We start from the raw sequence: 55,858 nt of genomic DNA on the forward strand, positions 1-55,858 counted from the left end.
AGAAGAAGGTTTCTCTACGCTGGAAGAACTGGCCTATGTGCCAATGAAAGAGCTGCTGGAAATTGACGGTCTGGATGAGCCAACCGTTGAAGCCCTGCGTGAACGCGCTAAAAACGCACTGACCACCCTGGCACTGGCTCAGGAAGAAAGCCTTGGCGATAAGAAGCCGGCTGATGACCTGCTGAATCTGGAAGGTCTTGATCGTGCGATTGCGTTCAAGCTGGCTGCCCGTGGTGTTTGTACGCTGGAAGATCTCGCTGAGCAAGGCGTTGATGACCTGGCCGATATCGAAGGTTTAACCGACGAGAAAGCCGGCGAACTCATCATGGCCGCACGTAATATTTGCTGGTTCGGCGACGAAGCGTAATAAACTGTAGCAGGAAGGAACAGCATGACTGATGTAACTGTAAAATCGCTGGCTGCTGAGATTCAGACCTCCGTGGACCGCCTGGTACAGCAATTTGCTGATGCAGGGATCCCGAAGTCCGCTGATGACTCGGTGACCGCGCAAGAAAAACAAACCTTGTTAACGCACCTGAACCGCGAACACGGTTCTACGCCTGACAAGTTAACGCTGCAGCGCAAAACGCGCAGCACGTTAAACATTCCTGGTACCGGTGGCAAAAGCAAATCGGTACAAATTGAAGTCCGCAAGACGCGCACCTTTGTAAAACGTGATCCGCAAGAGGCAGAACGCCTTGCCGCGGAAGAGCAGGCACAGCGTGAAGCGGAAGAACAAGCTCAGCGTGAGGCGGAAGCAGCCGCCAAACGTGAAGCAGAATTAAAAGCTGAACGTGAGGCCGCAGAAAAAGCGAAACGCGACGCCAGTGATAAAGTGAAGCGTGACGCTGCGGAAAAAGACAAAGTGAGCAATCAACAGACAGACGAAATGACCAAAACCGCCCAGGCTGAAAAAGCCCGCCGTGAAAATGAAGCTGCCGAGCTGAAGCGTAAAGCGGAAGAAGAAGCCCGCCGTAAGCTGGAAGAAGAAGCTCGCCGCGTCGCTGAAGAAGCGCGCCGTATGGCAGAAGAAAACGAGAAGAATGGCGTGAATACCGCTGAACCGACTGAAGACACCAGCGACTATCACGTGACCACTTCTCAGCATGCGCGTCAGGCTGAAGATGATAACGACCGTGAAGTAGAAGGCGGCCGTGGCCGTGGTCGTAATGCAAAAGCCGCGCGTCCGGCTAAGAAAGGTAACAAACACGCTGAATCTAAAGCTGACCGCGAAGAAGCTCGTGCAGCGGTTCGCGGTGGTAAAGGCGGCAAGCGTAAAGGTTCTTCTCTGCAGCAGGGCTTCCAGAAGCCAGCTCAGGCGGTTAACCGTGACGTCGTGATTGGCGAAACCATCACCGTTGGCGATCTGGCGAACAAGATGGCGGTTAAAGGCTCTCAGGTCATCAAAGCGATGATGAAGCTGGGCGCAATGGCGACCATCAACCAGGTTATCGACCAGGAAACCGCACAGCTGGTTGCCGAAGAGATGGGCCACAAAGTTATCCTGCGTCGTGAAAACGAGCTGGAAGAAGCAGTAATGAGCGACCGTGACACTGGCGCTGCGGCTGAACCGCGTGCACCGGTTGTGACCATCATGGGTCACGTTGACCACGGTAAAACCTCTCTGCTCGACTACATTCGTTCTACGAAAGTTGCCTCCGGCGAAGCGGGTGGTATTACCCAGCACATCGGTGCTTACCACGTAGAAACCGAAAACGGCATGATCACCTTCCTGGATACCCCAGGCCACGCAGCGTTCACCTCAATGCGTGCTCGTGGTGCTCAGGCTACGGATATCGTTGTACTGGTTGTTGCAGCAGACGATGGCGTTATGCCACAGACCATTGAAGCTATCCAGCACGCGAAAGCGGCGCAGGTGCCTCTGGTTGTTGCGGTCAACAAAATCGATAAGCCAGAAGCCGATCTGGACCGCGTGAAGAACGAACTGTCTCAGTACGGCGTTATGCCGGAAGAGTGGGGCGGCGAAGCGCAGTTCATCCCTGTATCTGCAAAAGCGGGTACTGGTATCGACGACCTGCTGAACGCTATCCTGCTTCAGGCCGAAGTTCTGGAGCTGAAAGCCGTTCGTAAAGGTATGGCGAGCGGTGCGGTAATCGAATCCTTCCTGGATAAAGGTCGTGGTCCGGTTGCAACGGTTCTGGTTCGCGAAGGTACGCTGAACAAGGGCGACATCGTTCTGTGTGGCTTCGAATACGGTCGCGTTCGTGCGATGCGTAACGAACTGGGCCAGGAAGTGCTGGAAGCAGGTCCGTCCATTCCAGTGGAAATCCTGGGTCTGTCCGGTGTTCCGGCTGCCGGTGATGAAGTGACCGTTGTGCGTGACGAGAAGAAAGCGCGTGAAGTGGCACTGTATCGTCAGGGCAAATTCCGTGAAGTTAAGCTGGCGCGTCAGCAGAAATCTAAACTTGAGAACATGTTTGCGAACATGGCTGAAGGCGAAGTTCACGAAGTGAACGTCGTTCTGAAAGCAGACGTTCAGGGTTCTGTGGAAGCGATCTCCGACTCCTTGCTGAAACTGTCTACCGACGAAGTGAAAGTGAAGATCATCGGTTCTGGCGTAGGTGGTATCACCGAAACCGACGCAACCCTGGCTGCGGCATCCAACGCTATCCTGGTTGGCTTCAACGTGCGTGCTGATGCATCTGCTCGCCGCGTGATCGAAGCGGAAAGCCTGGATCTGCGCTACTACTCCGTCATCTATAACCTGATCGACGAAGTGAAAGCCGCGATGAGCGGTATGCTGTCTCCTGAGCTGAAACAGCAGATCATCGGTCTGGCTGAAGTGCGTGACGTGTTCAAATCACCGAAATTCGGTGCGATCGCGGGCTGTATGGTTACCGAAGGTACCATCAAGCGTCACAACCCAATCCGCGTACTGCGTGACAACGTGGTTATCTACGAAGGCGAGCTGGAATCCCTGCGCCGCTTCAAAGATGACGTTAACGAAGTCCGTAACGGCATGGAATGTGGTATCGGCGTTAAGAACTACAACGACGTTCGCGTTGGCGATATGATCGAAGTGTTCGAAATCATCGAGATCCAACGCAGCATCGACTAATCCTTAGGGATAAGTCCATATGTAGGCCGGGATCGCCTCGTGCCACCCGGCAATAATTTTAAAAGGGGCTTTTAGCCCCTTTTTTGTCTGGAGAATTTATTATGGCGAAAGAATTTGGTCGCCCACAGCGCGTGGCGCAGGAGATGCAGAAAGAGATCGCTCTCATCCTGCAACGCGAAATCAAAGACCCGCGTATCGGTATGATGACCACCGTCTCTGGCGTGGAAATGTCTCGTGACCTGGCCTATGCCAAAGTGTTCGTGACCTTCCTGAACGATCAGGACGAAGCGGCGGTGAAGAACGGCATTAAAGCACTGCAGGAAGCCTCTGGTTTCATCCGCTCTCTGCTCGGCAAAGCGATGCGCCTGCGTATTGTTCCCGAGCTGACCTTCTTCTACGACAACTCGCTGGTCGAAGGTATGCGCATGTCCAACCTGGTGACCAGCGTGGTGAAACATGACGACGAACGTCGTGTTAACCCGACGGACGACAGCAAGGAGGACTGATGAGTCGTCCTCGTCGTCGCGGTCGCGACGTGCATGGCGTGCTGCTGCTGGATAAACCACAGGGTGCATCCAGCAACGACGTGCTGCAAAAAGTGAAGCGTATTTATAACGCTAACCGTGCGGGCCACACCGGCGCACTGGATCCGCTGGCGACCGGCATGCTGCCGATTTGCCTGGGTGAAGCGACAAAGTTTTCCCAGTACCTGCTCGATTCCGATAAACGCTACCGCGTTATCGCTAAGCTGGGCCAGCGTACGGATACCTCCGACGCGGATGGTCAGGTGGTGGAAGAGCGCCCGGTGACCTTCAGCGCCGAACAGCTTGATGCGGCCCTGGAGAGCTTCCGCGGAGACACGATGCAGGTGCCGTCGATGTATTCGGCGCTGAAATATCAGGGCAAGAAGCTCTACGAATATGCGCGCCAGGGAATTGACGTCCCGCGCGAAGCGCGTCCGATAACCGTGTATGAGCTGCTGTTCATTCGCCACGAAGGTGACGAACTGGAGCTGGAAGTCCACTGTTCGAAAGGGACCTATATTCGCACCATCATCGACGACCTGGGTGAAAAGCTGGGCTGCGGCGCGCATGTGATCTACCTGCGTCGTCTGGCGGTCAGTAAATATCCGGTGGAACGCATGGTGACGCTTGAGCAGCTGCGCGCGCTGGCTGAGCAGGCACAAGCGCAGGGAGTGGAACCAGCAGATTTGCTGGATCCACTGCTGATGCCAATGGACAGTCCGGCAGCGGACTTCCCGATCGTTAATCTTCCTTTAACATCGTCCGTTTACTTTAAGAACGGAAACCCGGTTCGTACGACGGATGCGCCGCTGGATGGACTGGTACGCGTGACGGAAGGTGACGAAGGGAAATTCATCGGTATGGGCGAAATGGACGGTGAAGGGCGCGTTGCGCCGCGTCGTCTGGTCGTCGAATATCCGGTCGACGCGTGACGGTGATTACGCCTCACCTTGCGATAAGCAGGGGAGACGAGTAGAATATCGCCGCTTAACGCCCGGTAAATTGTTTAACAATCTGCGGGGCGTACATGGGGTCGCTGAATTAGAGATCGGCACCCTTACATTTTTTATACTTTGGAGTTTGAAAATGTCTCTAAGCGTTGAAGCTAAAGCTAAAATCGTTTCTGAGTTTGGTCGTGGTACTAACGACAGCGGTTCTACCGAAGTTCAGGTTGCACTGCTGACTGCACAGATTAACCACCTGCAGGGTCACTTTGCAGAGCACAAAAAAGATCACCACAGCCGTCGTGGTCTGCTGCGCATGGTTTCTCAGCGTCGTAAACTGCTCGACTACCTGAAGCGTAAAGATGTTGCACGCTACACCGCGCTGATCGAGCGTCTGGGTCTGCGTCGCTAAGTCTTGCGAGTTTCAGAAAAGGGGGCCTGATGGCCCCTTTTTTCAACCAGACGGCAGCAATTCAATGGAAACTATTGTATTGTTGCTATAAATGATCTTCATTGCAGAGGTTCGCGCGGCTAATGAGAGGCTTCACCCATGGGGGTGTCGGTTGTCATTAGTCGCGAGGATGCGAAGAAGGTCGGGTTAAATCGACAGCACGCCGGCGGTGTGCTGTCATACATTTAAGAAAGGATAGAATTTTGCTGAATCCGATCGTTCGTAAATTCCAGTATGGTCAACATACCGTCACGCTGGAAACCGGCATGATGGCACGCCAGGCGACTGCTGCCGTTATGGTAAGCATGGATGACACCGCGGTATTCGTGACCGTTGTGGGCCAGAAAAAAGCTAAACCAGGTCAGGACTTTTTCCCGCTGACCGTTAACTACCAGGAGCGTACCTACGCTGCCGGTAAAATCCCGGGTGGCTTCTTCCGTCGTGAAGGCCGTCCAAGCGAAGGCGAAACCCTGATCGCGCGTCTGATTGACCGCCCGGTTCGTCCGCTGTTCCCGGAAGGCTTCGTTAACGAAGTGCAGGTTATTGCGACCGTTGTTTCCGTTAACCCACAGGTTAACCCGGACATCGTTGCGATGATCGGTGCCTCCGCTGCCCTGTCACTGTCTGGTATTCCATTCAATGGCCCAATCGGTGCCGCGCGCGTCGGTTACATCAACGACCAGTACGTGCTGAACCCAACTCAGGAAGAGCTGAAAGAAAGTAAGCTGGACCTGGTTGTTGCCGGTACTGAAGCGGCTGTGCTGATGGTTGAATCTGAAGCTGAACTGCTGAGCGAAGACCAGATGCTGGGCGCTGTGGTGTTCGGTCACGAGCAGCAGCAGATTGTTATCCAGAACATCAACGACCTGGTGAAAGAAGCCGGTAAGCCACGTTGGGACTGGCAGCCAGAAGCAGCAAACGACGCGCTGAACGCACGCGTTGCGGCACTGGCAGAATCTCGTCTGAGCGACGCTTACCGCATCACCGACAAACAGGAGCGTTACGCTCAGGTTGACGCGATCAAATCTGAAGTAACCGCGACCCTGGTTGCCGAAGACGAAACGCTGGACGCTAACGAAATTGGCGAAATTCTGCACGCTATCGAGAAAAACGTTGTTCGTAGCCGCGTACTGGCAGGCGAGCCGCGTATCGATGGCCGTGAAAAAGACATGATTCGTGGTCTGGACGTACGCACGGGCGTACTGCCGCGTACTCACGGTTCTGCGCTGTTCACCCGTGGTGAAACGCAGGCGCTGGTTACCGCAACCCTGGGTACCGCACGTGACGCGCAGATCATCGATGAACTGATGGGCGAGCGTACTGACAACTTCCTGTTCCACTACAACTTCCCTCCGTACTCTGTGGGCGAAACCGGTATGGTTGGCTCACCGAAGCGTCGTGAAATTGGTCACGGTCGTCTGGCGAAGCGCGGCGTGCTGGCAGTGATGCCGGAAGCTGACAAATTCCCGTACACCGTTCGCGTGGTTTCTGAAATCACCGAATCCAACGGTTCTTCTTCCATGGCTTCCGTGTGTGGTGCTTCTCTGGCGCTGATGGATGCAGGCGTGCCGATCAAAGCCGCCGTTGCGGGTATCGCAATGGGTCTGGTGAAAGAAGGCGACAACTTCGTTGTTCTGTCTGACATTCTGGGTGACGAAGACCACCTGGGCGATATGGACTTCAAAGTAGCGGGTTCCCGCGACGGTATCTCTGCCCTGCAGATGGATATCAAAATTGAAGGTATCACCAAGGAGATCATGCAGGTTGCTCTGAACCAGGCTAAAGGTGCGCGTCTGCACATCCTGGGCGTGATGGAACAGGCTATCAACGCGCCACGCGGTGATATCTCTGAATTCGCTCCGCGTATTCACACCATCAAGATCAATCCAGACAAGATCAAAGATGTTATCGGTAAGGGCGGTTCTGTTATCCGCGCGCTGACCGAAGAGACTGGCACCACCATCGAAATCGAAGATGACGGTACTGTGAAGATCGCAGCAACCGACGGCGAGAAAGCGAAATTCGCGATCCGTCGCATCGAAGAGATCACTGCTGAAATCGAAGTGGGCCGCGTCTACGCGGGTAAAGTGACCCGTATCGTTGACTTTGGTGCGTTCGTTGCCATCGGTGGCGGTAAAGAAGGTCTGGTTCACATCTCTCAAATCGCTGACAAGCGCGTTGAGAAAGTGACCGATTACCTGCAGATGGGTCAGGAAGTGCCGGTTAAGGTTCTGGAAGTTGACCGTCAGGGCCGTATCCGTCTGAGCATTAAAGAAGCAACCGAGCAGTCTCCTGCCGCTGCGCCAGAAGCGCCAGCCGCAGAACAAGGCGAGTAAGGTAGCATTTGCCCTCCGCTTCTGCGGAGGGTTTATTATCAGGCAGGACGCCTTGTTAAGCCGCCGGGGGACAGGACGTTCATCCAATAGTTGTCTTCGGGAGTGGGAAATGAAGCCTTTTTTGCGCTGGTGTTTCGTTGCGACAGCTTTAACGCTGGCAGGATGCAGCAACTCTGCCTGGCGTAAGAGCGAAGTCCTCGCAGTGCCATTGCAACCGACTTTGCAGCAGGAAGTGATTCTGGCACGCATGGAACAAATACTTGCCAGTCGGGCTTTAACCGATGACGAACGCGCACAGCTTTTATATGAGCGCGGAGTGTTGTATGATAGTCTCGGTCTGAGGGCATTAGCGCGAAATGATTTTTCACAAGCGCTGGCTATCCGACCTGATATGCCAGAAGTATTCAATTACTTAGGCATTTATTTAACGCAGGCAGGCAATTTTGATGCTGCCTATGAAGCGTTTGATTCTGTACTTGAGCTTGATCCAACTTACAACTACGCGCACTTGAATCGCGGTATCGCATTGTATTACGGCGGTCGTGATAAGTTAGCGCAAGATGATCTGCTGGCGTTTTATCAAGACGATCCTAATGATCCTTTCCGTAGCCTGTGGCTTTACATCGTTGAGCGGAAGCTCGATGAGAAGCAGGCAAAAGAAGCACTACAACAGCGCTTCGAGAAATCGGATAAGGAACAGTGGGGATGGAACATTGTCGAGTTCTACCTGGGCAACATTAGCGAAGCAACGCTGATGGAACGCCTCAAGGCGGACGCAACGGATAACACCTCGCTCGCTGAGCATCTCAGTGAAACCAACTTCTATTTAGGTAAGTACTACCTAAGTCTGGGGGATATGGACAGCGCTACGGCACTGTTCAAATTAGCGGTTGCTAACAACGTACATAACTTCGTTGAGCACCGTTATGCATTGTTGGAATTATCGCTCTTGGGCCAGGAGCAAGACGACCTGGCAGAATCGGACCAGCAATAGCTGACGACATAAACATCAGCCCGTAATCTTTTGATTGCCATCACCTTCACTGGTGAGGGCGTTGTTGTTCGTCAATACACCTACTTTGAGCCGGTTCACACTTTTCAATGAAAATTGCTAATCATTTTCACGATGAGCTAAGTAGACTGGCCGCCATTGACATTGAGGCACTCGTACTACATGGCTGAATTCGAAACCACTTTTGCAGATCTGGGCCTGAAGGCTCCTATCCTTGAAGCCCTTAACGATCTGGGTTACGAAAAACCATCTCCGATCCAGGCAGAATGTATCCCGCATCTGCTTTCTGGTCGTGACGTGCTGGGCATGGCCCAGACTGGTAGCGGTAAAACTGCAGCGTTCTCGCTGCCGCTGCTGAACAACATCGATCCGGACCTGCGTGCACCGCAGATCCTCGTCCTGGCTCCAACTCGTGAACTGGCTGTTCAGGTTGCTGAAGCAATGACGGAATTCTCTAAACATATGCGCGGCGTAAACGTGGTAGCCCTTTACGGCGGCCAGCGTTATGACGTGCAGTTACGCGCCCTGCGCCAGGGCCCACAGATTGTCGTCGGTACGCCGGGCCGTCTGCTGGATCACCTGAAGCGCGGTACTCTGGACCTCTCTAAACTGAGCGGCCTGGTACTGGATGAAGCAGATGAAATGCTGCGTATGGGCTTCATCGAAGACGTAGAAACCATCATGGCGCAGATCCCGGAAGGTCATCAGACCGCCCTGTTCTCTGCAACCATGCCAGAAGCGATCCGTCGCATTACCCGCCGCTTCATGAAAGAGCCGCAGGAAGTGCGTATTCAGTCCAGCGTGACCACTCGCCCGGACATCAGCCAGAGCTACTGGTCCGTGTACGGCATGCGCAAAAACGAAGCGCTGGTCCGTTTCCTGGAAGCGGAAGATTTTGATGCGGCGATTATCTTCGTGCGTACCAAAAACGCGACCCTGGAAGTGGCTGAAGCGCTGGAGCGCAGCGGTTACAACAGCGCAGCGCTGAACGGCGACATGAACCAGGCTCTGCGTGAGCAGACGCTGGAGCGTCTGAAAGACGGTCGTCTGGATATCCTGATTGCAACCGACGTGGCAGCACGCGGCCTGGACGTTGAGCGTATCAGCCTGGTTGTTAACTACGACATCCCAATGGATTCTGAGTCTTACGTTCACCGTATCGGTCGTACCGGTCGTGCGGGTCGTGCGGGCCGTGCGCTGCTGTTCGTTGAGAACCGCGAGCGTCGTCTGCTGCGTAACATTGAACGCACCATGAAGCTGACCATTCCAGAAGCTGACCTGCCAAACGCAGATCTGCTGGGCAAACGCCGTCTGGAAAAATTCGCCGCGAAAGTACAGCAGCAGCTGGAAAGCAGCGATCTGGATCAGTACCGCGCGCTGCTGTCGCAGATCCAGCCTGTCGCTGAAGGCGAAGAGCTGGACATGGAAACTCTGGCTGCAGCACTGCTGAAAATGGCTCAGGGCGAACGTAGCCTGATCGTGCCACCAGATGCACCGATGCGTCCTAAGCGTGAGTTCCGTGACCGTGACGATCGTTTCGAACGTCGTGGCGACCGTAACGACCGTGGTCCACGCGGCGACCGTCCAGAGCGTGGTGGTGAAGACCGTCCACGTCGTGAGCGTCGTGACGCTGGCGACATGGAACTGTACCGCATTGAAGTGGGCCGTGATGATGGTGTTGAAGTTCGTCACATCGTTGGCGCGATTGCTAACGAAGGCGACATCAGCAGCCGTTACATTGGTAACATCAAGCTGTTTGCATCCCACTCTACCATCGAACTGCCAAAAGGCATGCCGGGCGAAGTACTGCAGCACTTTACTCGCACCCGCATCCTGAACAAGCCGATGAACATGCAGCTGCTGGGCGATGCACAGCCACGTCCTGACCGCGGTGGCGAACGTCGTGGCGGTGGTCGCGGTTTCGGCGGCGAGCGTCGTGAAGGCGGTCGCAGTGAAGGTCGCGGTGGTGAAGGTCGTCGTTTCTCCGGCGAGCGCCGCGAAAGCCGTGGCCCACGTCGTGAAGAAGGCACCAGCCGTCGTCGTTTCGGTGACGCGTAAGCCTTTCGCTTCTGACGTAAAGTAAAATATACAGCCCCGATACATGCTATCGGGGCTTTTTTTATTCCCTTTGTACTCTTGTACTGGTACAGTGCGTCACACTAAAATGCAGAACCGCATGATTAACTGGAGAAAAGGCTGTATGGCGACACTAACCACTACCCAAACGTCACCTTCGCTGCTTGGCGGCGTGGTGATCATCGGCGGAACCATTATAGGTGCCGGGATGTTTTCCCTGCCCGTGGTCATGTCCGGTGCGTGGTTCTTCTGGTCGCTGGCCGCGCTGGTGTTCACCTGGTTCTGCATGCTGCATTCCGGCTTGATGATCCTTGAAGCGAACCTGAACTACCGCATTGGCTCCAGCTTCGACACCATCACCAAAGATCTGCTGGGCAAAGGCTGGAACCTGGTGAACGGCCTTTCCATCGCATTTGTGCTCTACATCCTGACCTACGCGTACATCTCAGCAAGCGGCTCGATTCTGCATCACACCTTTTCGGAGATGTCGCTGAACGTTCCGGCGCGTCTGGCGGGACTCTGCTTTGCGCTGGGCGTGGCGTTTATCGTCTGGATGAGCACCAAAGCGGTGAGCCGAATGACGGCGATTGTGCTGGGCGCTAAGGTCATCACCTTCTTCCTGACCTTCGGCAGCCTGCTGGGGCACGTTACGCCCGCCACGCTGTTTAACGTTGCGGAAGTTAATACCTCCTACACGCCGTATCTGCTAATGACTCTGCCGTTCTGTCTGGCGTCGTTCGGCTACCACGGCAACGTGCCGAGCCTGATGAAGTACTACGGCAAGGATCCGCGCACCATCGTGAAGTGCCTGGTCTACGGCACGCTGCTGGCGCTTGGGCTGTATGTGATTTGGCTGCTGGGGACAATGGGCAACATCCCGCGCCCGGAGTTTATCGGCATTGCGCAAAAGGGCGGTAACATTGACGTGCTGGTGCAGGCGCTGAGCGGCGTGCTGAACAGTCGCAGCCTGGATCTGCTGCTGGTGGTCTTCTCTAACTTTGCGGTGGCGAGTTCATTCCTCGGTGTGACGCTGGGCCTGTTTGACTACCTGGCGGATCTGTTTGGCTTTGACGATTCTGCGATGGGGCGTTTCAAGACGGCGCTGCTGACCTTCCTGCCGCCGATTGTCGGCGGTCTGCTGTGGCCGAACGGTTTCCTGTACGCCATCGGCTATGCAGGGCTGGCGGCCACCATCTGGGCGGCGATTGTGCCAGCGCTGCTGGCACGTAAATCACGTAAACGCTTCGGCAGCCCGAAATTCCGCGTCTGGGGTGGTAAACCGATGATTGCGCTGATCCTGGTATTTGGGGTGGGTAACGCGCTGGTCCACGTGCTGTCGAGCTTTAACCTGTTGCCTGTGTACCAGTAAACACATTGCCCGGTGGCGCTACGCTTACCGGGCCTACAGGGATCGCGTAGGCCGGATAAGGCGAAGCCGCCATCCGGCAAAAAACTACCCCACCAATTCTTCTTTCACCTGCATCGCCAGGTCAAACGAATGCAAACGCGCCTGGTGATCGAAAATCTGGCCGTTGACCATAATTTCATCCGCCTGCGTTTCACGCAGCACTGCTTCCAGCCCGTGACGCACTTTTGCCTTATCACCCACCAGCGACATGCTCAACGCCTGCTGCACGCCATACTGCTCGGAGGCCGACCACAGCTGATGCATATTTTCCACCGGAGGCGGCAGCTGGCCCGTCTCGCCGCGGCGCAGCTTCACAAACGCCTGCTGCATAGAGGTAAACAGGAATTCCGCGTCGCGATTGCTGTCAGCGGCAATGATGTTGATACACACCATCGCGTACGGCTTCTCCAGACGCGCGGACGGTTTGAAGTTCGTACGGTAGAGGTGCAGCGCCTGATGCAGCATATCCGGCGCGAAGTGGGAGGCGAACGCGAACGGCAGCCCCAACTGCGCGGCGAGCTGCGCGCTATACAGGCTCGAGCCTAACAGCCATACCGGGATCTTCTCGCCATAGCCCGGCACCGGGCGCACGTGCGGGTTCGGATCGCGCGCGTCGAACCAGTCCACCAGTTCCGCCACGTCGCGCGGGAAGTTATCGATATCGCCGCTCATATGGCGGCGCAGGGCGCGCATGGTCGGCTGGTCGCTGCCCGGCGCGCGGCCAAGCCCCAGGTCAATACGGCCCGGATAGAGGGTATTCAGTGTGCCAAACTGCTCGGCAATCACCAGCGGGGCGTGGTTCGGCAGCATCACGCCACCGGAGCCAAGGTGTAAAGTGGTGGTATTCGCTGCCAGGTAGCCAATCAGCACCGATGTAGCGGCGCTGGCAATGCCGACCATGTTGTGATGTTCTGCCAGCCAGTAGCGGTGATAGCCACGCTTTTCGGCCAGCTGAGCCAGATCGAGAGAGTGCGTGAAGGCTTCTCTTGCCGAAGAGCCTTGTGGGATCGGCGCCAGATCCAGCACCGAAAACGGAAGGGTTTTGTCAGTCATAACAGCTCACTTTGTCGACGGTCAATCTTTAATACTGCATTAAAAAATGATAACCGTTGTTAACAAAGTGAGCCTTTTTTAGGCCTGAAGTTCCAGCCCGGCCAGACGTTTCCAGTAACCGTTGCAGTCGCTGTTTGCCGTCAGCGGCAGCGGCGACGCGCCGTTTTCGTTAGCGCGGAAGGCGTCCAGCATCGCGAAAACGCTGGTATCCAGCGGCGACAGGCGCACCATGTCCACCAGCCCGTCCATCGACGCCAGTTCGTTGCCGAGGTTATAGACGTAACCGCTCATGGTCTGAATGCCGTTCAGGACGAATACCTGCTGGTTCTCCTGCGACAGCATGCTGCGCCCGTTCGGGTACTTGATGCAGCAGGTTTCACATTCATCTTTCGGGCGATCTTCCGAGCGCGCGGTGAAGCAGCGGGCAGAGTAGGCCAGCGGCAGATGACCGTAGCTCAGCACTTCCACTTCGAACTGATGGCGAATGCCCAGCTCATCGCACTGATTCAGCAGGTTTGCCAGCCAGTCACGGGAGAGCTCCACCGGCATGCACCAGCGGGTCATTCCCTGCTTGAGCAGCAGGCGCAGGGTGACGGCGTTATAGCAGTTCAGCGCATGGCCTGCGACAAACGGCAGCCTGCGTTCGGCGCACATGTTCACTACCCCCAGATCGCTCGCTTCCAGCAGAAACTCACCGTTTTCGACGTAGCGCTTCAGCTCGCCCAGTTCGGACGAAGCCTGCACCAGCGCGAGCGTTGACAGCACCACCTGCTTGCCGCTCCCGGCCAGGCTCTTCGCCATCTCCAGCCAGTCGCCCACTTTGGTGGCGCGGCGTTTGCTGCACACTGCTTCACCGAGGTAAATCACATCGGCGCTGCTGGTGGCGGCCTGTTGATAAAAATCTTCCAGCGTCTCTTTTGGCCAGTAGTAGAGCACCGGCCCTAATGAATATTTCATGGTTTTCTCACTGCCATTTACGGTGATACGCGCCCAGCGTGGTTTGCGTGCCTTCAGACATCGATCCGAGCGTCTCCATCCACGCCGCCTGTGGGGCGTAGTTCTGCGGGTCCGCCATGCAGCGGTCGATGGCCTGACGCCACACTTTCGCCACCTGGCTCACATAGGCCGGACTGCGCTGGCGACCTTCAATTTTCACCGAGGCAATATTGGCGGCCAGTAGCTCCGGCAGCAGCTCCAGCGTATTAAGGCTGGTGGGCTCTTCCAGCGCGTGGTAGCGCTCGCCGTCGACCAGGTAGCGGCCTTTGCACAGCGTCGGATAACCCGCGTTTTCACCGTCCTGATAGCGGTCGATCAGAACTTCATTCAGACGCGACTCCAGCCCCTGTGGGGTCTGCTGCCAGCGGACGAAGCGGGCAGGGGAGCAGGCCCCGACGGTATTCGGCGATTCACCGGTTAAGTAAGAAGAAAGATAGCAACGGCCTTCGGCCATGATGCACAGACTACCAAAGGCAAAAACCTCCAGCGGCACTGGCGTGACGCGCGCGAGTTGCTTAACCTGATGAATAGAGAGCACGCGCGGCAGTACCACGCGGGCGACGTCAAAGTGTTGATGGTAAAAACGCACCGCCTCTTCGTTGGTGGCAGATGCCTGAACAGAGACGTGGCGCTCAATATGCGGATAGCGTTCTGCTGCATACTCAAGCATGGCGAGGTCGGCCAGGATTAACGCATCGGCGCCCAGCTGTGCTGCCATATCCACCGCGCGCTGCCAGCGGGCGTAACCGTCAGGATGGGCAAACGTGTTGATGGCAATATGCAGCTTGCGGCGGTGCTGATGAACGAAGTTAACGGCTTCCTGAAGCTTTTTCTCCGTAAAGTTAAGGCCAGCAAAATGGCGGGCGTTGGTGTCATCTTTCAGCCCGATATAGACCGCATCGGCCCCATTCTCGATGGCCGCCTTAAGCGCCGGAAGGTTTCCGGCAGGGCAGAGCAGCTCCATAAATTATCCTGATGTAGTCGATAGCAAAATTGTTAACGAGCTGGGATTTTAATTAACCCATACGCGACAATTTTTGATTTAAGGCAGCTAATGGCGTATTGATGGCACCAATAATGGGGTACGTCCGACGATGGTTTGTTGATTTACGCCGCTATGTTCTGGAACGGATGTGGCAAAATAGCGGGACTATAGCTATCAGGGAGTAAAGCTCGTGCTGGATAAACTGCGTTCACGTCTCGTACAATTCGGTCCATCAATGCTGAGCGTGCCGGTCAGGCTGGCGCCGTTCGCGCTTAAACGCCAGGTGCTGGAGCAGGTCCTGAGCTGGCAGTTCCGTCAGGCGCTGCAGGATGGCGAGCTGGAGTTTCTGGAAGGGCGCTGGTTAAGCATTGAGGTGCGTGACATCGGGCTGCGCTGGTTTACCTCCGTAGAGAACGACCAGCTGATCGTTCGTGAGTCTGCCGAGGCGGACGTGAGCTTTAGCGCCAACGCCAGCGATCTGCTGATGATCGCCGCGCGCAAGCAGGATCCGGATACGCTCTTCTTCCAGCGCCGTCTGGTGATTGAAGGCGACACGGAGCTGGGCCTGTACGTGAAGAATTTAATGGATGCCATTGAGCTGGAGCAGATGCCGAAAGCGCTGCGCGTGATGTTAATGCAAATGGCAGATTTCGTTGAGGCCGGGCTGAAAACCCCGCCGGACAGTAAACACACTTCAGTAGGTGAGCCATGCTGATTCGAGTCGAAATTGGGATTGATGCACCGGGTATCGATGCGTTATTACGCCGCTCTTTTGAGAGCGATGCGGAAGCCCAACTGGTCCACGATCTCCGTGAAGACGGCCTGATCACGCTGGGGCTGGTTGCCACCGATGACGAAGGTCAGGTTGTCGGCTATGTTGCCTTCAGCCCGGTGATCGTTCAGGGTGAAGATCTTCAGTGGGTGGGCATGGCACCGCTGGCGGTAGATGAAAACTACCGCGGGCAGGGCCTGGCGCGCCAGCTGGTCTATGAAGGGCTGGACTCGCTGAATGAGTTTGGTTATGCCGCCGTGGTCACGCTGGGCGATCCGGCGTTCTATGGCCGTTTAGGCTTCGAGCAGGCCGCGCATTACGATCTTCGCTGCCGCTGGCCGGGTACCGAATCCGCCTTCCAGGTGCATCGCCTGGCGGATGATGCCCTGAACGGCGTAAATGGTCTGGTGGACTACCACGACCATTTTAATCGCTTTTAATCAGGCTTTCGCGTAGCGCCTCAAAGGAGCCGTCTCCGGTCACGAGGCGCTCCTTCTGGCGCTTCGTTAGCTGCTTAATACGGTACTCCAGCCTGAGTGCCAGCGATCTGTCCCCCACGGCGGCAGAAAAAGCCAGTTGCAGTTCGCCTTTCCCCCGCAGCGCTTTTGCCCCTTTCCCCGTTTGATGTTGTAAAAAACGCCGCGCCACATCGGTGGTGATCCCGGTGTAGAGTGCGTTATCAGCGGTTCGGACAAGATAGAGAAACCAGCACACGGTAAACAGATTCAGTATGTTAAGGTGAACGCACCATAGCATGAGAGAGAACGAAAATGGAAACACTGGCCGCCATTAACCGCTGGCTGGCAAAGCAGCACGTCGTGACCTGGTGCGTATATAGCGAGGGCGAAATGTGGTGCGCCAACGCCTTTTACTACTACGATCCTGAACGCGTCGCTTTTTACGTCATGAGTGAGGACAAAACGCGGCATGCCCAGATGACCGGCCAGCAGGCAAAAGTGGCGGGCACGGTCAACGGCCAGCCCAAAACCGTCGCGCTGATCCGCGGCGTGCAGTTCAAAGGTGAGATTCGTCGCCTGGAAGGTGAAGAAAGCGACGCACAGCGTAAACGCTACACGCGCCGCTTCCCGGTTGCTGCTGCGCTAAAAGCCCCGGTGTGGGAAATCCGCGTTGATGAGCTGAAATTTACCGACAACACCCTGGGCTTTGGCAAAAAGCTTCACTGGCTACGCGCCGAGCAGGCGTAGCGCTTCGCGGTTAAACGCCGGGAGATCGTCCGGGGTCCGGCTGGTGATCAGCTGGTCGTTATCGTTGACCACCTCCTGATCGTAAAACTCGGCCCCTGCGTTTTTCAGATCGATAACGATCGGTTTCACCGCCGTAAGCTTACGCCCGCGGACCACTTCAGCGCTGATCAGCAGCTGCGGGCCGTGGCAGATGGCAAAGACCGGCTTGCCGGTGCCGACGAAGTCACGGGTAAAGGTGACGAAACGCTCGTCCCCGCGCAGGGAATCCGGTGAATGGCCGCCCGGTAACAGCAGGGCGTCGAAATCTGATGGGCTGACGTTATCGATGGACTCGTCGATGGTCACGCTGGCTTCGCCCTTGTGGCCCTTCACGGTTTTACCCGCTTCTTTCTCAATGGTGATGACCTCGTGGCCTGCCTTGCGGAATGCCTCAGCTGGCGACGTAAATTCTGAATCTTCAAACTCGTCGGTAATCAAGACTGCGATTTTTTTACCCATGCTTCCTCCGTTGTTTTCGCTTCAGACTGTTTTTTTCCCGTTTGTGGTAAATACTTACCGGTAACAGACTTTTAAGTGTGGTAGAGCAGGTCCAGATCGCAAACGGACAATTCTGTAAAGGGGATAAGATGAGTCAGGTACTGATTACCGGCACAACCGGGCTGGTGGGGGGACATCTGCTGCGGTTGCTGATCCAGGACCGGCATATCAACTATATTGCCGCCCCGACGCGCCGCCCGCTGTTGGATATCACCGGCGTCTATAACCCGCACGATCCCCAGCTCACCGACGCGCTGGCGCAGGTACAGGATCCTATAGATATCGCCTTTTGCTGCCTGGGCACGACGCGGCGTGAGGCGGGCAGTAAAGAAGCGTTCATCCATGCGGACTACACGCTGGTGGTGGATACCGCCCTGACGGCGAAAAAGCTGGGGGCAAAACATTTCCTGGTGGTGAGCTCGCACGGCGCCAGCACCGGCTCACCGTTTTTTTACAATCAGGTGAAGGGCAAAATGGAAGAGGCGCTGATTGCGCAGAAGTGGGAGCGCCTGACAATCGTGCGGCCTTCCATGCTGATGGGCCACCGCGACGAACGGCGTTTTAACGAATCCTTCTTCGCCCCGCTGTTTCGCATCCTGCCGGGTAACTGGAAGTCCATCGAGGCACGGGACGTCGCGCAGGCGATGCTGAAAGAGGCGCTGGCACCGTCGCAGGAGGGCGTCAATATCATCCCTTCGGCAAAACTTCGTGAAATCGCGCAGGGCGAGGCGTAAACTTCTCCGGCTTATTAAATAACACTCTCCGGGGAATGGTATGACTGGTCAGTCTTCATCTCAGGCGGCAACACCTGTCCAATGGTGGAAGCCCGCACTCTTCTTTCTCGTGGTCATCATTGGCCTCTGGTATGTGAAATGGCAGCCGTACTACGGCAAAGCCTTCACCGCCGCCGAAACGCACAGCATCGGTAAATCTATACTCGCTCAGGCTGATGCCAGCCCGCTGAAGGCGGCATGGGATTACGCCATGGTCTACTTCCTGGCGGTGTGGAAAGCTGCCGTCTTAGGGGTAATCCTGGGATCGCTGATTCAGGTACTTATTCCGCGAAACTGGCTGGTGAAAACACTCGGGCAGCCGCGCTTTCAGGGCACGCTGCTGGGGACGATTTTCTCTCTGCCGGGCATGATGTGCTCCTGCTGTGCCGCACCGGTAGCGGCGGGTATGCGCCGCCAGCGCGTATCCATGGGCGGTGCGCTGGCATTCTGGATGGGGAACCCGCTGCTCAACCCGGCGACGCTGGTGTTTATGGGCTTTGTGCTCGGCTGGCATTTTGCCGCTATCCGTCTGGTTGCCGGGCTGCTGACGGTGCTGGTGGTGGCGACGCTGGTACAAAAACTGGTGAAGGATACTGCCGTCGAACCCGCAGCCGTTGAACTGGACGTCAGCGAACCGCAGGGCGGTTTCTTCACTCGCTGGGGTAAGGCGTTGTGGCAGCTTTTCTGGAGCACCATTCCGGTCTATATCCTGGCGGTATTGGTTCTGGGCGCGGCGCGCGTCTGGCTATTCCCGCATGCGGACGGCGCGATCGACAACACGCTGATGTGGGTGATTGCGATGGCCGTTGCAGGCTGCCTGTTTGTGATCCCCACGGCGGCAGAAATTCCGATTGTCCAGACCATGATGCTGGCCGGTATGGGTACCGCACCGGCGCTGGCGCTGCTTATCACCTTGCCGGCAATCAGCCTGCCGTCGCTCATCATGCTGCGTAAGTCTTTCCCGGCGAAAGCGCTGTGGCTGACGGCGGGGCTGGTGGCGTTGAGCGGAGTGATGGTGGGGAGTATTGCGTTGATGTAAAAAAAGCCCGGTGGCGCTCGCGCCTACCGGGCCTTTAGTCAGACGTGGATTACTTAATGTAGGTAAACGCGGTGGTGACGTGCTTCACGCCGCTCACCCGGCTGGCGATATCCGCCGCCGCTTTCCCTTCACGATCGGTCACCAGACCCAGCAGGAACACTTCACCGTTTTCGGTCGTTACCTTCACGTTTGAGGATTTCACCTGGTCTGAACCCAGCAGCTGGGAGCGGACTTTGGTGGTGATCCAGGTGTCAGACGACGCGGTGCCCAGACTGATTGGCTGACCCTGGCGGATTTCATTGAAGACTTCCGTGGTGCCCTCAACGCCCATTGCGATCTGCTTCGCGCGGCTGGAGAGTTCGGTATTCGGTGCCTGACCCGTCAGCAGGACTTTGCCCTGATAAGCCGTCACGTTGATACGCGCTTCTTTCTTGATTTGTTCGTCTTTCGACAGCGCACTGTTGACCCGCAGCTCCAGCGTACCGTCATCCACCTGCGTTCCCACTGAGCGCGGATCGGTCGCCGCTTTGGTGCCTACTGCGGCAGTACCCACAACGGCCGCAGCGATACATCCCTGAAGCAGTAATGCAGACATAAGGACTGCGAGGGTCGATAAAGCCTTCATAAAAACTCCTTAATCATCCTGGTGAGGGAAAAGCGTGTTATCGATCAAATCGCATAAGCAGTTCACCGTGAGCATATGCATCTCCTGGATACGTGCGCTACGGTGAGACGGAATGCGGATTTCCACATCCTGCGGCCCGAGCAGACCCGCCAGCTCACCGCCGTCATAGCCGGTTAAGGCGACGATGGTCATGTCGCGGGTAACGGCGGCTTCAACGGCTTTGACGATGTCCCGGCTGTTGCCGCGCGTGGAGATCGCCAGCAGCACATCGCCGGCATGCCCCAGGGCGCGCACCTGCTTTGCGTAAATTTCGTCATGCAGACGATCGTTAGCAATCGCTGTTAAGACCACATTATCGGTATTAAGTGCAATGGCAGGTAAACTCGGGCGTTCGGTTTCAAAACGGTTAATCATGCTGGCAGCAAAATGCTGTGCGTTGGCGGCTGAGGTTCCGTTGCCACAACAGAGGATTTTGTTGCCGTTAAGCAGGGATTGCACCAGCGTCATTGCAGCGCGAGAGATCGCGTCCGGAAGGGCTTCCGCCGCGGCAATCTGAGTCTGGATGCTTTCTGTGAAGCACACTTTAATTCTTTCGAGCACGTTATCCCTTTTAAATCTTAATTATGCGTCTTCGCCAAAAGCGTTTTTAAGCCATTCGATCTCATTTCCGGTGAAGGCTATCACATCGAAACGGCAATCCACAGTATCAAAGCTCCCATTATGGCGGGCAAGCCACAAGTGGGCAGTCTGTAATAATTTATGTTGTTTGGCGAGCGTCACGCTGGCGGCAGCACCGCCAAAACGGGAAGACTGTCGAAAGCGGACTTCTACAAACACAATCACCTGACCGTCTTTCATGATCAGATCAATTTCGCCGCCGCGCCCGCGAACGTTGGCGGCGATAAAGCGCAGCCCTTTGCCTTCGAGCCAGCGACGCGCTTTTAACTCCCACGCATCGCCGGTCTCTTTACGGCTTAACTGGCCGGGACGATTTGCCCCTGCTGGTATTTGAGCCATGATAACTTCCTGTTAATCACACAGTCCTGAGTGGCGGTCAGATCGCCGGTGTTGCCGTTAAGCTCAAAGCCCGGTACCTGACGCATCTGGGTAAAGTGGTTTGCCAGCGCCCACGCATCAACACCCATCGCATACAGACGCGCCAGAGAGTAGTCGTTACGTACGGAGCTTAGCGCCTGCTGCATCAGCGCCGGGTTGCTGCCCGCCAGCATCGGGATTTCGCTGTACTGCAGGCCGTCCATTTCCAGACGGAAATCCGGGCCTGCGGTGCCCTGTGCGCTGCGGGAGCTGGCGTAGAGCGTTGCGCCGCTCTGGCTGCCGTTACGCATCGCGATCATCGGCTTGATAAAGGCGATCTCCTGCGGCGTGGCAACGATATAGGCCGCATCTACTTTACCACCACCGCTTATCTGCGCGTCGGTTGGCGGGGCAGGGATGGTCAGGCCTCCAATGGTCACGCTCTGCTGCTGCGGCAGGCTGGCGGAAACCGGACTGCCGTTAAGCGCGATACCCGCTCCACCGTTAACGCCCGCACGCAGTTCAGAGACGGAACCGAATTTCTGCTGCAGCACGATGCCGCCGCCCAGCTTCTGCCACTCGTCGGCAAAAGCATTAGCCACGCGATCGCCCAGCGTACTGCGCGGGATCAGCAGCAGCGGGGCCTGTTTACCCTGCTCGTGGATATGACGTGCCGCATCGCGGGCTTCATCTTCCGGAGAGAGTGCGAAGTAGCAAATATTGGCCCGGTTCTGAACTTGTTCCGGCTGGTTGAGCGCCAGTACGTTCAGCGTGGTATTGCTCTTCATCAGCTCTTCCACGTTGTTTTTCAGCAGCGGGCCGACAACGATGCTTGCCCCGTCCTGCTGAACCTGCGCCAGCACCTGGTCAAGCGGCTTCGAACTGGTGTCGTAGATTTTCAGCTCAGCGCCAGGGTTCGCGCTGGCGGTCGCCACGGCCTGCGGCTGATCGGCAGGTTGTGATGCTGGTTGTGCCGGCTGCTGTTGAGGCTGTTCTGCCGTTGCCTCTGGTGCAGGCGTCGCTTGTGCCTCAGCCGGAGCCTGTGCTGCTGGTGCGGCAGTCGCTGGTGGGGTTGTCGGTGCGGTAACCGGATTTTGCATTGTACCCTGCGCCGGGGTTTGTGCGGTGGTCAGGTCACTGGTCTCGGCGGCTGAGGGGCTGACAACGTCGTTCACGTTGGCCGCCTGCGCTGCCTGCACCGGAACCGCACTGCCCGTTACCGGCGTGGTGCCGTTTTTCGCCGCTTCAAAGCCCTGTTGAATCGTACGGCCAAACACTGCCGCCTGGCCATTCAGCGGCAGAAGCAGCGCAATTTTGCTTGTCGACGCAGGCTTAAAGTTCTGCACATTCACCAGCTGGGTTGGCAGCATTTTTGCGCCCGGGTTCTGCGGGTAACGGGTCTGCCAGTCGGTAATACCGGCTTTCAGCATTTTTGGATCGCTGCGGTTGTTAAACCACATCTGCTGCAGATCAAGCCAGCCCTGAAGCACGTTTTCGTCCGCGTTAATGACCAGCGCCTTTGCCTGATCCTGGGTCATCGAGGCAAGCGCCTGCCAGGTGGCATCAATATTTTTCTGCTTGTCGGCACCGGCGAGCAGCGGCTCCTGGGCAATCAAGGCACGCAGGAGCGTCAGGGAAGGGCGCCCCTGCTCAGCGGTAATGCCCGCCTGCCAGAAGCGCGCCTGCTGGTTTTTATCCAGCGCGCTCAGGTCGATGCTCCCCAGGATCTTTTTCGCGCCATCAAAATCTTTCTGCGCGACCTTCAGCTCGGCAGAGAGCAGGCTCTGCTCAAGTTGCTGAGTATCGTTAAGCTCTTTCGGCAGTTGGCCGAACAGCTCGGCAGCCTGCTGGGTTTTGCCCTCTTTCAGCAGTGCACGAATGGCGAGTAATTGCCAGTTGATCCTGGTATCATTTGTACTCTGCGACATTTGTTGCAGATAAAAGCCAGAATCAGCCTGAGCGGAGCCCTGAAGATGGGCGGTGCTCTGGTCAGGTGCCTGGGTGCCACAGCCTGCAAAAATCAGGGCTGCGAGCAGCAGCGGCACGCTGCGCGTGGCTTTTTTTCGAAGAAACGTTAACGGTACCATACTGTATCCAGTGATTTTTTTTTACGCAATGCTCAATATTAAATCGGCAATACGGACGAAACAATGAAACAACACGAAACGGCAGATAATTCTCAAGGCCAGCTTTATATTGTACCTACTCCTATCGGGAATTTGTCTGATATTACCCAACGTGCGCTGAACGTATTGCAAGCTGTTGATTTAATTGCCGCTGAAGACACCCGCCACACCGGTTTACTGCTGCAACATTTCGCGATTAACGCCCGTTTGTTTGCCCTGCACGATCACAATGAGCAACAAAAAGCCGAAACGCTGGTGGCGAAGCTGAAAGAGGGGCAGAACATTGCGCTGGTCTCCGACGCCGGTACGCCGCTGATCAACGACCCGGGCTATCACCTGGTGCGGACCTGTCGTGAAGCCGGTATTCGCGTTGTACCGCTGCCGGGGCCGTGCGCTGCCATTGCTGCGCTGAGCGCGGCGGGTCTGCCGTCCGATCGCTTCTGCTATGAAGGCTTCCTGCCTGCCAAATCAAAGGGCCGCCGCGACGTATTGAAGGATCTGGAAGCAGAGCCGCGCACCCTGATTTTTTATGAATCCACTCACCGCCTGCTGGAAAGCCTGGAAGATATGGTCACCGTCTGGGGCGAATCCCGCTACGTGGTGCTGGCGCGCGAGCTGACCAAAACCTGGGAAACCATTCACGGCGCGCCAGTCGGTGAACTGCTGGCGTGGGTGAAGGAAGACGAAAACCGCCGCAAAGGCGAAATGGTGCTGATTGTCGAAGGGCATAGGGCGGAAGAGGATGCCCTGCCTGCTGATGCGCTGCGCACGCTGGCGCTGCTCCAGGCGGAACTGCCGCTGAAGAAAGCGGCGGCATTAGCGGCAGAGATCCACGGCGTGAAGAAAAATGCGCTGTACAAGTATGCGCTGGAGCAGCAGGGGGAGTAAGCCAGATGAGCCGCTATCAGCCTCCTTTCACCATCACACCCTTTATCCTCAATCAGGTGGTTGAGATTGGTGAGCTATTAGGACATTGGGCGGCACATTCAGGTCGAACTTCTCCGCTACTCCGTAAAGAGAACCGTATTCGAACCATTCAGGCCTCGCTAGCCATTGAACATAACTCGCTGACGACAGGGCAGGTGACGGCAATCATGGATGGCAAACGCGTACTTGCTCCTGAAAAAGATATTCAGGAAGTACGCAACGCTATCCTGGCATATGAGAAATTGCCCGAATGGAAGCCCTGGAAGCTCAACGACTTACTCAGTGCACACCGATTATTGATGAAGGGTCTGGTCGATCATCCCGGAACGCTCAGAAATGGGGACGTAGGGGTGTACCGTGGAAACCAGTTAGTCCACATGGCTCCGCCAGCCTCACAGATGAACCGTCTTATCGACGATCTTCTTGCCTGGCTTAAGCAAACCGATCTTCACCCGCTGATTGTCAGCTCGGTATTTCATTACGAGTTTGAGTTTATTCATCCCTTTTCGGATGGAAATGGCCGCATGGGGCGGCTGTGGCAAACGTTGATCTTAAGCCAGTGGCGCGCCGAACTTGCATGGCTGCCCGTTGAGACGCTCATTCACTTCCAGCAAGCGCGCTATTACCAGATTTTAGGGCAATGCGATCGGGCCAGTGATTGCACGGCATTCGTGGAATTTATGCTGCAAAATATGACCGAAGCTTTGCGGGAAGGCATAGGTATGTCGTCCGTCATGTCGGAAAAAATGTCGGAAGAACTGTCGGAAAAGGAAAAGTCCATCCTTGAGCTTCTTACCGTTCAGCCGCAAATGACTGCGGTAATGTTGGCCTCTGCACTGGGCGTGGCTTCCCGCACTGCGGAACGTTATCTCCATTCTTTGCAAACAAAAGGTAAATTAAAACGCCTGGGGGCAAGGAAAGGGGGAAGCTGGCAGGTCATACGCTGACCTGCGTCGTTTGCTAAACCGTAATGATCTCGGTGCCCGTTTTACCCAACAGTTCTTTTTCGTGTTTTCCGATCCCATCATCCGTAATCACACAGTCGATTTTTTCCATCGGCAACACCTGGTTGAACCCGCGCCGGTTGAACTTGCTGGCGTCCAGCACGGCAATCACCTTATGCGCGGCGGCAGCCATAACGCTGCTAATCGAATAGCCTTCATTGAACGTTGTAATGCCGTTGGTGGCATCAATACCGTCCGCGCCGACAAACATCAGATCCGCGCTTATCCCGGTCAAAGAGCGCTCGGCGATGGTGCCATGCATAGAGTGCGTTTTATGGCGCACGGTACCGCCGCAGACCACGAGCGTAATATCTTTATTTTCCGAGAGGGCAAACGCGGCAGGCAGGCTGTTGGTAATGACGGTGATATTGGCTTTTTTGGTGAGTGCTTCGGCGATGAGCATGGTGGTGCTACCGCTATCGAGAATGATCGTCATCCCTTCTTCAATCATGGCCGCAGCGGCCTGTGCGATGCGCTTTTTCGGGTCTCTTGCCAGCTTATAACGGTCTTCCAGCACCACTTCCTGATTTTCGCTTTCCGCCAGGCTGCTGCCGGGTCTTGCTGCGCCACCGTGAAAACGCGTGACCAATCCTTTCTCTTCCAGCAGGCGCAGATCTGTTCGAATCGTTACTTCTGAAATGCCAAACATATTCGACAGATCCAGCACCATGACACTGCCCTGAGCGTTGACGAGGTCAACGATTTTATTACGTCGCTCAAATGAGTTCATATTGAAATGCCTGATAATTAACTGCCTCTATTCTAATCGAAGGTATGCGAAAGGTGTACGGTAATATTCGAAAGTAAATGTGAGCCAGCTCAGGTTGCTGGCTCGAAGCACTACGCGAAGCGCAGCATGATTTTGCCCTGCATTGGCGCACCGTTGAGTCCTTGCACGGCCTGAGCGAAGCTATCGCAATTGCCGGTATGAGCAATAAGGGGCTTTAGCTGTAGTTTTTTCTCTGTGAGAAGGCGCGCCGCGGTTTCCCATTCTTCACCCGGCCACGGGGCCGAATAATTCATCCAGCTTCCCAGAAGCGTCAACTCCTTACGCAGTATCTTGCCAAATGTCGCCGCAGGTAAGTTCAGGTCGTGATGCAGCGTACCCACCAGAGCGACCTGGGCGCGCGGCCCTGAGATATCAATGGCGAGCGTAACGGTTTGCGGTGTGCCAGCAGTCTCAAGAACCAACTGATCAAATGGGTTGTCGCTCAAGGCGTTGAAGATGTCCTCTGCGGCCAGAGAGCGGCTATTAAACACCTGAGTTGCCCCCAGCGCTGTTGCCAGCGCGAGCTTATCGTCGTTGATGTCAACCGCGGTAACACTGTTGGCGCCTAATGCCAGCGCACACTGCATCGCCAGCAGGCCGATCGTTCCTGCGCCGACAATGATGACGTTCTTACCCTCGCAGCCGGAAGCGAGATGAAATGCGTGTAGCCCTACGGTTATGGGCTCAATAAATGCGCCATCTTCAATTGCCATCTCTGCAGGAAGGCGGAACAGGTTTGCGCGCTTCACCACGATATATTCCGCGTTACCGCCTTCGCTACGAGATCCGACAAACTGATACTGCTTGCAGAGCGAGTAGTAGCCTTTTTCGCACGCCGGACAGGAGAAGCAGGGCAGTAATGGCACGCAGGCAACCGGATCGCCTGCCTTGAGGTCGTGCACTTCGGCACCACAGGCTTCGACATGACCGCTAAATTCATGTCCCAGGGTGATGGGATAATAATGTGCCCCTCCGGCAAAAATTCGCGGGATATCGGAGCCACATAATCCTGAGCAGGCAATACGCACCTGCACATCATCCGCAGCCTGTATGTGAGGGATTGGACGTTCTTCAACGCGCACGTTGCCCTCAGCGTGAATTACAACTGATTTCATATTCACTCCAGAAAAAGAGGGGGAGCATGGCTCCCCGGGTATCAAGACACCGTCTGGCTTTGCGGGTTAGCGGCGTTCTTTTCTGCCGCGTTAAACACACGGGCACGTCGCCAGGTGAGCAGGACGCCGGTGACGTAAATTGCACCAATCACGATGAACCCCACCAGGTTTTGCCAGGTGAAAAATTGGATGAGCAGCCAGGTGATGGGTGAACCGCCCTGGTCCATGGAGGCCACCAGCCCGCCAGCTTTTAATGCGCCAGCATTTTGCGCAAGCTGGGTGTGGAGGCCGATGGTCTGGGTCGCAATCCACAGCGTAATGCCCATAATGATGACGCCAGAGATAAGCGTGCGGAACAGGTTGCCCTGATGCACCGCGACCGCCATCGCCACAAAAAAGCCGATGGTGGCAAGGTCACCGAACGGCAACACCTGGTTGCCCGGCACCAGAACAGCAATCAGGATGGTAAGCGGGATGAAAATCAGGCTGGCGGAGACGACGGACGTATGGCCCAGCAGCAGCGCCGGATCGAGACCGATTAAGAACTCCTGCCCACCAAACTTCGCCTGCAGACGTTTACGGGCATGTTTAGCAATCGGCGTCAGGCCGTCCATAATCGGTTTGATTACGCGCGGCATCAGCAGCATCACGGCGGCGGTTTTCACGGCCAGTTGGAGAACGGATTTGGCGTCATAGCCTGCCAGCATGCCAATCGCCAGTCCCATCACAAACCCAACCGTGACCGGTTCGCCAAACGGGCCAAAGCGTTTTTGCACATCGTCAGCGCTAAAATGAATACGCTTAAGACCTGGGATTTTATCGATAATCGTATCGACCAGAACGGCGATCGGACCGAGGTAAGCTGACGAGCCGTGAGGGATGGCAATCCCTTCCAGACCGAAGAAGTCCCGCGTGTCTTTGGCAAACCAGTCCCCCAGCTTGTAAACAAACGCGGCGTGCACCACAACGCCCAGGATCCCCAGCCAGTAAGAGCCGGTTGCCAGGTGCAGCATCGCACCGGTGAAGGTCATGTGCCAGATGTTCCAGATATCGACGTTCACCACCCGCGTCATCCGCGTCACCAGCATGACAACGTTGACGCCAATCGCAACAGGGATTGCGATAAGTGCAATCTGTGATGCCCAGGTCATTGGGGATGAACCTGGCCAGCCGACATCCACCACGTGCAGGTTAATCTGGAACTGCTCAGCCATCGCTTTGGCCGCCGGGCCGATGGAGTCAAGCATCAGGCCGATAACCAGCCCGATCCCGACGAAGCCAATGCCGATATGTAGGCCGGATTTAAAGCAATCGCCCAGCTTCATCCCCAACAGCTTAGAGAAGATGATGATGACGATTGGCAGCATTACGGTTGGCCCCAGATCGAGGATGTACCGCATGATTTCGGTAAACATGTTCTTACCCCTCGAGGATGGTCAGAATTTTTTGCTGCAGGGCTTCGATGCCGACGCCGGATACAAACGGCATGCCATGCACCACAGGGATGTCGCCAAAGGCTCTGTCAACTTTCGCCGTGGTACAAATCAGGTCTGCACCGTCCATATAGGTTTCGATTTCAGTCACCCTGCACTGGACCAGATCCAGCTCAATGTGGTGGGCTTCACACAGTTCTTTGATCTCTTCTGCTGCCATGGTTGAGGTGGCGACAGCACCGCCACAGGCAACAATAACTTTGCGTTTCATAGGGCACTCCTTTTTTATTATCAGTATGTTATGAAGCCTGGGCACAGACGACAGGCTCAAGGATCGTCTCCCGGAAACGATCGGCCAGGCGCTCTGCGGGCGCAGCCAGCAGCATGTCCAGCGTATCCGGGTTTTGTAGCTCACTGAAAAGGCGGCGCAGCAATTTCATTTGCGCCGCAGGGTTTTCAACGATTAACGCGATGATGAGTGAGACGGCGACCTCGCCATCATCATCGGCCTGCTGAAAATGCACCGGTTTGTCCGGACGAATCAGGTAAATCGCGGGGTGTTTCGCATGTACGGCTTCGCAGTGCGGAATAGCGACCGCATGGCGTTCAAGGGCAATGCCGGTGGGGTAGTTCATCTCCCTTTCCAGAAGGGCGGCAGGGTAGGTGGCGTGTACAACACCGTTAGCCAGCATCTCCTCGCCAATATGCGCCAGCGCCTGCTGGCAGGTTTCAAACACAATTCCGGTACGGACAAAAACGTGACTCATACACTCTCCGGCATCAGACGGGTTCAGGGGTGCAGCCAAATCGATAGGCGCGTAATACATCCTGTATTTTGTCGATGATGAGATTTTGCGGTGTTGCGGCGATCTCATTCATCGACAATCGTTCGAACTGGACGGGCATAAACTGGCTGATCAGCCCCAGAGGCAAGGAGGTTGCGCTCAGATTAGCGATTAACTTCTCAACGCTCTGGCGAATGCGCGGGTGCGGCCAGTAGTAGCGAATGCGATCGGACAGGCTAAAGTGAATATCCACCATTGCCTGGCTCCAGGTAGGGCGGTAGTACTTTTTCCAGTAATCCGGCTCGTTCAGCATGACTTCGTCGATCACGTCAAGCACATGGCTGCGTTGCTCAGGGGCGATGAGGGCCTTCTCCATTTGTGCGAGGGCAAAAATGGCTTCTCGCAGGGCAAAGGTAAGCGCCGGGCCGACTTTCAGGATCGCGAAGTGATCGCGAACCAAAGCGCGATAGGCCTGACGAGTCTGATAGTCCGTTGAATGCGCCTCATAGACCATGGGTGTCTGGCGGATCCAGCCGGAAAGCGCCTCTGCCGCTTGCGGCTGATAGTGAATAATTTGCGTATGGTCGAATTCCACGCCGGGTTGCACAACTAACGCAATCACACGCGTCATCGCCTCGTTCAGACCGAGCGCGGCAAAGGCCTCACGATGCGTTTCCAGCGTCTGCGCGGCATCTTCCACACGGGTAACATGAACGCTGTTAATACTGCTGGCTTCACCGCCGGGAACGGGAACCTCAGTACCAATCACGTAGGTTAGCGCCGCTTTTTGTTCTTCAGTGGCCGTCTCTTCTGCGGCTTTGCACAGTCGGGCGGCACGCTGTGCCACCACCCCTGGCGGGAGTGGAACAGGATCGTCGGCGCAGGACATTGAGGCGTCCAGGTGGATCTTGCTAAACCCTGCCACGACATAGGCTTTGATCAATGCGATGGATTTCTCCATCGCAGCGTTTGCCGGTTCGTTTTGCCAGCAGTTTGGCCCCAGATGATCGCCACCCAGGATCAAACGTTCATGCGGAAAGCCCACCTCGTTGGCGATCTTCAGAACAAAATCACGGAAATCAGCGGGTTTCATACCGGTGTAACCGCCGAACTGGTTCACCTGATTTGAAGTAGCTTCAATTAGTACCTTGTTGTCGGTATGCAGATCGAACCGTAATGCGGCTTCGATAACCAGCGGGTGCGCTGAACAGACAGAACAAATACCGAGATGCTCTCCCGCCTTATGGCGGGCAATAATATCTTTCACATTTCCTCCGGGTCAGGACTTTAGAGTTTTCCTTCACAACCACAATCGTTAATGACTTTGCGCACCACCTCTTTCATGGCACGTTTGGCGGGCACCATGTAATGTCGCGGGTCACTGGTTTCGGGATGTGAAGCGAGATAGGTTTTCAGCGCATTCGAGAAGGCGATTTTGAGTTCTGTGGCAACGTTGACCTTGCAAATACCGAGGCGAATAGCCTGACGGATATCGGCCGTAGATAAACCTGAAGCGCCGTGCAGCACCAGCGGGATATCGACCTGATTGCGGATCTCTGCCAGACGTTCAAAATCAAGTTTCGGCGTGGCAGTGTAGAGGCCGTGCGCGGTACCGATGGCGACGGCCAATGAGTCGATATCCGTTAATTCAACAAATTCGCGTGCCTGTTGCGGGTTGGTGTAAAGCGCGTCTTTGCTGTCGACGACCAGGTCATCCTCCTGACCGCCAAGACGGCCAAGTTCAGCCTCCACGCTAACGTCGTAACGGTGGCAGTAGTCTGTCACTTTCTTCACCAGCGCGACGTTTTCAGCGAATGGATGATGCGATCCGTCGATCATCGCCGAGCGGATCCCGCTCTGGATTTTCTGCGCAATATCGTCGAAATCTTCGTGATGATCGAGGTGGATCGCCAGTGGCTGGTTGTACGTTTTGGCCAGATCGCTGGCGATGGCGACCACGTTCCCGGTTCCGGCATAGCTAAACGTACCGGGTGTACCCGCGACGATCAGGGGGGAGCGCATTTCAGAGGCCGTTTCAACGACCACCTGCAGCGTTTCGAGATTATGAATATTGAATGCCGGTACGGCGTACCCTTCGCGCTGTGCTTTTAACAGCATCGCTTTCGACGAGATGATGAACATCTTTCCTCCGAAACCTTTCGTTTTGTTTGTGCGAAAGACAATATAGGGTTTCGGAATGTTGTTTTGTGATTGCCATCTTAAAAATGAAAGAATCGAAATGAAAGGCAAGGATGTGAAAGAAATGAAAGCAAAAAAAAGCATGGCCGAAGCCATGCTAAGCGAGGTTTACAGCAAACTCACGTCACCGGCGCCGGGTTAAACACCGCCAGCTGGTTATGCAATCCCCACTGGTCCGAGAAAGTTTTCTTCCTCCCGCTCGCTACGTCCAGAATAAAATGGAACAGCTTCCAGCCCACGTCCTCAATACTCTCTTCCCCGGTGGCGATGGTGCCCGCGTTGATATCCATTAAGTCATACCAGCGGTTTGCCAGCTCGGTGCGCGTCGCCATCTTGATCACCGGGACCGCCATCAGCCCGTACGGCGTGCCGCGCCCGGTGGTAAAGACCTGCACTGTAATACCGGAGGCCACCTGCTGGGTGCCGCACACAAAATCGCTGGCAGGTGTTGCCGCATAAATAAGGCCGCGCCTGGTTGGCCGTTGGCCCGGAGAGAGCACTTCCACAATCGCGCTCTGGCCGGATTTGGCAATCGAACCGAGGGCTTTTTCCACCACGTTCGCCAGGCCGCCTTTCTTGTTGCCCGGTGAAGGGTTGGCGCTGCGGTCCGTTTTGCCCATATCAAGATAATTATCGTACCAGGCCATCTCCTCCAGCAGGCGTTTGCCCACCTCTTCGTTGACTGCGCGCGGCGTCAGCAGATGGATGGCGTCACGCACTTCGGTTACCTCGGAGAACATCACCGTGGCGCCGCAGCGAACCAGCAGATCGGACGCATAGCCCACTGCCGGGTTGGCCGTCACGCCGGAAAACGCATCGCTGCCGCCGCATTGTGTTCCCACCACCAGTTCCGACGCCGGACACGTTTCGCGCTGGCGGCGGTTGAGTTTGTCCAGATGATGCTCTGCTACCTGCAAAATATCGTCGACCATTGAACGAAAACCAACGTGGCGCTCGTCCTGCAGGCGCACGATGCTGGCCCCGTCAGCCGGGATGGCTTTGACATCTTCGGTGCCCTGCAGCAGGCGCTCTGGCTGCAATTTTTCACAGCCGAGGCCAATAACCATCACCTCGCCGCCAAAGTTCGGATTCAGGGCGATATTGTGGATAGTACGGATCGGCACGACCGCCGCGGGCGCATTGATCGCTACGCCGCAGCCGTACAGGTGGTTAAGACCCACTACGCCGTCGACGTTCGGGTACTTTGGCAGCAGATCGCGTTCAATGATTTTCACCACGTAATCCACCACGCCCGCCACGCAGTGCACGCTGGTGGTAATGCCGAGCAGGTTTTTGGTGCCGACGCTACCGTCCGCATTGCGGTAGCCTTCAAAGGTATAGCCCTCCAGCGGCGGCAAAGCTTCAGGAACGCGGGTCGCCAGCGGAAGCGTATTCAGCGGCGGTGCTTCTGGCAGCGCCACCAGCGACTCCTCAATCCAGCTACCCTGCGGGATAGCGCTTACCGCATAGCCGATGACTTCGCCGTAGCGTACGATTTCACCGTGGGCAGGAATATCGACCAACGCGACCTTGTGCCCCTGCGGAATATGCTCAATCAGCTCCAGCCCGTCCGGGAAGCGGGTGCCTGCTTTTAAGCCATTGTCGTTGACAATAATCGCCACGTTATCCGTATCGTGAACCTTAATATAAAACGCCGTCGGGGGTACCTCTCTAATTACAATATCGGTCATTATTCACTCTTCTCCGGCAAAGTTTCAGCTATGAAAAATAACTCGTTGGATAATCGTTTTCTTAACGTAGAAATAAAGCATGTCAGGAGAAGAAAAGTGAAAATGTGATCGCGATCGTTTCAGGCGGACTAATCCTTGATTCTGTGCATTAGCGCCCACTGCTTTGTGCATATGCTCAAAATAGCATTGAGATGTAACGCAATACTTGAGCATCAAAACAATGTGCTGACGTGTAGAGCCGATTATACTGAATGACGATTTTATAACGCCACCATTCAGTCAGAGAAATAAATATAAAGAATCTGTTCTGGAATAAATATTACTGGCTAAAACTGCGGAATTAAAAAAGGGTTAAGTGATGAATAACGATATCTTCCCGAATAAGTTTAAAGCTGCCCTCGCGGCGCACCAGATTCAGATTGGCTGTTGGTCCGCGCTGGCAAACCCTATCAGCACCGAAGTGTTAGGCCTGGCCGGATTCGACTGGCTGGTGCTGGACGGCGAACACGCGCCGAACGATATCAGCACCTTTATTCCGCAGCTAATGGCGCTGAAAGGTAGCCCCAGCACTCCGGTGGTGCGCGTGCCAACGAACGAGCCGGTGATTATCAAGCGTCTGCTGGATATCGGTTTCTACAATTTCCTGATCCCGTTTGTGGAAACGGAAGAACAGGCGGCGCTGGCCGTGGCCTCAACGCGCTATCCGCCGGAAGGGATCCGCGGCGTCTCGGTATCGCACCGCGCCAACATGTTTGGCACCGTGCCGGACTATTTCGCCCAGTCCAATAGCAACATCACTATTCTGGTTCAGATTGAAAGCCAGCAGGGCGTTGATAACGTCGATGCGATTGCAGCCACAGACGGCGTGGACGGTATCTTCGTCGGTCCAAGCGATCTGGCTGCGGCGTTTGGGCATCTGGGCAACGCCAGCCACCCGGACGTACAGCGCGCAATACAGCACATCTTTGCCCGCGCCAAAGCGCACGGCAAACCGTGCGGCATTCTGGCGCCGGTTGAAGCCGATGCCCGCCGCTACCTGGAGTGGGGAGCCACATTTGTTGCCGTCGGCAGCGACCTCGGCGTGTTCCGCTCGGCTACGCAGAAATTAGCGGACGCTTTTAAAAAATAACCATCATTGAGGAAACAGATTATGACGCTGAAAGTGGGTTTTATTGGTCTTGGGATCATGGGTAAACCAATGAGTAAGAACCTGATTAAAGCGGGTTACTCACTGGTGGTATCCGATCACAATCCACAGTCTGTGGCTGAGGTGATGGCGGCGGGCGCGGAAACAGCTACTACCCCTAAAGCCATTGCTGAGCAGTGCGATGTCATCATCACCATGCTGCCAAATTCCCCTCACGTCAAAGAGGTCGCGCTTGGGGAGAACGGCATCATCGAGGGTGCGAAGCCGGGCCTGGTGCTGATTGATATGAGCTCTATTGCCCCGCTCGCGAGCCGTGAAATCAGCGAGGCGTTAAAAGCGAAGGGCGTAGAGATGCTGGATGCGCCCGTCAGCGGCGGCGAGCCGAAAGCCATCGACGGTACCCTGTCGGTGATGGTGGGCGGCGATAAGGCCGTGTTCGACAAATACTATGACCTGATGAAAGCGATGGCAGGCTCCGTAGTGCATACCGGAGACATTGGCGCGGGCAACGTTACCAAGCTCGCGAACCAGGTGATTGTGGCGCTGAACATTGCCGCCATGTCTGAAGCGCTGACGCTGGCAACGAAGGCGGGCGTCAATCCGGACCTGGTCTATCAGGCAATCCGTGGCGGTCTGGCGGGCAGTACGGTGCTGGATGCCAAAGCGCCGATGGTGATGGATCGTAATTTCAAACCCGGTTTCCGCATTGATCTGCACATCAAAGATCTGGCGAACGCGCTGGATACGTCTCACGGCGTGGGTGCACAGCTACCGCTGACCGCTGCGGTTATGGAGATGATGCAGGCGCTGCGTGCGGATGGCCTGGGTACGGCCGATCACAGCGCGATTGCGTGCTACTACGAAAAACTGGCGAAGGTGGAAGTGGCGCGTTAATAGCATCTTGCCCGCACCTGAGGGTGACAGCGGCGCGCAAACCCTCTATACTGCGCGCCGAAGCTGACCAGACAGTCGCCGCTTCGTCGTCGTCCCTTTCGGGGGAGACGGGCGGAGGGGAGGAAAGTCCGGGCTCCATAGGGCAGGGTGCCAGGTAACGCCTGGGGGGGAAACCCACGACCAGTGCAACAGAGAGCAAACCGCCGATGGCCCGCGCAAGCGGGATCAGGTAAGGGTGAAAGGGTGCGGTAAGAGCGCACCGCGCGGCTGGTAACAGTCCGTGGCACGGTAAACTCCACCCGGAGCAAGGCCAAATAGGGGTTCACATGGTACGGCCCGTACTGAACCCGGGTAGGCTGCTTGAGCCAGTGAGCGATTGCTGGCCTAGATGAATGACTGTCCACGACAGAACCCGGCTTATCGGTCAGCTTCAACTTCTTCCAGAACCCCGCTTCGGCGGGGTTTTTGCTTTTAGGGTTTCGTAGCCCAGGTATGCGCATCGCCACCCGGCAACTCGCACAAACGACATCAATTCTCATATTTGCGACATTAAGCACATTTCACTGCATGACCCTTTCGGGCATCGCTATGCCTACCGCAAACGATCGTTATCACAAAATTTCACCCTAAAAAATGGTGAATTTACAGCATTGTTAATTTGTTGCGAATGTTAACTGAACGATCGCAAATATTTTCTTATTTGATATAAACATATTGAAATTAAAAACATTCAGGCTATGAATGTGTGACGTATTCCACTGTTTATGAAAAGCTGTCCAAAAATCCTCTGCAAAATTTGATAATTTGAAAGAATGTTTAAAAGGAATAACGGTTATTTATTGGCCTTTAATTGTCTGAAAGTTCGTCTTTATTGATTTATTTAACGCTGGGAAATTTATCAAGGTTATCGCCATAAAATAAATTTATTACTGCTGATTTTATTGATCGATATCAGCGTAATGGTGTGCTTTTAATTTTATATGGCATTGATTATAAAGTATTTTTTAGGTTCTTGTTGTGCCCGTAAAATGCGCGGGGAAGCAAATTGTGAGTAACAGCACATACCCCCTGAAACATTATTGGGTAGAATCCGCTGCGTCATAGGGAAATAAGCGCAGAATATTATGAATACTATTATTCTACCGAAAACTCAGCACCTCGTGGTATTTCAGGAAGTCATTAAAAGTGGCTCCATAGGTTCTGCCGCAAGACAACTAGGCCTGACGCAACCCGCCGTCAGCAAAATCATCAGCGACATCGAATCCTACTTCGGGGTGGAAGTGATGGTGCGTAAAAACACCGGCGTAAAACTCACTGCCGCTGGTCAGGTGCTGCTGTCATACGCTGAGTCGATCACCCGCGAAATGAAAAACATGGTGAGCGAAATCAACAGCCTCAGTTTTAGTACCGTCATGGACGTCTCCTTTGGCTATCCGTCGCTGATTGGCTTCACCTTCCTGTCTGAGATGATCAAAAAATTCAGGGAAGTGTTCCCGAAAGCACGCGTCTCCATGTATGAAGCGCAGCTCTCTTCATTCCTGCCCGCCATTCGCGACGGTCGGCTGGATTTTGCCATCGGCACGCTGAGCGACGGAATGTTGCTTCAGGACCTTCACGTTGAGCCACTGTTTGAATCCGAGTTTGTGCTGGTGGCGAGTAAATCACGAACGTGCACCGGCCCGACCAGACTGGCATCACTTACGCATGAGCAGTGGGTGATGCCGCAAACCGATATGGGCTACTACAACGAACTCCTGACCACCCTGCAAGACAACCACATCAGCATTGAAAACATCGTCCAGACCGATTCCGTCGTCACCATTTATAACCTTGTCCTGAATGCCGATTATCTGACGGTGATCCCCCGCGACATGATTGCGCCGTTCGGCTCGGACCAGTTTATCGTCCTGCCGGTGGAAGATGAATTACCCGTGGCGCGCTATGCCGCCGTGTGGTCGAAAAATTACAGTATTAAAAAATCGGCGTCAGTATTAGTTGAACTGGCAAAACAATATTCGTCGATGGATATCGATAAACGACGATAAAAATAATTAAGTTTTAAAACACCCGGAGCGACGCTTTTTAACGCTCTGATACCCTGACTTTGCCTGAAAACAATGAATTATTATAACGAGGATATTATGCACATTACCTACGATCTCCCGGTGACCATTGAAGATATTCAGGACGCCAGAAAACGCCTGGCGGGAAAAATTTATAAAACCGGCATGCCGCGCTCAAATTATCTCAGCGAACGCTGTAAGGGTGAGATATTTCTTAAGTTTGAAAATATGCAGCGTACCGGTTCGTTTAAAATACGCGGGGCGTTTAATAAGTTAAGTTCGTTGACGGATGCAGAAAAACGCAAAGGGGTAGTGGCCTGCTCCGCAGGAAACCACGCTCAGGGGGTGTCGCTCTCCTGCGCCATGCTCGGTATCGACGGCAAAGTGGTGATGCCGATGGGCGCGCCAAAATCCAAGGTCGCCGCTACCCGCGACTACTCCGCCGAAGTGGTGCTACACGGCGAGAACTTCAACGACACCATCGCTAAGGTGAGCGAAATCGTCGAGATGGAGGGGCGCATTTTTATCCCGCCTTATGACGATGCGAAAGTCATTGCCGGCCAGGGCACCATCGGCCTCGAAATTCTTGAAGATCTTTACGACGTGGATAACGTGATTGTTCCTATCGGCGGCGGCGGGTTAATTGCCGGTATTGCGACAGCAATTAAATCCATCAACCCGACAATCAATATTATCGGCGTACAGTCTGAAAACGTTCACGGCATGGCGGCTTCCTGGCAGGCCGGAGAAATAACCAACCATCGCGTTACCGGCACATTAGCCGACGGCTGCGACGTGTCTCGTCCGGGTAAATTAACCTTCGAAATTGTTCGTGAACTGGTCGATGACATTGTGCTGGTGAGTGAAGACGATATTCGCAACAGCATGATTGCCCTTATTCAGCGAAATAAAGTGGTGACGGAAGGTGCGGGCGCGCTGGCCTGCGCGGCGTTATTAAGCGGCAAGCTTGACCACTATATTCAGGGCCGTAAAACCGTCTGCATTATTTCCGGCGGCAATATCGATCTCTCCCGTGTTTCCCAAATTACCGGCTTCGTTGACGCATAAAGGTGACCTATGAGCAACACAGAAAGCATTGTCGTTGGCCAGACAAAAACGTCCTCCTGGCGTAAGTCTGACACCACATGGACGCTCGGCCTGTTTGGTACCGCCATTGGCGCAGGCGTGCTGTTCTTCCCCATTCGCGCAGGCTTTGGCGGACTGATCCCCATCCTGCTGATGCTGGTACTCGCCTTCCCGATTGCGTTTTACTGCCACCGCGCGCTGGCGCGCCTCTGTTTATCCGGCAGCAACGTCTCCGGCAACATCACCGAAACGGTGGAAGAGCACTTCGGGAAAACCGGTGGGGTGGTGATCACTTTCCTCTACTTCTTCGCCATTTGCCCGCTGCTGTGGATTTACGGCGTCACCATTACTAACACCTTTATGACCTTCTGGGAAAACCAGCTCCAGATGCCTGCGCTGAACCGCGGCGTGGTGGCGCTGTTCCTGCTGCTGCTGATGGCCTTTGTGATCTGGTTCGGGAAAGACCTGATGGTGAAGGTGATGAGCTACCTGGTGTTCCCGTTCATTGCCAGCCTGGTGCTGATTTCCCTGTCGCTGATCCCGTACTGGAACTCGGCGGTAATCGACCAGGTCAACCTGAGCGATATCGCCTTTACCGGTCATGACGGCATTCTGGTCACGGTGTGGCTGGGGATCTCCATCATGGTCTTCTCCTTTAACTTCTCGCCCATCGTCTCCTCGTTCGTGGTCTCCAAGCGCGAAGAGTACGAGCCGGAGTTCGGTAAAGCATTCACCGAGCAGAAATGTTCCAAAATCATCGGTCGCGCCAGCCTGCTGATGGTGGCGGTGGTGATGTTCTTCGCCTTTAGCTGCCTGTTTACGCTCTCTCCGCAGAACATGGCGGATGCCAAAGCGCAGAACATTCCGGTGCTCTCTTACCTGGCGAACCACTTTGCCTCGATGTCGGGCAGTAAATCCACGTTCGCCACGGTGCTGGAATACGGCGCCTCCATCATCGCGCTGGTCGCTATCTTTAAATCCTTCTTCGGCCACTACCTGGGCACGCTGGAGGGGCTGAACGGCCTGATCCTCAAGTTCGGCTACAAGGGCGATAAGAAGAACGTCTCCGTCGGCAAGCTGAACACCATCAGCATGATTTTCATCATGGGCTCCACCTGGATTGTGGCCTACGCCAACCCGAACATTCTCGACCTTATTGAAGCCATGGGGGCGCCAATTATCGCTTCTCTGCTGTGTCTGCTGCCGATGTACGCCATTCGTAAAGCGCCCGCGCTGGCGAAATACAAAGGCCGGACCGAGAACATCTTCGTGACCGTGGTCGGCCTGCTGACCATTTTGAACATCGTTTACAAACTGTTCTAACCCAAAGCTCAGGAAGAGCGGAGTAACACATGACTGAATTTCCGGTAGTACTGGTTATTAACTGCGGATCGTCCTCCGTTAAGTTTTCGGTGCTGGACGCAGCAGGCTGCGATGCCCTGCTGACGGGCATTGCGGACGGCATCAACACTGAAAAAGCCTTTATTTCCGTGAACGGGGGTGAGCCGGTCAGACTGGCTCACCAGGACTACGAAGGGGCGCTGGCCGCCATCGCCCTCGAGCTGGAGAAACGCGACCTGATGAGCAGCGTGGCCTTGATTGGCCACCGCATCGCTCACGGCGGCGATCTCTTCAGCGAGTCGACCCTCATCACGGAAGAGGTCATTGAGCAGATCCGCCTGGTTTCCCCGCTGGCGCCGCTGCATAACTACGCCAACCTGAGCGGCGTGCAAGCCGCAGAGCGCCTGTTCCCCGGCGTGCAGCAGGTGGCGGTATTTGACACCAGCTTCCATCAGACCATGGCGCCGCAGGCGTATCTGTACGGTCTGCCGTACCGCTATTTTGAAGAGCTGGGCGTGCGCCGCTACGGCTTCCACGGCACCTCTCACCGCTACGTGTCCGCGCAGGCGCACGCGCTCCTCGGGCTGTCCCCCGAGGACAGCGGCCTGGTGATTGCTCACCTCGGCAACGGGGCGTCCATCTGCGCGGTGCGCAACGGTAAAAGCGTCGATACCTCAATGGGGATGACGCCGCTGGAAGGGCTGGTGATGGGCACGCGCTGCGGCGACGTGGACTTCGGCGCAATGGCGTGGATTGCCCAGCAGACCGGCCAGTCGTTCGAGGATCTGGAGCGCGTGGTCAACAAAGAGTCCGGGTTGCTTGGCATCTCCGGTATCTCCTCCGATTTACGCGCGCTGGAGAAAGCCTGGCATGACGGCAATGACCGGGCGCAGCTGGCGATAAAGACCTTTGTCCACCGCATAGCGCGGCATATCGCCGGTCACGCCGCGTCTCTGCACCGTCTGGATGGCGTGATTTTCACTGGCGGCATCGGTGAAAACTCCACACTGATCCGCGCGCTGGTGGCGGAACATCTGAAGGTGTTTGGCATCGCGCTCGACGAGGCGAAAAACGCTCTGCCGGGCAGCGCGGGTGCGCGCGTCATCTCCACCGAGTCGTCCCGCGTGACCTGCGCGGTTATCCCTACCAACGAAGAAAAAATGATCGCGCTGGACGCCCTCCGTCTTGGGAAGGTCACCCCGGCTGCGGCTTACGCCTGATAAAGCGAGAATCTGATGAAAGTAACAATCGATACGGGCATCGCGCCCTACAGCGACGCATGGGCTGGGTTTCACGGTGAAGAATGGAAAAACGCCGTTAACGTCCGCGATTTTATTCAGCATAACTACACCCCTTATGAAGGCGATGAAGCTTTCCTCGCGCAGGCGACGCCAGCAACGACGGCGCTGTGGCAGAAGGTGATGGTCGGCATTCGTCAGGAGAATGCTACTCACGCTCCGGTGGATTTTGACACCAACATTGCCACCACCATTACCGCCCACGGACCGGGCTATATCGACCAGGATCTTGAGACGATCGTCGGCCTGCAAACCGACAAGCCGCTCAAGCGCGCCCTGCATCCGTACGGCGGGATCAACATGATCCGCAGCTCGTTCGAAGCCTACGGACGGGAAATGGATCCGCAGTTCGAATACCTGTTTACCGACCTGCGTAAAACCCACAACCAGGGCGTGTTTGACGTTTACTCCCCGGAGATGATGCGCTGCCGTAAATCTGGCGTGCTGACCGGTCTGCCGGACGGCTACGGGCGCGGGCGCATCATCGGCGATTACCGCCGTGTGGCGCTGTACGGCGTCAGCTATCTGGTGCGCGAGCGTGAACTGCAGTTTGCCGATCTGCAGGGGAGGCTGGAGCGCGGCGAAGATCTGGAGGCGACGATCCGCCTGCGCGAGGAGCTGGCGGAGCACAGGCGTGCGTTGCTGCAGATCCAGCAGATGGCGGCAAACTATGGCTTTGATATTTCACGTCCGGCGATGAACGCGCAGGAAGCGGTGCAGTGGGTCTATTTTGCCTACCTTGCCGCAGTGAAATCCCAGAACGGCGGGGCGATGTCGCTGGGGCGCACGGCCTCGTTCCTTGATATCTACATTGAGCGCGACATGCAGGCAGGAAGGCTTAACGAGGTGCAGGCCCAGGAGCTGATCGACCACTTCATCATGAAGATCCGCATGGTGCGCTTCCTGCGCACGCCGGAGTTCGACACGCTCTTCTCCGGCGATCCGATCTGGGCCACGGAAGTGATCGGCGGCATGGGGCTGGATGGCCGTACGCTGGTGACAAAAAACAGCTTCCGCTACCTGCATACCCTTCATACCATGGGGCCCGCGCCGGAGCCGAACCTGACGATCCTCTGGTCTGAACAGCTGCCGATCGCGTTTAAGAAATACGCCGCGCAGGTGTCGATCGTCACCTCGTCGCTGCAGTATGAGAACGACGATCTTATGCGCGCCGACTTCAACAGCGACGACTACGCCATTGCCTGCTGCGTCAGCCCGATGGTGATCGGCAAGCAGATGCAGTTCTTTGGCGCACGCGCCAACCTTGCTAAAACGCTGCTGTACGCGATCAACGGCGGGGTGGACGAGAAGCTGAAGATCCAGGTCGGCCCGAAAACCGAGCCGCTGCTGGATGAGGTGCTGGATTACGACACCGTGATGGCGAGCCTCGACCACTTTATGGACTGGCTGGCGGTGCAGTACATCAGCGCGCTGAATCTCATTCACTACATGCATGATAAGTACAGTTACGAAGCCTCGCTGATGGCGCTGCACGATCGTGACGTCTATCGCACCATGGCCTGCGGCATTGCCGGGCTGTCGGTGGCGGCGGATTCCCTGTCGGCGATTAAGTACGCCACGGTGAAACCAGTGCGCGACCACAACGGCCTGGCGGTGGACTTCGTCATCGAAGGGGACTATCCGCAGTACGGCAATAATGACGATCGCGTGGACAGCATCGCCTGCGACCTGGTGGAGCGCTTTATGAAGAAGATCCAGGCGCTGCCGACGTATCGCAACGCGGTGCCGACTCAGTCGATCCTGACTATCACCTCCAACGTGGTCTACGGCCAGAAAACGGGCAACACGCCGGACGGACGCCGCGGCGGCACGCCGTTTGCGCCTGGCGCCAACCCAATGCACGGTCGCGACAGGAAAGGGGCGGTGGCTTCGCTAACGTCGGTCGCCAAGCTGCCGTTTACCTACGCCAAAGACGGGATCTCCTATACCTTCTCCATTGTGCCGCAGGCGCTGGGCAAGGATGAACTAGTGCGCAAAACCAACCTGGTGGGGCTGCTGGATGGGTACTTCCATCACGAAGCGTCTATTGAGGGCGGGCAGCACCTGAACGTCAACGTCATGAACCGGGAGATGCTGCTGGATGCCATTGCCCATCCGGAGAGCTACCCGAACCTGACAATTCGCGTATCCGGCTATGCGGTACGGTTTAACGCCCTGACGCGCGAGCAGCAGCAGGACGTGATTTCGCGGACGTTTACGCAGGCGATGTGACGCAGGCCAAATAATCCGCCCCCTTCAGATAAGGGGGCTTTTTTGTCTGCTAAAAATCATGCAGATGTTCGTTCATTCCATGCATCAGAAAATTGAATATTGCCATCGCAGTAAGTCCAGATTGCTTTTTCGTATCTCAACTGAATGGATTCAAGATGGCCCGTACCGGGACAGTTACGTGTATCGTTAACAATAGGGGAGATTGATACGACCTTTACACCTTCCAGTTCAGTTCTGAAGTATTCAACTTCCCTTCCCGCATCGTTAATTCGATAATATCTTATCTCAACTTTTTTTAGGTTTTGCCCTGTAGCCACAGCCTTATAAAGATACGGAGATGAACTATCTATCTCCTTCTCGAACAAGAAAGGGGCATGCTTGCGCGTTCCGGTTAATCTCCCGGAAAGAGGATCTGTTGGAATACTTAAATTATGGGTTAACCCTCTAATTTCAACACTCCCTTCCCGATCCTGTACATCACTTGAACCCTTAATAAGTGAGCCGCCATCGTCAAAAAACCAAATATGAACCGGTACAGCCATAAATCATGCTCCTTTCGAAAATCAGTGGTGGATCCATGTGCCTGCTTTTACCGCCTCAGCAAACATTCTTACGGTTAATGGCTTCGATATTTGTTTAACGGGTTCTTGCGTAAACCATTTTCTGAAAAACCAGGTTTGAGTCCAGGGGAAATAGTTTTGCGTGGGCACATTGATAAGATACTTTTTCTCAAACTTCTCAATGACATAAACGATATCATCCAGATCGGTGTAATCCTGTAAAACATCGTCTAACTCGAGCGGGATCCTCTTGCCCGTAAATGTTCCCTGTTCTGGTAAATTTTCCCTGAAGAACTTCAAAACATCATTTTCACTATTCATATTCACCAAATCCGATCTTTAGGGTGAGCAATCGTATTATATCGTGAGAGTGTTTTGTAACTTATCGTTGCAAGATCAGCAGCAAGTATGGTTATCCCCAATGCAGGGATCCATCGACCAATGAATGCACCTAAGTTTTTGGTATACATTGGTTTTCGGTATTTAAAGCTTGCGAGGGTAATCGTAGGTAATCGGTGTGGTAGCTGTACATTCAGAAGATCACGAAGATACTTAGAAGCCACGGAAGTACCTATAGTAGCCGTTTCTGGCTTTGTTCTGGTCTCAAGTATAGGTAAACCAAGGATCATAGTAGCCATCATTACTGCATCTTTTAATCCACCGAACTGTTCATCGGTAGTATCAAGGAAAATCCAAAAAAATAACTCAGACGCCGAGATATTACATACACCTTTATAGAAGTATGTTCCATTGAGCTCTTCAACGGTATCCATATCATAGTCATAATAATAGAGTGGTTTCAGTGATGCTATCGTATAAAAATTTGAAGGCATAAAGTAGAACAATCATCTTTATAAATTCCTAAAAAAGATCCATTTCTTAAATATATTGATTCTGTGAAATGCGTCACTTTTAGAATTTTTTACCAAACATCATTAAAAATGAGGCGTTTTTTTCTCTAAACTTAGGAAGTCCGCATAAAGATTGTGACTTTTTTCTCCCGCGCTACGGATATGATCTTCCCACACCAATAACACACACCTGCACTCTCTGAATCGTAATCGCTGGCGATCGGAACCCTATAAAAAACAACTGTTTACCCTACAAAATAAGCGAGTGCCCAATGAATATGGCAACAAACAGCAGTGTGATTGTGAATGATTCCCCTTCGGCAAGGCGGGCGGGAATGAGCGAAAGCGAGTGGCGAGAGGCGATCAAATTCGACAGCACCGACACGGGCTGGGTCATCATGAGTATCGGGATGGCTATCGGCGCGGGTATCGTTTTTCTTCCGGTGCAGGTTGGATTAATGGGGCTGTGGGTCTTTTTGCTCTCCTCGATTATTGGCTATCCGGCCATGTACCTCTTCCAGCGATTATTTATTAATACGCTGGCGGAATCCCCGGAATGTAAAGACTACCCGAGCGTGATTAGCGGTTATTTAGGTAAAAACTGGGGCATCTTATTAGGTGCACTTTATTTCGTGATGCTGGTCATCTGGATGTTTGTCTATTCCACGGCTATCACCAACGACAGCGCATCCTATTTGCACACCTTCGGTGTCACCGAGGGGTTGCTGTCGGAAAATCCGTTCTACGGTTTATTCCTGATCTGTATTCTGGTCGCCATCTCTTCGCGCGGTGAAAAGCTGCTGTTTAAAGTCTCCAGTCTGATGGTGCTGACCAAATTATTTGTGGTGGCGGCGCTGGGGCTTTCGATGATCGGCCTCTGGCATTTAGCCAACGTGGGCATGCTGCCGCCGATGGGGTTGCTGATAAAAAATGCCATTATTACGCTGCCCTTTACCTTAACCTCCATTCTGTTTATCCAGACATTAAGCCCGATGGTGATTTCCTATCGTTCACGGGAAAAATCCGTTGAGGTGGCGCGTCATAAGGCGCTGCGGGCGATGAATATCGCCTTTGGCATACTGTTTGTCACGGTCTTCTTCTACGCCGTCTCTTTCACCCTGGCGATGGGACACGACGAAGCGGTGAAAGCCTACGAGCAGAACATTTCCGCCCTGGCGATTGCGGCGCAGTTTATCAGCGGTGACGGCGCGGGCTGGGTCAAAATCGTCAGCGTGATCCTCAATATTTTTGCCGTGATGACCGCCTTCTTCGGCGTCTATCTCGGCTTCCGCGAAGCCACGCAGGGGATCGTGATGAATATCCTGCGCCGTAAAATGCCGGCTGAACGTATTAATGAAAGCATCGTCCAGCGCGGGATCATGCTGTTCGCTATCCTGCTGGCCTGGAGCGCGATCGTATTAAACGCGCCGGTACTGAGCTTCACCTCTATCTGTAGCCCCATCTTCGGCATGGTGGGCTGCCTGATCCCTGCGTGGCTGGTCTACAAGGTACCGGCGCTACATAAATATAAGGGCGTATCGCTGGTGATTATTGTCATCACCGGGCTGCTGCTTTGTGTTTCTCCTTTCCTCGCATTTTCCTGAGGGCAAATAAGGTCGTAACGATGTCTGAGCAAACTCATCCTTTATGGAATCAATTTATTCGCGTAGTGCAGGAAGAAGTTAAGCCTGCGCTGGGGTGCACCGAGCCCGTTTCTCTGGCCCTTGCCTGTGCGATTGCCGCAGAGCAACTGCCTGGCGACGTCACGAAGATTGAGGCGTGGGTATCGCCGAATCTGATGAAGAACGGGCTTGGCGTAACGGTGCCGGGCACCGGCATGGTCGGCTTGCCCATTGCGGCGGCGCTGGGTGCCATCGGTGGCAATGCGCAGGCGGGGCTGGAGGTGCTGAAAGATGTCACCGCCGATGCGCTGGCGCGGGCCAAAGCAATGCTTAACGCCGGTCTGGTGCAGGTGAAATTGCAGGAGCCGTGCGATGAGATCCTCTATTCACGTGCCTGCGTCTACGCCGGTGAGGCCTCGGCCATGGTGACCATTGCGGGCGGACATACCCGCGTGGTGGAGGTGGTTTGTCACGGCGAAACGCGCTTCAGTCTTGACGAGCGGCAGGCCGAGGTAAGTAACGATCCGCTGGCGGTACTGTCAAATACCACGCTCTCGCAGATCCTGGAGTTTGTGGAGCAGGTACCGTTCGAGGCGATCCGCTTTATCCTGGAAGCAGGGCAACTGAACGACGCGCTCTCTCGTGAAGGGCTTAGCGGGAAGTGGGGGCTACACATTGGCGCCACCCTCAATAAGCAGCGCGCACGCGGATGGATGGCGCAGGATCTGGGTTCAGACATCGTTATCCGCACCAGTGCGGCCTCGGATGCCCGCATGGGCGGCGCGACGCTGCCGGCGATGAGCAACTCGGGCTCCGGGAATCAGGGAATTACAGCCACCATGCCGGTTGTCGTGGTCGCTGAACATGTTCAGGCCGATGACGAACGGCTGGCGCGGGCGCTGATGCTCTCGCATCTGTCGGCTATCTACATCCATTACCAGCTTCCGCGTTTGTCCGCGCTGTGTGCGGCGACAACGGCCGGTATGGGGGCCGCCGCAGGGATGGCGTGGCTGATGGGCGGAAGCTATCAGACGATTGCAATGGCCATCGGCAGTATGATCGGTGACGTCAGCGGGATGATCTGCGACGGGGCGTCTAACAGCTGCGCCATGAAAGTCTCGACCAGCGTCACCAGCGCCTGGAAAGCCGTGATGATGGCGCTGGATGAGTCGGGCGTGACGGGCAACGAGGGGATTGTAGCGCACGACGTGGAGCAGTCGATCGCGAACCTGTGCGCGCTGGCGTGCCGCTCAATGCAGGCAACGGACCGGCAGATTATTGAGATTATGGCGAGTAAGGTGTAGCGATTGGCATTCGTCCCTCTTCCCAAAGGGGAGAGGGACCGATCGAGCAACTCTTACACCGGCAAATCAATCAGCAGCGCGCGCAGCGGCGTATCTGCCACCAGGGTGATATTCGCTTCGTCACGAATAAACGCCCCGTCGCCGCAGGTGAGCGCTTCTTTCTCTTCCGCGTGCGTTACCGCATGCACCGTACCGTGAATGGACTGCAAATAGGCGCGCGGGCCGTGCAGCTGGAAGCTTGCCTGTTCACCTTTTTTCAGTTCGATATGGTGCAGCCATACCTGCTGTCGCAGCTGCAAGCTGTCCTTGCTGCCGTCAGGCGAGGCAATCAGCTGCTGTTTATCGCCCTTCAGATCTATTTTCTGCACCAGCGGGTTTTCTCGCTCAGGGCACGCGTCGAGCCACAGCTGCATGCGCGTCAGCGTTTTGTCTTTGCTGAGGTTATGCTCGCTGTAGCTGATGCCCGGCTGCGTGGAAATTAACAACGCTTCGCCAGCCTTTGCCTGGATATGATTGCCCTCGCTATCGCGGTATTCTGCCTCGCCTTCCAGGATCAGGTTCAGGATATCGACTTTCGGATACGTACGCGGCTGGAAGGAGGCGCCCGGGGCGAGCACTTCCTGGTTCAACACGCGCAGTGAAGCGTAACCGAGGAGTTTAGGGTCAAAGTAGTGTCCAAAGGAAAAGGTGTAGCGGGCCTGCAGCCAACCGAAATCGGCTTGTCCGCACTGTTTCGCTGTTCTTGTCGTAATCATAAACTTGACCTCTCTTTACACTAAAACAATGGTAAAGGTATGGACGCTGCATTGTTAGCCAGATATTCTGCCTGGTATGTTCAAATTTCCTGAATGAGAACGAGATGGCTAAAGAGAGAGCATTGACGCTTGAGGCGCTTCGCGTCATGGACGCGATTGACCGGCGCGGCAGCTTTGCCGCGGCGGCAGATGAACTGGGGCGCGTTCCGTCTGCGCTAAGCTACACCATGCAAAAACTGGAGGAAGAGCTGGACGTCGTGCTCTTCGATCGCTCCGGTCATCGAACAAAATTCACCAACGTGGGGCGGATGCTGCTGGAGCGAGGTCGCGTGCTGCTGGAAGCGGCGGACAAGCTCACCACGGACGCCGAAGCGCTGGCGCGAGGTTGGGAAACCCACCTGACGTTAGTCACCGAAGCGCTGGTGCCGACCGAAGCGCTGTTCCCGCTGGTAGACCGCCTGGCGGCGAAGGCCAATACGCAGCTGTCGATCATCACCGAGGTGCTGGCCGGGGCGTGGGAGCGTCTGGAGACGGGCAGGGCGGATATCGTCATTGCGCCTGACATGCATTTCCGCTCATCGTCAGAAATCAACTCGCGCAAGCTCTACAGCGTCATGAACGTTTACGTCGCCGCGCCGGATCACCCGATTCACCAGGAGCCGGAGCCGCTCTCTGAAGTGACGCGCGTGAAGTACCGCGGCGTGGCGGTGGCGGATACCGCGCGCGAGCGTCCGGTGCTGACGGTTCAGCTGCTGGATAAACAGCCGCGTCTGACGGTCACGTCACTGGAAAACAAGCGGCAGGCGCTGCTGGCCGGTTTGGGCGTGGCGACGATGCCCTACCCGTTTGTCGAAAAAGATATTGCGGAAGGGCGACTGAGGGTGGTGAGCCCGGAGTATACCAGCGAAGTGGACATTATTATGGCGTGGCGCCGCGACAGCATGGGCGAAGCCAAATCGTGGTGCCTGCGCGAAATTCCAAAGCTGTTTGCGCATCACAACAAATAAGCGAGCAGGCCCGGTAAGCGTAAGCGCCACCGGGCAGTAATTTACGCGCCGATCTTAGGATCCGGACCAAAGCGGTTTTCGCCCGGCGTCCCGCTCTGGCAGTTGAAAATTAAAATCACGATCCAGCCGACAAGCGGGATCAACAGCAACAGCAGCCACCACGCCGAACGATCGGTGTCGTGGAGACGACGAAACAGCACGGCCCATGAAGGCAGCAAAACCAGCAAGCCATAAATCGTAGTGAGTACACCTTCACCGCCGGCGCGCTCCCAGCCGAGGATTTTATCCACGATGCCCAGCACCATAATCAGGACGAAGTTCACCAGAACGAACATCCAGTACTCTTTGCGGCGGGCGCGGCCACCAAATCCAACGTAGTTGCGCAGTACTTTTAAATACCAGTCCATTTTCCTTGCCTCTTAATCAGTCAATCACTTGTTTTCTAAGCGATCGAGGTAAGGATAGATGTATGCTGTGAATTAAAAAAGGGAATCAATTGATTCCCTAAATAATTATCCGAAACGCACGTCGCGCCCGTGCGGTTCATCCATATCCTGCCACGGGCCAATGGAGATAATACCCGTCGGGTTGATGGTCTTGTGGCTGCGGAAATAGTGGGTGCGAATATGGTCGAAGTCGACCGTCTCCGCGATGCCCGGCATCTGGTAGATGTCGCGCAGGAAACCATGCAGGTTCAGGTAGTCGCTGATGCGGTGCTTGTCGCACTTAAAGTGGGTGACATAGACCGGATCAAAGCGAACCAGCGTGGTCCACAGGCGAATGTCCGCTTCCGTCAGGCGATCGCCCGTCAGGTAGCGATGCTGGCCCAGGATCTGCTCCAGGCGTTCCAGCGATTCAAACACCTTTCCGACCGCTTCGTCATAGGCTTCCTGGCTGGTGGCGAAACCGGCCTTATAGACACCGTTGTTGACGTTGTCGTAAATCCAGCTGTTCAGCTCGTCAATCTTATCGCGCAGTTCAACCGGATAGTAATCCCCGGCGCGGGCGCCGTGCGCATCAAACGCGGTATTGAACATGCGGATGATTTCCGCGGACTCATTGCTGACTATCGTCTGGTTTTTCTTGTCCCACAGCACCGGCACGGTCACGCGCCCGGTGTAGTGCGGATCGGCGCGCAGGTAGAGTTGGTAGAGGAAATCGTGGTGATACAGGTCATCACCGGTCGCGGCGGGGAAATCACTGTCAAACGTCCAGCCGTTTTCCAGCATCAACGGGTTGACGACTGAAACCGGAATGAAGGATTCGAGGCCTTTTAGCTTGCGCACGATCAGCGTGCGGTGCGCCCACGGGCAGGCGAGGGAAACGTACAGATGATAACGATCTTTCTCAGCCGCGAAGCCCCCTTCGCCACTCGGGCCGGGGGCGCCGTCGGCGGTCAGCCAGTTACGGAAGGCCGAAACAGAGCGCTTAAAGCGTCCACCGGTGGATTTGGTGTCATACCAGACATCCTGCCAGACGCCGTCTACGAGTTGTCCCATTTTTTACTCCTCCGTCAGATAGCAAAAGCGAGGAGATGTCTCCTCGCTTTGTGTTTATTCAGTATAGCGTGCTTACCATTTCTTATTCAGAACGCGGTCGATGCTGTATGCGCCTGGGCCGGTGATCGCCAGCAGCAGGAAGCCACCCGCGATGGTCAGGTTTTTCATAAACATCAGTGAGTTCACGCCTTCCGCAAAGTTGCTGTGGAAGATGAACGCCGTCAGCAGGGTGAAGCCTGCGGTAAACAGCGCGGTGGTGCGGGTCAGGAAGCCGAACAGAACCGCCAGGCCGCCGCCAAATTCAAGCAGAATGGTCAGCGGCAGCAGGAACCCCGGAACGCCCATGGCTTCCATATACTGCTGGGTACCCGCATATCCGGTGATTTTGCCCCAGCCTGCCACGATAAACAGAATTGGCATCAGAATACGCGCGACCAGTACACCAACATCTTCTAATTTTTTCATTTTACTCTCCAGGAAACCACATAAGCGGCTGAACATTATTTGTCTGCAATTCCGGGTAGATACCGCGGCTCTGCTGTCGATGGAGAGGAGTGTAAACGGGGCGGGTAGCAATTGTTAGCAAGGAAAACTGTCAATCTTCTTCAAAGATATTGAGTAAGGGCAGGTGCGCGCTGGTGCCCTCAGCCCACGGGGAGAAGGGCAAAAACAAAAAACGGTAACCTGAGTTACCGTTTTGCGTTTATCACCGTAGCTGTTGTTGCCGCAACGTTGCTTTGACCAGACGCCAGGCGCTCCAGGCACCAAAACCGCGTCGGGCCCAGCGGATGAGCATATTCGGATGACGAACCGTCCAGATAGCCATCACGCTGCTGCCGACCAGCGCCCATGAACGCAGGCTCAGGAAGGTATTCCAGCCACGGTCAAACCGTCGCGTCGCGTCGATCCAGTCACGGCGGCTGGCAGACAGATCCAGCCGCTGCTGCTGGATCTGACTTAACAGGTACGCTTTTCGCTTCTGACGTTCCGCTTTATCGCTCACGGCTTGTCATCCTCCAGCAGGGCGCGATCGTTAGCCAGTTCCTGGCGCGTGTGGCGCAGGAAAGTGGACCTGCGCGCTTTACGCATCGTCCATATGCCGCCAATCAGCGCCGCGACCAGCAGAACGACGGTCGTGGCAATCATCGCGTTAAGTCGATACTGCGGGTCAATGGCCCAGATGATTAACACCATCAGGCTCATCAGACCAAACGCGGCGAAGAGCATGGTCAGCCCGAGCATCAGCAGCATCTGGAAGAGGTTCGCTTTCTCCTCTTCCAGTTCGACCACTGCCAGCCGGACGCGCGTTTCGGCAATCCCAACCAGCGTCGTTAAAATACGCTGGCCGATGCCGAGGACGTTATTAGCAGGCCCTTGTGCGTGACGAGGATCTTCCATATCAACGACGCGTCAGCAGGACACCCAGTACCACACCCACTGCGGCACCAATACCAACTCCCGTCCATGGATTGTCGCGCACATATTCATCTGCACGCGCAGCCGCTTCACGGGTCTGTTTCGCCAGTGCATCACCGGTTTCACCCAGGCGGTAGCGGCTCTCTTTCAGCGCCTGCTCCGCTTTACTGCGCAGCTTGCTTACTTCTTCTTTCGACTTATCGGCAGAGGAGTTCAGCACCTCTTCAAGGGTATCGGCCAGGGATTTCAGTTCAGCGCGCAGATGTTCAGACGTCGTATCTTTTGACATGATTCTCTCCTGTTGAGATTTCCGTTAACTCAATAATCGCGAGCTTCCAGCGCTTTCAGGTCGTCCTGCGCCTCTTTCAACTTCTTCTCGCGCTTAGCAATTTTTTCCGCATCCCCTTTCTCTTTCGCTTCCTGCAGGTCTTGACGGCGCTCGGCTATCTCGTCCTTCTGTTCAGCGATTTTCTTTTGGTGATCGGCACGCAGCTTGCTGTCTGAACAGTTCGCTTTCACTTCGCTCAGCGCTTTTTTGAGACCATCAACACGGTGCTGATTGTTATGCTTTTCGGCATAACCGATCTCACGCTGAATATCCTGTTCTTTCTCCTGACAGAGAGAGTTTGCGAAGGTCGTTGTGCTTAAAGAAAAAAGGGCCAGAGCCAGGGTCATGCGGAATTTCATTATCGAAACCTTCCATTGTGTTGCGGGGTTAGCCGCTATCCAAAATGATGCGGAGTACATTCGAGGGGTGCTCCGCGTACTTAAGCATAGTAAGTAAACGGGGGATTCACCAAAGTGAGTGAAAAGATTCGGAATCCAGGAAGTTATCCAAACCGATGCGACGTATCGCGAATCAATGATAACCACGCGGCTGGCGGGTTGTCATCTTCCTGCTGGGCAATGATATAGCCGTGCGGCAGCGTACGGTCAAGAACCGCTTTCGCGGCAGCGCTCTGCGCACGGGAATCAAACTTAATCAGTAAAACATCGTCCTGAGGGGTGATGCTTTTAAAGCGGATGCCGTTTGCATCCAGATGATGCCAGACAGAAAAACCGTCAGGCACACCGCCCCCCTGGTTTACCGGGCGAATGGCCAGCGTAGCGTCCTGATGTGAAAGCGTGTTCCAGGCCAGCAGTACGACGCTGAGCATCACCAGTGCAATAAAGGCACAGGCAAAGCGGCGCATGGCGAGCGGTGAGATAACCATCGTTAACCTCGCGCTCCGTATTTTTTCTTCCACAGGACAACCAGCGAGCCGATCAGGCCGAAGACCAGCAGAACAACAGGTAGCAGCATCAGGCAGGACATCAGCTGATCTTCATATTTCATGAAGACCGGCGTCTTACCCAGCGCATAGCCCAGCGTCGTCAGGATCAGAACCCATAACAGGCCGCTCATCCAGTTGAAGAACTGGAAGCGTGCGCTGCTCAACCCGGACAGCCCGGCAATGGTGGGCAGCAGGGTACGCACAAAGGCGATAAAGCGGCCAATCAGCAGCGCGGAAAGCCCATGCTTATGGAACAGGTGGTGTGCCCGCTGGTGATAGTGCGCAGGCAGATGGGAAAGCCAGTTCTGTACTATTCGGGTATTGCCCAGCCATCTTCCCTGGATATAGCTCACCCAGCAGCCAAGGCTGGCCGCGACGGTCAGTAATAAAATGGTTTGCGGGAACGCCATTGCGCCTTTAGCACACAGCACGCCGACAAGCACCAGCAAACTGTCACCCGGCAAGAAGGCTGCAGGCAGCAAACCATTCTCAAGGAACAGAATCATAAACAAGACAAAATAGAGCATGCCAATCATGGAAGGGTTGGCCAGCGTTTCAAAATCCTGCGCCCAAAGGGCATGCAGCAGTTGGGTCAAAAGTTCCATTCAGTGTTCCTGGAAATCGGTTAACGTCTCGCCTGTTATCTGGGACAAACAGCACGGCGACATTGTTGTGATTTCATTATGGTCGCTCGCGGACACATTGCGGTGTGGCCAACACTGTTCCCTGTTAATTGGCTGGTTAGCAAGCACTAACTTTCAAAATAACGAAGTGAATCCAATTGTAACAAAGCCCAACGTTCTGCGTCACAGAATTTGCAGGGTGAAGTGATTTTGGCGTAAGCCCTGAAAGTGAGCGAGGGATTTTACAAAGGCTGACACTATATATGTTTTGCTTACCCATTCAGCCGGGGAGGCGCAGCGAAGCGCCTGCCGGTAGAAAGGTCGCCTATTTTGCGCCGCTCGGGGCCGTATCGAGATGAACGACAGGATTATCGGCAAAAAGATAGCGGTCAGCGTTAAATTCGAAGTCGTCGCTGGTTTCATTGAAGAGCATCTGCTTGGTGTTCTCCAGGTGCTGCCACATGGCGAGCTTCGCGGCGTGGGGATCTTTACGAATCAGCGCCTTAAGAATTTGATCGTGGTCGTCACACCAGTTGTCCACGGTACGCGAATCAATATGATCGTGCAGTTTTTTCCAGTACGGGTTGTGAACGCGCTGAGTCCACATTTTCTCAACGATTGCCGCCAGCGCCGTATTCTGGGTTGCCAGGGCGACCTGAACGTGAAACTGTAGGTCCCACTCGGAATCACGGAAACATTTTTCCTTGCGAGCGTTCTCCTGGATCTCCATCAGCTTCATGATGTCCTGCTTGGTCACCTGCGTGGCGGCAAATTCGGCAATATTGCTTTCGATCAGCTGGCGAGCCTGGAGCAGTTCAAACGGACCGTAGCTGGCGAATTCTAGACTTTCATCCGCCACCGGAGAGTGTTTAGGCTGATTAGAAATAACGTGAATGCCGGAACCTTTGCGTACCTCAACGTAGCCTTCCACTTCCAGCATGATAATCGCTTCGCGCACCACGGTTCGGCTTACGCTTTTTTCATCCGCGATAAAGCGCTCGGCGGGAAGTTTATCACCGACAAGATAGACCCCTTGCTCGATGCGATCTTTCAGCTCGGCAGCAAGTTGTTGATATAAACGACGTGGTTCGGTGATTTCCATATGCGCTCCAGGCAGGGTACGGCAGATGATTTGTTATACCACTTTCACGGAATACTCTCCAGATTTTGCCATTAAAAAAGCCGCCCGGGGGCGGCTTCGGTGAAACGCATTTTCGCTAACTCTGCGTAGCCGGTCGCCCGAGAGATTCTTTCGCCAGCTCCTCTGCGGATTTGCTTTTCAGCACCGTCCAGATAACCACTGCGCCCATCAGGTCGAAGATTGCCAGCACCGCGAACAGCGGGCTGAAGCCGATGGTATCCGCCAGCGCGCCGACGACCAGCGCGAACATCGTACTTGCGGTCCACGCGGCCATCCCGGTCAGGCCGTTGGCGGTGGCCACTTCGTTACGGCCGAAGACGTCAGAGGAGAGCGTAATCAGCGCGCCGGAGAGCGACTGGTGCGCAAAACCACCGATGCACAGCAGCGCGATAGCGACGTAGGGGCTGGTGAAGAGACCAATCATGCCCGGGCCAATCATCAGCAGCGCACCCATGGTCACCACCATCTTACGGGAAACAATCAGGTTCACCCCAAACCAGCGCTGGAACAGCGGTGGCAGGTAGCCGCCTACAATACAGCCCAGGTCAGCGAACAGCATCGGCATCCAGGCGAACATCGCGATCTCTTTCAGGTTAAAGCCGTAGACTTTAAACATAAACAGTGGGATCCACGCGTTGAAGGTACCCCAGGCCGGTTCAGCCAGGAAGCGCGGCAGGGCGATACCCCAGAACTGACGGGTGCCCAGGATCTGCCAGACGGACATCTTCTTGCCATTGTTGGTCTGATGCTGCGCTTCCTGACCACCAATAATGTATTCGCGTTCTTCCTCGGAGAGTTTTTTCTGATCGCGCGGGTGTTTATAGAAAACCAGCCACGCCATTGCCC

The 55,858-nt window shown here is 55.2% G+C and carries 59 protein-coding genes and 1 other RNA gene (2 of these 60 cut by a window edge); 28 read left to right on the plus strand and 32 right to left on the minus strand.

Annotated elements, in window-relative coordinates:
- The 10 genes from nusA to mtr form a co-directional block, all read left to right on the plus strand.
- A protein-coding gene (gene nusA / locus IM299_RS05305; protein WP_014885374.1) for a transcription termination factor NusA crosses the window boundary here: on the plus strand, positions 1-367 show its 3' end. The gene continues 1,136 nt to the left of window position 1, outside the view; 367 of the gene's 1,503 nt are visible here — the last part of the coding sequence; its start codon lies beyond the left edge, outside the window; its stop codon occupies positions 365-367.
- Between the two features lie 24 nt (positions 368-391).
- Entirely contained in the window at positions 392-3,079 is a 2,688-nt protein-coding gene (gene infB, locus IM299_RS05310) for a translation initiation factor IF-2 (RefSeq protein ID WP_041907885.1), read from the plus strand.
- 101 nt (positions 3,080-3,180) lie between these two features.
- Positions 3,181-3,585 (plus strand): 30S ribosome-binding factor RbfA, encoded by a 405-nt coding sequence (rbfA, locus tag IM299_RS05315; RefSeq protein ID WP_041907887.1) that lies wholly within the window; start codon positions 3,181-3,183, stop codon positions 3,583-3,585.
- Positions 3,585-4,535, plus strand: a complete 951-nt coding sequence (truB, locus tag IM299_RS05320; protein WP_028014548.1) for a tRNA pseudouridine(55) synthase TruB — start codon at positions 3,585-3,587, stop codon at positions 4,533-4,535. The genes rbfA and truB overlap by 1 nt, the downstream gene beginning before the upstream one ends.
- Before the next feature lie 154 nt (positions 4,536-4,689).
- On the plus strand, positions 4,690-4,959 hold the full coding sequence (rpsO, locus tag IM299_RS05325) for a 30S ribosomal protein S15 (RefSeq protein ID WP_003861789.1): 270 nt from the start codon (positions 4,690-4,692) through the stop codon (positions 4,957-4,959).
- A 242-nt stretch (positions 4,960-5,201) separates the two neighbouring features.
- Positions 5,202-7,334, plus strand: a complete 2,133-nt coding sequence (pnp, locus tag IM299_RS05330; protein ID WP_041907891.1) for a polyribonucleotide nucleotidyltransferase — start codon at positions 5,202-5,204, stop codon at positions 7,332-7,334.
- Between the two features lie 109 nt (positions 7,335-7,443).
- The gene (nlpI, locus tag IM299_RS05335; RefSeq protein WP_028014546.1) at positions 7,444-8,328 is read left to right on the plus strand and encodes a lipoprotein NlpI; all 885 of its coding nucleotides are present in this window, start codon (positions 7,444-7,446) and stop codon (positions 8,326-8,328) included.
- A 107-nt stretch (positions 8,329-8,435) separates the two neighbouring features.
- The gene (gene yrbN, locus IM299_RS23090) at positions 8,436-8,516 is read left to right on the plus strand and encodes a protein YrbN (protein WP_100122156.1); all 81 of its coding nucleotides are present in this window, start codon (positions 8,436-8,438) and stop codon (positions 8,514-8,516) included.
- The gene (locus tag IM299_RS05345; protein ID WP_159125920.1) at positions 8,509-10,404 is read left to right on the plus strand and encodes a DEAD/DEAH family ATP-dependent RNA helicase; all 1,896 of its coding nucleotides are present in this window, start codon (positions 8,509-8,511) and stop codon (positions 10,402-10,404) included. Before yrbN ends, IM299_RS05345 begins: the two co-directional genes overlap by 8 nt.
- Before the next feature lie 142 nt (positions 10,405-10,546).
- Positions 10,547-11,791 (plus strand): tryptophan permease, encoded by a 1,245-nt coding sequence (mtr, locus tag IM299_RS05350; RefSeq protein ID WP_028014544.1) that lies wholly within the window; start codon positions 10,547-10,549, stop codon positions 11,789-11,791.
- A gap of 84 nt (positions 11,792-11,875) precedes the next feature.
- Here the strand turns inward: mtr and IM299_RS05355 are convergent, their stop codons facing one another.
- The 3 genes from IM299_RS05355 to IM299_RS05365 form a co-directional block, all read right to left on the minus strand.
- Positions 11,876-12,883, minus strand: coding sequence for a luciferase-like monooxygenase (locus IM299_RS05355; RefSeq protein ID WP_163332883.1), 1,008 nt, complete (start codon positions 12,881-12,883; stop codon positions 11,876-11,878).
- 78 nt (positions 12,884-12,961) lie between these two features.
- Positions 12,962-13,840 (minus strand): U32 family peptidase, encoded by an 879-nt coding sequence (locus IM299_RS05360; RefSeq protein ID WP_028014542.1) that lies wholly within the window; start codon positions 13,838-13,840, stop codon positions 12,962-12,964.
- A 7-nt stretch (positions 13,841-13,847) separates the two neighbouring features.
- Positions 13,848-14,843, minus strand: a complete 996-nt coding sequence (locus tag IM299_RS05365; RefSeq protein WP_014885366.1) for a peptidase U32 family protein — start codon at positions 14,841-14,843, stop codon at positions 13,848-13,850.
- A gap of 211 nt (positions 14,844-15,054) precedes the next feature.
- Between IM299_RS05365 and IM299_RS05370 the strand changes: the two genes are divergently transcribed.
- Positions 15,055-15,579, plus strand: coding sequence for an SCP2 domain-containing protein (locus IM299_RS05370; protein ID WP_193357123.1), 525 nt, complete (start codon positions 15,055-15,057; stop codon positions 15,577-15,579).
- Positions 15,573-16,076, plus strand: coding sequence for a GNAT family N-acetyltransferase (locus tag IM299_RS05375; protein ID WP_041907900.1), 504 nt, complete (start codon positions 15,573-15,575; stop codon positions 16,074-16,076). Before IM299_RS05370 ends, IM299_RS05375 begins: the two co-directional genes overlap by 7 nt.
- Here IM299_RS05375 and IM299_RS05380 read toward each other — a convergent pair.
- Positions 16,063-16,392: a GIY-YIG nuclease family protein gene (locus tag IM299_RS05380; RefSeq protein WP_045260079.1), complete on the minus strand. Its 330-nt coding sequence runs from the start codon at positions 16,390-16,392 to the stop codon at positions 16,063-16,065. The two genes, IM299_RS05375 and IM299_RS05380, sit on opposite strands and share 14 nt — an antisense overlap.
- Positions 16,393-16,406: 14 nt before the next feature.
- Here IM299_RS05380 and IM299_RS05385 point away from each other — a divergent pair, with 14 nt between their 5' ends.
- The gene (locus tag IM299_RS05385) at positions 16,407-16,841 is read left to right on the plus strand and encodes a YhbP family protein (RefSeq protein WP_047364709.1); all 435 of its coding nucleotides are present in this window, start codon (positions 16,407-16,409) and stop codon (positions 16,839-16,841) included.
- Here IM299_RS05385 and IM299_RS05390 read toward each other — a convergent pair.
- The gene (locus IM299_RS05390) at positions 16,821-17,339 is read right to left on the minus strand and encodes a type 1 glutamine amidotransferase domain-containing protein (RefSeq protein WP_028014537.1); all 519 of its coding nucleotides are present in this window, start codon (positions 17,337-17,339) and stop codon (positions 16,821-16,823) included. The genes IM299_RS05385 and IM299_RS05390 overlap by 21 nt on opposite strands.
- A 128-nt stretch (positions 17,340-17,467) precedes the next feature.
- Here IM299_RS05390 and IM299_RS05395 point away from each other — a divergent pair, with 128 nt between their 5' ends.
- Positions 17,468-18,112 (plus strand): NAD(P)H-binding protein, encoded by a 645-nt coding sequence (locus IM299_RS05395; protein WP_193357124.1) that lies wholly within the window; start codon positions 17,468-17,470, stop codon positions 18,110-18,112.
- A gap of 40 nt (positions 18,113-18,152) precedes the next feature.
- Positions 18,153-19,190 (plus strand): permease, encoded by a 1,038-nt coding sequence (locus IM299_RS05400; protein WP_028014535.1) that lies wholly within the window; start codon positions 18,153-18,155, stop codon positions 19,188-19,190.
- 49 nt (positions 19,191-19,239) lie between these two features.
- Here the strand turns inward: IM299_RS05400 and dolP are convergent, their stop codons facing one another.
- The 4 genes from dolP to IM299_RS05420 are packed head-to-tail and all read right to left on the minus strand — an operon-like array spanning position 19,240 to position 22,937.
- Positions 19,240-19,815 (minus strand): division/outer membrane stress-associated lipid-binding lipoprotein, encoded by a 576-nt coding sequence (gene dolP, locus IM299_RS05405; protein ID WP_028014534.1) that lies wholly within the window; start codon positions 19,813-19,815, stop codon positions 19,240-19,242.
- A gap of 9 nt (positions 19,816-19,824) precedes the next feature.
- Positions 19,825-20,415, minus strand: a complete 591-nt coding sequence (gene diaA / locus IM299_RS05410) for a DnaA initiator-associating protein DiaA (RefSeq protein ID WP_003861754.1) — start codon at positions 20,413-20,415, stop codon at positions 19,825-19,827.
- Positions 20,416-20,436: 21 nt separating this feature from the next.
- Positions 20,437-20,832: a YraN family protein gene (locus IM299_RS05415; RefSeq protein ID WP_028014533.1), complete on the minus strand. Its 396-nt coding sequence runs from the start codon at positions 20,830-20,832 to the stop codon at positions 20,437-20,439.
- Positions 20,790-22,937 (minus strand): penicillin-binding protein activator, encoded by a 2,148-nt coding sequence (locus IM299_RS05420; protein WP_193357125.1) that lies wholly within the window; start codon positions 22,935-22,937, stop codon positions 20,790-20,792. Before IM299_RS05420 ends, IM299_RS05415 begins: the two co-directional genes overlap by 43 nt.
- A gap of 63 nt (positions 22,938-23,000) precedes the next feature.
- Here IM299_RS05420 and rsmI point away from each other — a divergent pair, with 63 nt between their 5' ends.
- Positions 23,001-23,864 (plus strand): 16S rRNA (cytidine(1402)-2'-O)-methyltransferase, encoded by an 864-nt coding sequence (gene rsmI, locus IM299_RS05425; protein ID WP_193357126.1) that lies wholly within the window; start codon positions 23,001-23,003, stop codon positions 23,862-23,864.
- Between the two features lie 5 nt (positions 23,865-23,869).
- Positions 23,870-24,850, plus strand: coding sequence for a Fic family protein (locus tag IM299_RS05430; protein WP_048956694.1), 981 nt, complete (start codon positions 23,870-23,872; stop codon positions 24,848-24,850).
- 13 nt (positions 24,851-24,863) lie between these two features.
- Here the strand turns inward: IM299_RS05430 and IM299_RS05435 are convergent, their stop codons facing one another.
- The 8 genes from IM299_RS05435 to garD all read right to left on the minus strand — a co-directional run bounded on the left by IM299_RS05435 (position 24,864) and on the right by garD (position 32,899).
- Positions 24,864-25,637, minus strand: a complete 774-nt coding sequence (locus IM299_RS05435) for a DeoR/GlpR family DNA-binding transcription regulator (protein ID WP_193357127.1) — start codon at positions 25,635-25,637, stop codon at positions 24,864-24,866.
- Positions 25,638-25,747: 110 nt separating this feature from the next.
- The gene (gene gatD / locus IM299_RS05440) at positions 25,748-26,791 is read right to left on the minus strand and encodes a galactitol-1-phosphate 5-dehydrogenase (RefSeq protein ID WP_048956691.1); all 1,044 of its coding nucleotides are present in this window, start codon (positions 26,789-26,791) and stop codon (positions 25,748-25,750) included.
- Between the two features lie 41 nt (positions 26,792-26,832).
- Positions 26,833-28,206, minus strand: coding sequence for a galactitol-specific PTS transporter subunit IIC (locus tag IM299_RS05445; RefSeq protein WP_193357128.1), 1,374 nt, complete (start codon positions 28,204-28,206; stop codon positions 26,833-26,835).
- A 4-nt stretch (positions 28,207-28,210) separates the two neighbouring features.
- On the minus strand, positions 28,211-28,495 hold the full coding sequence (gene gatB, locus IM299_RS05450) for a PTS galactitol transporter subunit IIB (RefSeq protein WP_021242240.1): 285 nt from the start codon (positions 28,493-28,495) through the stop codon (positions 28,211-28,213).
- A 28-nt stretch (positions 28,496-28,523) separates the two neighbouring features.
- On the minus strand, positions 28,524-28,991 hold the full coding sequence (gatA, locus tag IM299_RS05455) for a PTS galactitol transporter subunit IIA (protein WP_104950031.1): 468 nt from the start codon (positions 28,989-28,991) through the stop codon (positions 28,524-28,526).
- Positions 28,992-29,004: 13 nt separating this feature from the next.
- Positions 29,005-30,276: a tagatose-bisphosphate aldolase subunit GatZ gene (gene gatZ / locus IM299_RS05460; protein ID WP_193357129.1), complete on the minus strand. Its 1,272-nt coding sequence runs from the start codon at positions 30,274-30,276 to the stop codon at positions 29,005-29,007.
- A 20-nt stretch (positions 30,277-30,296) separates the two neighbouring features.
- The gene (locus IM299_RS05465) at positions 30,297-31,151 is read right to left on the minus strand and encodes a tagatose bisphosphate family class II aldolase (RefSeq protein ID WP_048956685.1); all 855 of its coding nucleotides are present in this window, start codon (positions 31,149-31,151) and stop codon (positions 30,297-30,299) included.
- A 176-nt stretch (positions 31,152-31,327) separates the two neighbouring features.
- Positions 31,328-32,899 carry a galactarate dehydratase gene (garD, locus tag IM299_RS05470; protein WP_193357130.1) on the minus strand — a complete coding sequence of 524 codons (1,572 nt, stop codon included), beginning with the start codon at positions 32,897-32,899 and terminating at the stop codon, positions 31,328-31,330.
- A gap of 358 nt (positions 32,900-33,257) precedes the next feature.
- Between garD and garL the strand changes: the two genes are divergently transcribed.
- From garL to pflB, 8 genes are all read left to right on the plus strand, one after another.
- Positions 33,258-34,028, plus strand: coding sequence for a 2-dehydro-3-deoxyglucarate aldolase (gene garL / locus IM299_RS05475; RefSeq protein ID WP_028014520.1), 771 nt, complete (start codon positions 33,258-33,260; stop codon positions 34,026-34,028).
- A gap of 21 nt (positions 34,029-34,049) precedes the next feature.
- Positions 34,050-34,940, plus strand: a complete 891-nt coding sequence (gene garR, locus IM299_RS05480) for a 2-hydroxy-3-oxopropionate reductase (RefSeq protein WP_041907938.1) — start codon at positions 34,050-34,052, stop codon at positions 34,938-34,940.
- 59 nt (positions 34,941-34,999) lie between these two features.
- Positions 35,000-35,376, plus strand: an RNA gene (gene rnpB, locus IM299_RS05485) — RNase P RNA component class A.
- A gap of 688 nt (positions 35,377-36,064) precedes the next feature.
- Positions 36,065-36,985: a transcriptional regulator TdcA gene (tdcA, locus tag IM299_RS05490; protein ID WP_028014518.1), complete on the plus strand. Its 921-nt coding sequence runs from the start codon at positions 36,065-36,067 to the stop codon at positions 36,983-36,985.
- A 96-nt stretch (positions 36,986-37,081) separates the two neighbouring features.
- Entirely contained in the window at positions 37,082-38,071 is a 990-nt protein-coding gene (gene tdcB, locus IM299_RS05495; RefSeq protein ID WP_023326154.1) for a bifunctional threonine ammonia-lyase/L-serine ammonia-lyase TdcB, read from the plus strand.
- 9 nt (positions 38,072-38,080) lie between these two features.
- The gene (gene tdcC, locus IM299_RS05500; RefSeq protein WP_193357131.1) at positions 38,081-39,412 is read left to right on the plus strand and encodes a threonine/serine transporter TdcC; all 1,332 of its coding nucleotides are present in this window, start codon (positions 38,081-38,083) and stop codon (positions 39,410-39,412) included.
- Positions 39,413-39,441: 29 nt separating this feature from the next.
- Positions 39,442-40,650, plus strand: a complete 1,209-nt coding sequence (gene tdcD / locus IM299_RS05505) for a propionate kinase (protein ID WP_193357132.1) — start codon at positions 39,442-39,444, stop codon at positions 40,648-40,650.
- A 15-nt stretch (positions 40,651-40,665) separates the two neighbouring features.
- A complete protein-coding gene (gene pflB, locus IM299_RS05510) occupies positions 40,666-42,960 on the plus strand; it encodes a formate C-acetyltransferase (RefSeq protein ID WP_193357133.1) in 2,295 nt (764 codons plus the stop codon).
- A 56-nt stretch (positions 42,961-43,016) separates the two neighbouring features.
- Here the strand turns inward: pflB and IM299_RS05515 are convergent, their stop codons facing one another.
- The 3 genes from IM299_RS05515 to IM299_RS05525 are packed head-to-tail and all read right to left on the minus strand — an operon-like array spanning position 43,017 to position 44,293.
- The gene (locus tag IM299_RS05515; RefSeq protein ID WP_048338835.1) at positions 43,017-43,502 is read right to left on the minus strand and encodes a type VI secretion system tube protein TssD; all 486 of its coding nucleotides are present in this window, start codon (positions 43,500-43,502) and stop codon (positions 43,017-43,019) included.
- A 21-nt stretch (positions 43,503-43,523) separates the two neighbouring features.
- Positions 43,524-43,841: a DUF1493 family protein gene (locus IM299_RS05520; RefSeq protein ID WP_045260103.1), complete on the minus strand. Its 318-nt coding sequence runs from the start codon at positions 43,839-43,841 to the stop codon at positions 43,524-43,526.
- Between the two features lie 2 nt (positions 43,842-43,843).
- Positions 43,844-44,293, minus strand: a complete 450-nt coding sequence (locus tag IM299_RS05525) for an STM2901 family protein (protein ID WP_045260104.1) — start codon at positions 44,291-44,293, stop codon at positions 43,844-43,846.
- 350 nt (positions 44,294-44,643) lie between these two features.
- Here IM299_RS05525 and IM299_RS05530 point away from each other — a divergent pair, with 350 nt between their 5' ends.
- On the plus strand, positions 44,644-45,975 hold the full coding sequence (locus IM299_RS05530) for an amino acid permease (RefSeq protein ID WP_193357134.1): 1,332 nt from the start codon (positions 44,644-44,646) through the stop codon (positions 45,973-45,975).
- A 20-nt stretch (positions 45,976-45,995) separates the two neighbouring features.
- Positions 45,996-47,297 carry a serine dehydratase subunit alpha family protein gene (locus IM299_RS05535; RefSeq protein WP_193357135.1) on the plus strand — a complete coding sequence of 434 codons (1,302 nt, stop codon included), beginning with the start codon at positions 45,996-45,998 and terminating at the stop codon, positions 47,295-47,297.
- A 53-nt stretch (positions 47,298-47,350) separates the two neighbouring features.
- Here the strand turns inward: IM299_RS05535 and IM299_RS05540 are convergent, their stop codons facing one another.
- The gene (locus IM299_RS05540) at positions 47,351-48,052 is read right to left on the minus strand and encodes a pirin family protein (protein WP_048956675.1); all 702 of its coding nucleotides are present in this window, start codon (positions 48,050-48,052) and stop codon (positions 47,351-47,353) included.
- Between the two features lie 104 nt (positions 48,053-48,156).
- Between IM299_RS05540 and yhaJ the strand changes: the two genes are divergently transcribed.
- Entirely contained in the window at positions 48,157-49,059 is a 903-nt protein-coding gene (yhaJ, locus tag IM299_RS05545; protein WP_041907956.1) for a DNA-binding transcriptional regulator YhaJ, read from the plus strand.
- A 41-nt stretch (positions 49,060-49,100) separates the two neighbouring features.
- Here yhaJ and IM299_RS05550 read toward each other — a convergent pair whose 3' ends face one another.
- The 11 genes from IM299_RS05550 to IM299_RS05600 all read right to left on the minus strand — a co-directional run.
- Positions 49,101-49,466, minus strand: a complete 366-nt coding sequence (locus IM299_RS05550; protein ID WP_028014511.1) for a DUF805 domain-containing protein — start codon at positions 49,464-49,466, stop codon at positions 49,101-49,103.
- 105 nt (positions 49,467-49,571) lie between these two features.
- Complete coding sequence (locus IM299_RS05555) at positions 49,572-50,558, minus strand: glutathione S-transferase family protein (protein ID WP_193357136.1); 987 nt, start codon at positions 50,556-50,558, stop codon at positions 49,572-49,574.
- Positions 50,559-50,630: 72 nt separating this feature from the next.
- Entirely contained in the window at positions 50,631-51,023 is a 393-nt protein-coding gene (locus tag IM299_RS05560; RefSeq protein WP_014833394.1) for a DoxX family protein, read from the minus strand.
- 241 nt (positions 51,024-51,264) lie between these two features.
- Positions 51,265-51,561 carry a YqjK-like family protein gene (locus tag IM299_RS05565; protein ID WP_014885330.1) on the minus strand — a complete coding sequence of 99 codons (297 nt, stop codon included), beginning with the start codon at positions 51,559-51,561 and terminating at the stop codon, positions 51,265-51,267.
- Complete coding sequence (locus IM299_RS05570) at positions 51,558-51,956, minus strand: phage holin family protein (RefSeq protein ID WP_041907961.1); 399 nt, start codon at positions 51,954-51,956, stop codon at positions 51,558-51,560. The genes IM299_RS05565 and IM299_RS05570 overlap by 4 nt, the downstream gene beginning before the upstream one ends.
- A 1-nt stretch (position 51,957) precedes the next feature.
- The gene (locus IM299_RS05575) at positions 51,958-52,263 is read right to left on the minus strand and encodes a YqjD family protein (RefSeq protein ID WP_008503141.1); all 306 of its coding nucleotides are present in this window, start codon (positions 52,261-52,263) and stop codon (positions 51,958-51,960) included.
- A gap of 29 nt (positions 52,264-52,292) precedes the next feature.
- Positions 52,293-52,661: a DUF1090 domain-containing protein gene (locus IM299_RS05580; RefSeq protein WP_028014508.1), complete on the minus strand. Its 369-nt coding sequence runs from the start codon at positions 52,659-52,661 to the stop codon at positions 52,293-52,295.
- 143 nt (positions 52,662-52,804) lie between these two features.
- A complete protein-coding gene (mzrA, locus tag IM299_RS05585; protein WP_047364677.1) occupies positions 52,805-53,188 on the minus strand; it encodes an EnvZ/OmpR regulon moderator MzrA in 384 nt (127 codons plus the stop codon).
- A gap of 2 nt (positions 53,189-53,190) precedes the next feature.
- Complete coding sequence (gene yqjA, locus IM299_RS05590) at positions 53,191-53,853, minus strand: DedA family general envelope maintenance protein YqjA (protein WP_008503144.1); 663 nt, start codon at positions 53,851-53,853, stop codon at positions 53,191-53,193.
- A gap of 343 nt (positions 53,854-54,196) precedes the next feature.
- Positions 54,197-54,973 (minus strand): transcriptional regulator ExuR, encoded by a 777-nt coding sequence (exuR, locus tag IM299_RS05595; RefSeq protein ID WP_028014506.1) that lies wholly within the window; start codon positions 54,971-54,973, stop codon positions 54,197-54,199.
- Positions 54,974-55,088: 115 nt separating this feature from the next.
- Positions 55,089-55,858: the 3' portion of an MFS transporter gene (locus tag IM299_RS05600; protein WP_028014505.1), read on the minus strand. 529 nt of this gene lie beyond the right edge of the window; the window shows 770 of its 1,299 coding nt (coding positions 530-1,299); the start codon falls outside the window, past its right edge — the gene reads right to left on this strand; it ends in the stop codon at positions 55,089-55,091.

Source organism: Enterobacter cloacae complex sp. P47BA, from assembly GCF_014930485.1.
Lineage (GTDB): Bacteria > Pseudomonadota > Gammaproteobacteria > Enterobacterales > Enterobacteriaceae > Enterobacter > Enterobacter bugandensis.

What these genes read in the sequence shown, in the direction of transcription:
- infB (WP_041907885.1), top strand. Translation starts at nt 392, where the DNA reads ATGACTGATGTAACTGTAAAATCGCTGGCTGCTGAGATTCAGACCTCC.
- rbfA (WP_041907887.1), top strand. Translation starts at nt 3,181, where the DNA reads ATGGCGAAAGAATTTGGTCGCCCACAGCGCGTGGCGCAGGAGATGCAG.
- truB (WP_028014548.1), top strand. Translation starts at nt 3,585, where the DNA reads ATGAGTCGTCCTCGTCGTCGCGGTCGCGACGTGCATGGCGTGCTGCTG.
- rpsO (WP_003861789.1), top strand. Translation starts at nt 4,690, where the DNA reads ATGTCTCTAAGCGTTGAAGCTAAAGCTAAAATCGTTTCTGAGTTTGGT.
- nlpI (WP_028014546.1), top strand. Translation starts at nt 7,444, where the DNA reads ATGAAGCCTTTTTTGCGCTGGTGTTTCGTTGCGACAGCTTTAACGCTG.
- yrbN (WP_100122156.1), top strand. Translation starts at nt 8,436, where the DNA reads ATGAAAATTGCTAATCATTTTCACGATGAGCTAAGTAGACTGGCCGCC.
- IM299_RS05345 (WP_159125920.1), top strand. Translation starts at nt 8,509, where the DNA reads ATGGCTGAATTCGAAACCACTTTTGCAGATCTGGGCCTGAAGGCTCCT.
- mtr (WP_028014544.1), top strand. Translation starts at nt 10,547, where the DNA reads ATGGCGACACTAACCACTACCCAAACGTCACCTTCGCTGCTTGGCGGC.
- IM299_RS05355 (WP_163332883.1), bottom strand. Translation starts at nt 12,883, where the DNA reads ATGACTGACAAAACCCTTCCGTTTTCGGTGCTGGATCTGGCGCCGATC.
- IM299_RS05360 (WP_028014542.1), bottom strand. Translation starts at nt 13,840, where the DNA reads ATGAAATATTCATTAGGGCCGGTGCTCTACTACTGGCCAAAAGAGACG.
- IM299_RS05365 (WP_014885366.1), bottom strand. Translation starts at nt 14,843, where the DNA reads ATGGAGCTGCTCTGCCCTGCCGGAAACCTTCCGGCGCTTAAGGCGGCC.
- IM299_RS05375 (WP_041907900.1), top strand. Translation starts at nt 15,573, where the DNA reads ATGCTGATTCGAGTCGAAATTGGGATTGATGCACCGGGTATCGATGCG.
- IM299_RS05380 (WP_045260079.1), bottom strand. Translation starts at nt 16,392, where the DNA reads ATGCTATGGTGCGTTCACCTTAACATACTGAATCTGTTTACCGTGTGC.
- IM299_RS05385 (WP_047364709.1), top strand. Translation starts at nt 16,407, where the DNA reads ATGGAAACACTGGCCGCCATTAACCGCTGGCTGGCAAAGCAGCACGTC.
- IM299_RS05390 (WP_028014537.1), bottom strand. Translation starts at nt 17,339, where the DNA reads ATGGGTAAAAAAATCGCAGTCTTGATTACCGACGAGTTTGAAGATTCA.
- IM299_RS05395 (WP_193357124.1), top strand. Translation starts at nt 17,468, where the DNA reads ATGAGTCAGGTACTGATTACCGGCACAACCGGGCTGGTGGGGGGACAT.
- IM299_RS05400 (WP_028014535.1), top strand. Translation starts at nt 18,153, where the DNA reads ATGACTGGTCAGTCTTCATCTCAGGCGGCAACACCTGTCCAATGGTGG.
- dolP (WP_028014534.1), bottom strand. Translation starts at nt 19,815, where the DNA reads ATGAAGGCTTTATCGACCCTCGCAGTCCTTATGTCTGCATTACTGCTT.
- IM299_RS05415 (WP_028014533.1), bottom strand. Translation starts at nt 20,832, where the DNA reads ATGGCTCAAATACCAGCAGGGGCAAATCGTCCCGGCCAGTTAAGCCGT.
- IM299_RS05420 (WP_193357125.1), bottom strand. Translation starts at nt 22,937, where the DNA reads ATGGTACCGTTAACGTTTCTTCGAAAAAAAGCCACGCGCAGCGTGCCG.
- rsmI (WP_193357126.1), top strand. Translation starts at nt 23,001, where the DNA reads ATGAAACAACACGAAACGGCAGATAATTCTCAAGGCCAGCTTTATATT.
- IM299_RS05430 (WP_048956694.1), top strand. Translation starts at nt 23,870, where the DNA reads ATGAGCCGCTATCAGCCTCCTTTCACCATCACACCCTTTATCCTCAAT.
- IM299_RS05435 (WP_193357127.1), bottom strand. Translation starts at nt 25,637, where the DNA reads ATGAACTCATTTGAGCGACGTAATAAAATCGTTGACCTCGTCAACGCT.
- gatD (WP_048956691.1), bottom strand. Translation starts at nt 26,791, where the DNA reads ATGAAATCAGTTGTAATTCACGCTGAGGGCAACGTGCGCGTTGAAGAA.
- IM299_RS05445 (WP_193357128.1), bottom strand. Translation starts at nt 28,206, where the DNA reads ATGTTTACCGAAATCATGCGGTACATCCTCGATCTGGGGCCAACCGTA.
- gatB (WP_021242240.1), bottom strand. Translation starts at nt 28,495, where the DNA reads ATGAAACGCAAAGTTATTGTTGCCTGTGGCGGTGCTGTCGCCACCTCA.
- gatA (WP_104950031.1), bottom strand. Translation starts at nt 28,991, where the DNA reads ATGAGTCACGTTTTTGTCCGTACCGGAATTGTGTTTGAAACCTGCCAG.
- IM299_RS05465 (WP_048956685.1), bottom strand. Translation starts at nt 31,151, where the DNA reads ATGTTCATCATCTCGTCGAAAGCGATGCTGTTAAAAGCACAGCGCGAA.
- garD (WP_193357130.1), bottom strand. Translation starts at nt 32,899, where the DNA reads ATGACCGATATTGTAATTAGAGAGGTACCCCCGACGGCGTTTTATATT.
- garL (WP_028014520.1), top strand. Translation starts at nt 33,258, where the DNA reads ATGAATAACGATATCTTCCCGAATAAGTTTAAAGCTGCCCTCGCGGCG.
- garR (WP_041907938.1), top strand. Translation starts at nt 34,050, where the DNA reads ATGACGCTGAAAGTGGGTTTTATTGGTCTTGGGATCATGGGTAAACCA.
- tdcA (WP_028014518.1), top strand. Translation starts at nt 36,065, where the DNA reads ATGAATACTATTATTCTACCGAAAACTCAGCACCTCGTGGTATTTCAG.
- tdcB (WP_023326154.1), top strand. Translation starts at nt 37,082, where the DNA reads ATGCACATTACCTACGATCTCCCGGTGACCATTGAAGATATTCAGGAC.
- tdcC (WP_193357131.1), top strand. Translation starts at nt 38,081, where the DNA reads ATGAGCAACACAGAAAGCATTGTCGTTGGCCAGACAAAAACGTCCTCC.
- tdcD (WP_193357132.1), top strand. Translation starts at nt 39,442, where the DNA reads ATGACTGAATTTCCGGTAGTACTGGTTATTAACTGCGGATCGTCCTCC.
- pflB (WP_193357133.1), top strand. Translation starts at nt 40,666, where the DNA reads ATGAAAGTAACAATCGATACGGGCATCGCGCCCTACAGCGACGCATGG.
- IM299_RS05515 (WP_048338835.1), bottom strand. Translation starts at nt 43,502, where the DNA reads ATGGCTGTACCGGTTCATATTTGGTTTTTTGACGATGGCGGCTCACTT.
- IM299_RS05520 (WP_045260103.1), bottom strand. Translation starts at nt 43,841, where the DNA reads ATGAATAGTGAAAATGATGTTTTGAAGTTCTTCAGGGAAAATTTACCA.
- IM299_RS05525 (WP_045260104.1), bottom strand. Translation starts at nt 44,293, where the DNA reads ATGGATACCGTTGAAGAGCTCAATGGAACATACTTCTATAAAGGTGTA.
- IM299_RS05530 (WP_193357134.1), top strand. Translation starts at nt 44,644, where the DNA reads ATGAATATGGCAACAAACAGCAGTGTGATTGTGAATGATTCCCCTTCG.
- IM299_RS05535 (WP_193357135.1), top strand. Translation starts at nt 45,996, where the DNA reads ATGTCTGAGCAAACTCATCCTTTATGGAATCAATTTATTCGCGTAGTG.
- IM299_RS05540 (WP_048956675.1), bottom strand. Translation starts at nt 48,052, where the DNA reads ATGATTACGACAAGAACAGCGAAACAGTGCGGACAAGCCGATTTCGGT.
- yhaJ (WP_041907956.1), top strand. Translation starts at nt 48,157, where the DNA reads ATGGCTAAAGAGAGAGCATTGACGCTTGAGGCGCTTCGCGTCATGGAC.
- IM299_RS05550 (WP_028014511.1), bottom strand. Translation starts at nt 49,466, where the DNA reads ATGGACTGGTATTTAAAAGTACTGCGCAACTACGTTGGATTTGGTGGC.
- IM299_RS05555 (WP_193357136.1), bottom strand. Translation starts at nt 50,558, where the DNA reads ATGGGACAACTCGTAGACGGCGTCTGGCAGGATGTCTGGTATGACACC.
- IM299_RS05560 (WP_014833394.1), bottom strand. Translation starts at nt 51,023, where the DNA reads ATGAAAAAATTAGAAGATGTTGGTGTACTGGTCGCGCGTATTCTGATG.
- IM299_RS05570 (WP_041907961.1), bottom strand. Translation starts at nt 51,956, where the DNA reads ATGGAAGATCCTCGTCACGCACAAGGGCCTGCTAATAACGTCCTCGGC.
- IM299_RS05575 (WP_008503141.1), bottom strand. Translation starts at nt 52,263, where the DNA reads ATGTCAAAAGATACGACGTCTGAACATCTGCGCGCTGAACTGAAATCC.
- IM299_RS05580 (WP_028014508.1), bottom strand. Translation starts at nt 52,661, where the DNA reads ATGAAATTCCGCATGACCCTGGCTCTGGCCCTTTTTTCTTTAAGCACA.
- mzrA (WP_047364677.1), bottom strand. Translation starts at nt 53,188, where the DNA reads ATGGTTATCTCACCGCTCGCCATGCGCCGCTTTGCCTGTGCCTTTATT.
- yqjA (WP_008503144.1), bottom strand. Translation starts at nt 53,853, where the DNA reads ATGGAACTTTTGACCCAACTGCTGCATGCCCTTTGGGCGCAGGATTTT.
- exuR (WP_028014506.1), bottom strand. Translation starts at nt 54,973, where the DNA reads ATGGAAATCACCGAACCACGTCGTTTATATCAACAACTTGCTGCCGAG.